Annotated in this window: 55 protein-coding genes and 1 tRNA gene (2 of these 56 cut by a window edge); 55 read left to right on the top strand and 1 reads right to left on the bottom strand. The window is 33.4% G+C overall.

All coding sequences use genetic code 11. The features are described from left to right. The 47 genes from PHE88_08195 to PHE88_07965 form a co-directional block, all read left to right on the top strand. On the top strand, window positions 1–717 hold the 3' portion of the coding sequence (locus tag PHE88_08195) for a TatD family hydrolase (GenBank protein MDD5687794.1). The gene continues 36 nt to the left of window position 1, outside the view; 717 of the gene's 753 nt are visible here — the last part of the coding sequence; its start codon lies off the left edge, out of view; its stop codon occupies window positions 715–717. Between the two features lie 377 nt (window positions 718–1094). Continuing rightward, complete coding sequence (locus PHE88_08190; protein ID MDD5687793.1) at window positions 1095–1559, top strand: glycogen-binding domain-containing protein; 465 nt, start codon at window positions 1095–1097, stop codon at window positions 1557–1559. Between the two features lies 1 nt (window position 1560). After that, complete coding sequence (locus tag PHE88_08185; protein ID MDD5687792.1) at window positions 1561–2877, top strand: hypothetical protein; 1317 nt, start codon at window positions 1561–1563, stop codon at window positions 2875–2877. 25 nt (window positions 2878–2902) lie between these two features. Beyond that, a complete protein-coding gene (locus PHE88_08180; protein MDD5687791.1) occupies window positions 2903–4411 on the top strand; it encodes a Do family serine endopeptidase in 1509 nt (502 codons plus the stop codon). A 131-nt stretch (window positions 4412–4542) separates the two neighbouring features. Beyond that, window positions 4543–6639, top strand: coding sequence for an ATP-binding protein (locus PHE88_08175; GenBank protein MDD5687790.1), 2097 nt, complete (start codon window positions 4543–4545; stop codon window positions 6637–6639). Then, window positions 6614–8188, top strand: a complete 1575-nt coding sequence (locus tag PHE88_08170; GenBank protein ID MDD5687789.1) for a LysM peptidoglycan-binding domain-containing protein — start codon at window positions 6614–6616, stop codon at window positions 8186–8188. The genes PHE88_08175 and PHE88_08170 overlap by 26 nt, the downstream gene beginning before the upstream one ends. 98 nt (window positions 8189–8286) lie before the next feature. Beyond that, complete coding sequence (locus tag PHE88_08165) at window positions 8287–9201, top strand: response regulator (GenBank protein MDD5687788.1); 915 nt, start codon at window positions 8287–8289, stop codon at window positions 9199–9201. A gap of 22 nt (window positions 9202–9223) precedes the next feature. Then, on the top strand, window positions 9224–11002 hold the full coding sequence (locus PHE88_08160) for an O-antigen ligase family protein (protein ID MDD5687787.1): 1779 nt from the start codon (window positions 9224–9226) through the stop codon (window positions 11000–11002). A gap of 93 nt (window positions 11003–11095) precedes the next feature. Then, on the top strand, window positions 11096–12001 hold the full coding sequence (locus PHE88_08155) for a lysophospholipid acyltransferase family protein (GenBank protein MDD5687786.1): 906 nt from the start codon (window positions 11096–11098) through the stop codon (window positions 11999–12001). Between the two features lie 114 nt (window positions 12002–12115). Next, window positions 12116–12205: transfer RNA gene (locus tag PHE88_08150), tRNA-Ser, on the top strand. A gap of 57 nt (window positions 12206–12262) precedes the next feature. Then, window positions 12263–13390: an OmpA family protein gene (locus tag PHE88_08145; protein ID MDD5687785.1), complete on the top strand. Its 1128-nt coding sequence runs from the start codon at window positions 12263–12265 to the stop codon at window positions 13388–13390. 2 nt (window positions 13391–13392) lie between these two features. Continuing rightward, window positions 13393–14205 carry a hypothetical protein gene (locus tag PHE88_08140; GenBank protein ID MDD5687784.1) on the top strand — a complete coding sequence of 271 codons (813 nt, stop codon included), beginning with the start codon at window positions 13393–13395 and terminating at the stop codon, window positions 14203–14205. Window positions 14206–14334: 129 nt separating this feature from the next. Next, the gene (locus PHE88_08135; protein MDD5687783.1) at window positions 14335–14553 is read left to right on the top strand and encodes a hypothetical protein; all 219 of its coding nucleotides are present in this window, start codon (window positions 14335–14337) and stop codon (window positions 14551–14553) included. Continuing rightward, window positions 14554–15531: a thiamine-phosphate kinase gene (gene thiL, locus PHE88_08130; protein ID MDD5687782.1), complete on the top strand. Its 978-nt coding sequence runs from the start codon at window positions 14554–14556 to the stop codon at window positions 15529–15531. Next, on the top strand, window positions 15512–17089 hold the full coding sequence (locus PHE88_08125) for a glycosyltransferase family 39 protein (GenBank protein ID MDD5687781.1): 1578 nt from the start codon (window positions 15512–15514) through the stop codon (window positions 17087–17089). The genes thiL and PHE88_08125 overlap by 20 nt, the downstream gene beginning before the upstream one ends. Then, window positions 17086–19068 (top strand): methyltransferase domain-containing protein, encoded by a 1983-nt coding sequence (locus PHE88_08120; GenBank protein MDD5687780.1) that lies wholly within the window; start codon window positions 17086–17088, stop codon window positions 19066–19068. The genes PHE88_08125 and PHE88_08120 overlap by 4 nt, the downstream gene beginning before the upstream one ends. After that, window positions 19031–20608: a glycosyltransferase family 39 protein gene (locus tag PHE88_08115; protein ID MDD5687779.1), complete on the top strand. Its 1578-nt coding sequence runs from the start codon at window positions 19031–19033 to the stop codon at window positions 20606–20608. Before PHE88_08120 ends, PHE88_08115 begins: the two co-directional genes overlap by 38 nt. Then, the gene (gene tsaE, locus PHE88_08110; protein ID MDD5687778.1) at window positions 20609–21049 is read left to right on the top strand and encodes a tRNA (adenosine(37)-N6)-threonylcarbamoyltransferase complex ATPase subunit type 1 TsaE; all 441 of its coding nucleotides are present in this window, start codon (window positions 20609–20611) and stop codon (window positions 21047–21049) included. Continuing rightward, entirely contained in the window at window positions 21031–22932 is a 1902-nt protein-coding gene (locus tag PHE88_08105) for a YfhO family protein (protein MDD5687777.1), read from the top strand. Before tsaE ends, PHE88_08105 begins: the two co-directional genes overlap by 19 nt. Window positions 22933–23000: 68 nt before the next feature. After that, the gene (gene tsaB / locus PHE88_08100) at window positions 23001–23645 is read left to right on the top strand and encodes a tRNA (adenosine(37)-N6)-threonylcarbamoyltransferase complex dimerization subunit type 1 TsaB (protein MDD5687776.1); all 645 of its coding nucleotides are present in this window, start codon (window positions 23001–23003) and stop codon (window positions 23643–23645) included. Then, window positions 23614–24078, top strand: a complete 465-nt coding sequence (rimI, locus tag PHE88_08095; GenBank protein MDD5687775.1) for a ribosomal protein S18-alanine N-acetyltransferase — start codon at window positions 23614–23616, stop codon at window positions 24076–24078. The genes tsaB and rimI overlap by 32 nt, the downstream gene beginning before the upstream one ends. Next, complete coding sequence (locus PHE88_08090; protein ID MDD5687774.1) at window positions 24075–26255, top strand: tetratricopeptide repeat protein; 2181 nt, start codon at window positions 24075–24077, stop codon at window positions 26253–26255. Before rimI ends, PHE88_08090 begins: the two co-directional genes overlap by 4 nt. Continuing rightward, window positions 26255–27460, top strand: coding sequence for a PHP domain-containing protein (locus tag PHE88_08085; protein ID MDD5687773.1), 1206 nt, complete (start codon window positions 26255–26257; stop codon window positions 27458–27460). The genes PHE88_08090 and PHE88_08085 overlap by 1 nt, the downstream gene beginning before the upstream one ends. Window positions 27461–27503: 43 nt before the next feature. Beyond that, complete coding sequence (locus PHE88_08080) at window positions 27504–28496, top strand: 4Fe-4S dicluster domain-containing protein (protein ID MDD5687772.1); 993 nt, start codon at window positions 27504–27506, stop codon at window positions 28494–28496. 81 nt (window positions 28497–28577) lie between these two features. Further along, window positions 28578–29396 (top strand): FAD/NAD(P)-binding protein, encoded by an 819-nt coding sequence (locus tag PHE88_08075; protein MDD5687771.1) that lies wholly within the window; start codon window positions 28578–28580, stop codon window positions 29394–29396. Between the two features lie 160 nt (window positions 29397–29556). Next, window positions 29557–30051: a 4Fe-4S binding protein gene (locus PHE88_08070; protein ID MDD5687770.1), complete on the top strand. Its 495-nt coding sequence runs from the start codon at window positions 29557–29559 to the stop codon at window positions 30049–30051. Window positions 30052–30154: 103 nt separating this feature from the next. Next, entirely contained in the window at window positions 30155–31078 is a 924-nt protein-coding gene (locus PHE88_08065; GenBank protein MDD5687769.1) for an NADH-quinone oxidoreductase subunit H, read from the top strand. Between the two features lie 39 nt (window positions 31079–31117). Then, entirely contained in the window at window positions 31118–31486 is a 369-nt protein-coding gene (locus PHE88_08060) for a four helix bundle protein (GenBank protein MDD5687768.1), read from the top strand. 4 nt (window positions 31487–31490) lie between these two features. Beyond that, a complete protein-coding gene (gene nuoB / locus PHE88_08055) occupies window positions 31491–31925 on the top strand; it encodes an NADH-quinone oxidoreductase subunit NuoB (GenBank protein ID MDD5687767.1) in 435 nt (144 codons plus the stop codon). Next, complete coding sequence (locus PHE88_08050; protein ID MDD5687766.1) at window positions 31922–32365, top strand: NADH-quinone oxidoreductase subunit C; 444 nt, start codon at window positions 31922–31924, stop codon at window positions 32363–32365. Before nuoB ends, PHE88_08050 begins: the two co-directional genes overlap by 4 nt. An 89-nt stretch (window positions 32366–32454) precedes the next feature. After that, entirely contained in the window at window positions 32455–33648 is a 1194-nt protein-coding gene (locus PHE88_08045; GenBank protein ID MDD5687765.1) for a nickel-dependent hydrogenase large subunit, read from the top strand. Between the two features lie 94 nt (window positions 33649–33742). Beyond that, window positions 33743–35653 (top strand): proton-conducting transporter membrane subunit, encoded by a 1911-nt coding sequence (locus tag PHE88_08040; GenBank protein MDD5687764.1) that lies wholly within the window; start codon window positions 33743–33745, stop codon window positions 35651–35653. 201 nt (window positions 35654–35854) lie between these two features. Then, window positions 35855–36370, top strand: coding sequence for a DUF4040 domain-containing protein (locus tag PHE88_08035; GenBank protein MDD5687763.1), 516 nt, complete (start codon window positions 35855–35857; stop codon window positions 36368–36370). Next, window positions 36367–36816, top strand: a complete 450-nt coding sequence (locus PHE88_08030) for an MnhB domain-containing protein (GenBank protein ID MDD5687762.1) — start codon at window positions 36367–36369, stop codon at window positions 36814–36816. Before PHE88_08035 ends, PHE88_08030 begins: the two co-directional genes overlap by 4 nt. Further along, window positions 36809–37159: a sodium:proton antiporter gene (locus PHE88_08025; GenBank protein ID MDD5687761.1), complete on the top strand. Its 351-nt coding sequence runs from the start codon at window positions 36809–36811 to the stop codon at window positions 37157–37159. Before PHE88_08030 ends, PHE88_08025 begins: the two co-directional genes overlap by 8 nt. A gap of 78 nt (window positions 37160–37237) precedes the next feature. After that, entirely contained in the window at window positions 37238–38728 is a 1491-nt protein-coding gene (locus PHE88_08020; GenBank protein ID MDD5687760.1) for a proton-conducting transporter membrane subunit, read from the top strand. Then, window positions 38725–39219 carry a Na+/H+ antiporter subunit E gene (locus PHE88_08015; GenBank protein MDD5687759.1) on the top strand — a complete coding sequence of 165 codons (495 nt, stop codon included), beginning with the start codon at window positions 38725–38727 and terminating at the stop codon, window positions 39217–39219. Before PHE88_08020 ends, PHE88_08015 begins: the two co-directional genes overlap by 4 nt. Before the next feature lie 143 nt (window positions 39220–39362). Further along, complete coding sequence (locus PHE88_08010; protein ID MDD5687758.1) at window positions 39363–39698, top strand: cation:proton antiporter; 336 nt, start codon at window positions 39363–39365, stop codon at window positions 39696–39698. Next, the gene (gene mnhG / locus PHE88_08005) at window positions 39691–40035 is read left to right on the top strand and encodes a monovalent cation/H(+) antiporter subunit G (protein MDD5687757.1); all 345 of its coding nucleotides are present in this window, start codon (window positions 39691–39693) and stop codon (window positions 40033–40035) included. Before PHE88_08010 ends, mnhG begins: the two co-directional genes overlap by 8 nt. A gap of 113 nt (window positions 40036–40148) precedes the next feature. After that, entirely contained in the window at window positions 40149–40808 is a 660-nt protein-coding gene (locus tag PHE88_08000) for a 4Fe-4S dicluster domain-containing protein (protein ID MDD5687756.1), read from the top strand. A gap of 271 nt (window positions 40809–41079) precedes the next feature. After that, window positions 41080–41535: a hydrogenase maturation peptidase HycI gene (gene hycI, locus PHE88_07995; GenBank protein ID MDD5687755.1), complete on the top strand. Its 456-nt coding sequence runs from the start codon at window positions 41080–41082 to the stop codon at window positions 41533–41535. 14 nt (window positions 41536–41549) lie between these two features. After that, on the top strand, window positions 41550–43724 hold the full coding sequence (locus PHE88_07990) for a tetratricopeptide repeat protein (GenBank protein ID MDD5687754.1): 2175 nt from the start codon (window positions 41550–41552) through the stop codon (window positions 43722–43724). Window positions 43725–43744: 20 nt separating this feature from the next. Beyond that, window positions 43745–46570, top strand: a complete 2826-nt coding sequence (uvrA, locus tag PHE88_07985; protein ID MDD5687753.1) for an excinuclease ABC subunit UvrA — start codon at window positions 43745–43747, stop codon at window positions 46568–46570. Window positions 46571–46865: 295 nt separating this feature from the next. Continuing rightward, on the top strand, window positions 46866–47468 hold the full coding sequence (locus tag PHE88_07980) for a transcriptional regulator (GenBank protein MDD5687752.1): 603 nt from the start codon (window positions 46866–46868) through the stop codon (window positions 47466–47468). Next, entirely contained in the window at window positions 47465–48379 is a 915-nt protein-coding gene (locus tag PHE88_07975; protein ID MDD5687751.1) for a nucleotidyl transferase AbiEii/AbiGii toxin family protein, read from the top strand. Before PHE88_07980 ends, PHE88_07975 begins: the two co-directional genes overlap by 4 nt. A 36-nt stretch (window positions 48380–48415) precedes the next feature. After that, on the top strand, window positions 48416–50281 hold the full coding sequence (locus tag PHE88_07970; protein ID MDD5687750.1) for a SpoIID/LytB domain-containing protein: 1866 nt from the start codon (window positions 48416–48418) through the stop codon (window positions 50279–50281). 120 nt (window positions 50282–50401) lie between these two features. Next, window positions 50402–50608, top strand: coding sequence for a winged helix-turn-helix domain-containing protein (locus PHE88_07965; GenBank protein ID MDD5687749.1), 207 nt, complete (start codon window positions 50402–50404; stop codon window positions 50606–50608). Window positions 50609–50681: 73 nt separating this feature from the next. Here PHE88_07965 and PHE88_07960 read toward each other — a convergent pair whose 3' ends face one another. Further along, the gene (locus PHE88_07960) at window positions 50682–51446 is read right to left on the bottom strand and encodes an FKBP-type peptidyl-prolyl cis-trans isomerase (protein MDD5687748.1); all 765 of its coding nucleotides are present in this window, start codon (window positions 51444–51446) and stop codon (window positions 50682–50684) included. Between the two features lie 229 nt (window positions 51447–51675). Here PHE88_07960 and PHE88_07955 point away from each other — a divergent pair, with 229 nt between their 5' ends. The 8 genes from PHE88_07955 to PHE88_07920 form a co-directional block, all read left to right on the top strand. Further along, window positions 51676–51849 (top strand): hypothetical protein, encoded by a 174-nt coding sequence (locus tag PHE88_07955; GenBank protein ID MDD5687747.1) that lies wholly within the window; start codon window positions 51676–51678, stop codon window positions 51847–51849. A gap of 174 nt (window positions 51850–52023) precedes the next feature. Further along, window positions 52024–52764 (top strand): uracil-DNA glycosylase family protein, encoded by a 741-nt coding sequence (locus PHE88_07950; GenBank protein ID MDD5687746.1) that lies wholly within the window; start codon window positions 52024–52026, stop codon window positions 52762–52764. 17 nt (window positions 52765–52781) lie between these two features. Next, window positions 52782–54074, top strand: a complete 1293-nt coding sequence (locus PHE88_07945; GenBank protein MDD5687745.1) for a hypothetical protein — start codon at window positions 52782–52784, stop codon at window positions 54072–54074. A gap of 257 nt (window positions 54075–54331) precedes the next feature. Continuing rightward, window positions 54332–54712, top strand: a complete 381-nt coding sequence (locus PHE88_07940) for a response regulator (GenBank protein MDD5687744.1) — start codon at window positions 54332–54334, stop codon at window positions 54710–54712. A gap of 39 nt (window positions 54713–54751) precedes the next feature. Then, window positions 54752–55234, top strand: coding sequence for a hypothetical protein (locus PHE88_07935; GenBank protein ID MDD5687743.1), 483 nt, complete (start codon window positions 54752–54754; stop codon window positions 55232–55234). Window positions 55235–55404: 170 nt separating this feature from the next. Then, entirely contained in the window at window positions 55405–55959 is a 555-nt protein-coding gene (gene rsmD / locus PHE88_07930) for a 16S rRNA (guanine(966)-N(2))-methyltransferase RsmD (GenBank protein MDD5687742.1), read from the top strand. Window positions 55960–56072: 113 nt separating this feature from the next. Next, window positions 56073–56777 (top strand): acetylglutamate kinase, encoded by a 705-nt coding sequence (gene argB / locus PHE88_07925; protein ID MDD5687741.1) that lies wholly within the window; start codon window positions 56073–56075, stop codon window positions 56775–56777. Between the two features lie 15 nt (window positions 56778–56792). Next, window positions 56793–57671 carry the 5' portion of an aspartate aminotransferase family protein gene (locus tag PHE88_07920; GenBank protein ID MDD5687740.1) on the top strand. The gene runs 327 nt beyond the window's last position, so the window shows 879 of its 1206 coding nt (coding positions 1–879); its start codon is at window positions 56793–56795; the stop codon falls past the right edge of the window.

Genomic DNA, 57671 nt, shown 5'->3' with positions numbered 1-57671 from the left:
TTTGACAAAGATAGAGATAGTGTTATTGAACAAGCTTTTTCAAATGGTGTTTCAAAGTTAATAGAGGTGGGCGTAGAACCTCAAGAATGGGAAGATTCTTTAGATTTAAGTCAAAAGTATAAAAATATTTTTTGTGCGATTGGTGTTCATCCCAATAATTCTGATAAATATATTGATTTTTCAGATTTGCTGGTTAATAAGAAGGTTGTTGCGGTTGGTGAATGCGGGTTAGATTATTATAGAAATTATGTTGATAAAAAAATTCAGGTTGACGTTTTTGAAAAGCAGCTGGAAATTGTTCAGAAATTAAAAAAACCTGTAATAATTCACTCCCGGCAGGCAGAAGAAGATGTTTATAAAATAATAAGTCAGCATAAAGACATCTGCGGGGTAATTCACTGTTTTTCATCATCAATTGAATATGCTGAAAAATTTTTACAACTTGGATTTTATCTTGGTATTGATGGACCTGTAACATATCCCAATGCAAATGTTTTAAGAGAAGTTGTTAATAAAACGCCAATAGAGAGAATATTGCTGGAAACAGATTCGCCATATTTACCGCCACAGCAGTTCAGGGGAAAGAGGAACGAATCAGGATACTTAAAATATATTGCAGAAAAAATAGCGCAAATTAAAGGATTAACAGTTGAAACTGTTTCAAAAATTACGGATGAGAACGCGGAGAGGCTTTTTAAAATAAGCACACACGAATAATCACGAATTTTCTAACACCTCACTAATTTGTCTCGAATATTCGTATTTGATTCGTGTATATTATTGAATGCCCCCTGGATTATCTATAACGAAATTGGAAGGGGGGTTATGTATTTTCGCATATGAATGCGAAAATACATAAAAAAAGAGCGATCCAGATGGGTTTAAGGCACTAAACAGTTCCGAAATATATATATTAGGAATGTTTAGTATTAACCCGCCATGGTTGTCGCTCTGGTAAAAGTATAACGTAGAAAGTGAGTTTTGTCAAGCACTTTTTAAGAAGATTAAATATTTTTTTTTGAGCGTATTTTGATGATTTTTTCAACAGGCAATATATTTACAAAAATGTATCAATATGTGTGTTGGAGGAAGGAATGCTGAAAAAAATACTTTTATGGGTTGGGTTCATTATAGGTATTGTAATTGTTGCTTTCCCGTCTTTAATGTTAGTTGAACGCATCAGGGGATTTATAAATAGTAAAACAGAAGAAACACCCAAACAAGAAATAGCTCAAAATGTTGTTCCGGTTAAAGAAGAAAATGTCAAAATCTCGGAAGAGTTAACTTATCCAAAAATAACCGGCGACAGTGTTATATTTCAATATAAATCAGATAACGCGCAAAAAGTTTTTGTAGCCGGAACTTTTAATAATTGGGACGGTAAAAAAGGTACTATGATAAAAAATGCCGGTATTTGGAGTACAACTGTGCAAATTAAACCCGGAAAATATTTTTATAAATTCAAAGTAGACGGTATCTGGTATTTGGACCCGAAAAATCCCGTTTCTGCAGATGACGGTAAAGGCGGCCGGGTTTCCGTGCTAATAGTGGAGAAATAAATTGAAAAAGATACTCCTATTTATACTTTTATTACTACCTACGCTATCTTTTAGCAGGTCAATCTATATTAGTAGTGAAGAAGAAGTAAAAAATATTTTTACAATTACGACATCTACAGTGTCTAAAGATGTTTTTATTATTCCTTCAGATTTGTTAAGGAATCTTTCCGATGAAAATATAGGTATAATAAAAAAGTTACATAGTAGTAATAATTCTGAGTTTGCCGCGACCACTTACACGGAAGTTATTCTGCCTCTGCTTTTCAGAGCGCAACTTGTAGATGATGTTAAAGAACAGATAGAGAAAGGCAAAAAAGTTTATTCAGACATTTTTGGTGAAAAACCGCGAATATTTTATCCAGATTTAGGAATTATATCAAAAGAAGTTTTGGGAGTTGTAAAAAAATCGGATTTTAAGATTATTATTACTTCTTCAGGCGAACAAATGGATTTGGATAAGATAACAGTAGTACCGGAACCGGATTTGTCCGGTTGGATAGGTACTCCAATCCAAAATCTTGCCTGGGATTATCTGAAGCATGCCAGAATAAAAATAAATGAGTATACATCTTCAGAAGCGTATAATAGTGAAAAATTTAACGCGGCGTTAGAAGAATTGTATTTTTTAGAGAAACCGGTATGGTTTAAAAATTATGTTTCGGATGATGCTAATAAAAACGAAAATGATTTATGGTTTCGGGCAGGGCTTTCGAATATGTACCGTGTTATGGGATATGAACCGCCGGACGATATCTCAACGTCGCTTTTTACCTCAGTAGCGGCGTCACCACTGATTAATTTAACAACAAGTGAGTATCTTGTCTGTTTTAATGATGAAACAGACAATGTGATTTTAAGTTCCTGTAATATTATGTCGTTTGGTGTAAAGGAATCGTCTGGTAATATTATCTTTGATGTTTTTATATCTTCACAAGAATCTGAAATAGTGGATATTTACATTGATATGAATAAAAGAAATAATGCAGGCAGCACGGCGTTTATTCCGGGGCATAACGGTTTCACTGATTCTCTGTCTGCATGGGAATATGCAATTTCTTTTTCCAGCATTTCAGCTTACCTTTATAGATATAATATAACCGGTCCACCTTTAATAGTTAAAGAATTTCATGTTGAAAATATCCGTGATAGAAATTTGGTTGAGATAAAAATACCGGAAAAATATATAAGGGGTAATCCGGAAAACTGGGGATATATAATTGTCGGTTTTTTACCGTCAGGTGATATTTTTGATATTATCGGAAGTGATGTTCCGACATCAGATACGGTTATTCAAATCCCTGCATTAAGAATGAAATAAAGAAAAATAAAAAAAGGAGAATTTTATGTCTGGTTCGGGTTCTGCAATAAAAAATGTATTTCGGATTATGATTTTTTTTGGCGTAATTACATTAGCGTTTGTTATCGGCAAGTCACAAAGAAAATCAGAAGTCCCTTTAGGAATTAAAACATCAGTTTCACCGGAAGTTTTAAATTTACAAGATGCATTTGTAGGTGTTGCAGAAGAAACGAAACCTGCGGTTGTTTCAATTTATACCGAACAAATAGTCGGAGAAGTTGCCCCGTTTAGTTTTTTCTTTTCGGACCCGTTTAATGATTTTTTTGATGATTTTTTCGGTCAGCCCGCTCCTGATAAAAAAACTCCTCAAAGAAAATATGAAAATCAAAGAAGGGTTGAAGGTGCCGGCAGCGGTGTTATTATTGACAAAGACGGTTATATCCTTACAAATTACCATGTTGTAAAAGATGCAGAGAAAATTACCGTAAAACTTGCTGATGACAAAGAATATTCCGGAAAGGTTATCGGTAAAGATGCAAAGACAGATTTAGCAGTCGTAAAAATAAAACCGCATGGAACTCTTCCGGTTGCAAGATTAGGTGATTCTGATAAAATACGTGTCGGTGACTGGGCGATTGCCATAGGTTCTCCTTTCGGATTAGAGCAAACGGTTACTGTTGGAATAATATCTGCAAAAAGACAAAATATAGAAGCTCAAAATAATGTTTACAGGGATGCTATTCAAACAGATGCATCAATCAATAGAGGCAATTCTGGCGGACCACTTGTGAATATTCATGGTGAAGTTATAGGAATTAATACATTAATTTATAGTCAATCCGGCGGTTCAGTGGGAGTTGGATTTGCGATTCCGATAAATCGTGCAAAAGAAATACTTAATCCGCTTATAACAAATGGTAAGGTTGAGAGAGGTTTTTTAGGGATTGGTATAAAAAAAGTTGACGAAGTTATTGCTAAACAATCAGGACTCAAAGAGCAAACAGGTGTTTTAGTGGAAAGTGTTATGAGCGGTTCTGCTGCTTTTAAGGCCGGGATTAAAAGAGGCGATATTATTCTTGAATTTAACGGCCAGGAAGTTGGTACTGTAGAAAAACTTCAGGATATGGTTGCTGCCACTTCACCCAATAAAAAAGTAAATGCTGTTATTTGGCGGGATAACAATAGAAAAGCGGTTTCTATTGTGCTTGATGAGTGGACAGAAGAAATAACTACTGCACAATCAAAGTCGGGTGATAATGAGAAAACCGCAAAATGGCTGGGTATAGAAGTTAAACAATTTACAAAAGATATGGCAGAAGAATTAAACGTTTCCTCTGATGAACAGGGAGTAGTAATTGTAAAGATTGAAAGCGGTTCTAAAGCAGAAGAAATGGAGCTTTATCCGGGAGATATTATAAGGGCAATCAATAGAAAGAAAACATCAACTGTTGCAGAATTTGAATCAGTAACTAAAAAACTATCGCTTTCCGACGGTATTTTATTTGATATAAACAGGGGTGGAAATTTAATTTACAGGACGTTCGTAGAAAAATAACACGGAACAGTCACGGAACTAAACACAGAACTGACACGGAATAAAAGTTCTGTGCCAATTCCGCGGTCTTTTAGAGTTTCGTTCCAGTTTTGTGGTCTTTTAGAGTTCTGTGCAGGTTCCGTGATTTTTATATGAAGATAAAACTTTTTCCAAAATTTCTGATTTTTATTATTTTAATTTCAGTATTGCCTCTTATTGTTATAGGTTTTTTAACCATTGATATAAACAAAAAGATGTTGCAGACATTGATGCTCGAATATCATATAAAAATTACAACTGCACTTTCTGAAAAAATTGATGATAAAATTACTGACATTGACAGCAAAATGAGTTTTATCATTGCCACTCAAAGACAGGAGTATTCATCTGTTTTTGAACAGATAGGGATTTTAAGGAATATATTAATAGCATCCGATAACTTTGTAAGAGCGTCTATAATTGATAAAACAGGCGATGAAATCGTTGCATCAAATCCTAAATTTGAAAAATCCCCGCCTCAACCTAAGAATTATTCAAATAATATTTATTATATACAAGTAAGAAAAAGTGAAAAATATCAAATTGCGCCGCTTTATTACGAAAACGAAAGACCTCTGATGGATTTTTATTTTCCGCTTGCTAACAAGTATGTTTTGAAAATATGTGTTTCATTTGACAGCATTTCTGATGTCATTGAAGAAAGCCGGATAGGTGCCACGGGTTATATTCTTATTATCGACGAAACCGGTAGGATTTTGTTTCACAGTGATAAAAAATACGCTATTGATTCTGAAAATATTTATAATGAACCTATTGCAAAAGAGGCGATTAAAAGGCAGGGAGTTGGAAGTCAGGAATTCATTTCAAAAGACGGTCTGGAAATGATTGGAACGTTTGCACCTGTTAAGAAACTTAGATGGAATGTAATATTCCAGCAGACGAAAGCAGAAGCATATTCGCCGATGATAAAAATGAGAAGGAATGCAATAATATCTATAATGGTTGTTTTTTTACTCGCTATTTTTATTGCTTATGTTTTAGCAAATTCACTCTCTAAACCAATACTTAAAGTTATTGATGTTTCAAAAAATGTTGCCCGCCGTGATTTTACACAAAAAGTTAATATTAAAACACGGGATGAAATGTATGAATTGGCTAATAATTTCAACAATATGATTGAGGAACTCTCTCATTACACGAAAATGCAGGCAGATAAACTTTCTGCTATTGTATATTCAATTAATGACGGGCTTATATTAACGGATGAAAATAATAATATTGTTATTATGAACAATATGGCGGCAAAAATACTCGGAGTTTCTAAAGATTTGACGAATTCACTTTTTGAAACTGTTAAAAACGATAAATTGCTTACAGCACTTAAAGAGGTCTATGAAAGACCTGAAATTTCAAGAGAAGTCGATTTATCAACCGATAAACCGTTTATAATAAGTGTTTCAACCCAGCTGATTACCGATTCTGAAAGGAAAAAGATTGAAGGTATAATCTTTATTTTACGGGATATAACAGGTAAAAAAGAAGTTGATAAAATGAAAGATGACTTTTTCCATGGTGTTACTCATGATTTGAGGAATCCGCTTACATCAGTACTCGGATTTTTAAGATTTCTGCTAAACGAAAGTGTAGGACCTATTAATGAAAAGCAGAAATATTTTCTTGAAATTATCAGCACGTCCTCAAACAGGTTGCTGGCTATGATAAATAATATACTCGATATAGCAAAATTAGAAGTTGGAAAAATGGAGTTAAGTCTTACACAGTTTGATTTAAAGAATACGGCAGAACGGGTTTGTAGCAGCATGATATCTAAAGCAGTTGAAGGCAATATTGAGCTTGTAAACAGTGTTACATCGATGACTATTTCGGCAGATGAGGGGCTGATAGAACGGGCTTTAATAAATCTTGTCGGTAATGCTTTGAAATATACTCCTTCTTCCGGTAAAGTTACCATAACTGCGGTGGAAAAAAATGAAAACGTAGAGATTTCTGTTAATGATACCGGTGAAGGAATTCCGGCAGAATATTTGAATAAAATATTTGATAAATTTCAACAGGTGAAGGGTCGTAGTCATGGAGGAACAGGAATAGGACTTACCATTACGAAATATATTGTAGAATCACATCTGGGTAAAATATGGGTTGAATCCGAATTGAATAAAGGCTCAAAATTTATGATTGCAATACCCAAAAATCTGAAAAAAAATGAAAAAGACGAAATATATGTTTAGAAGATGTCCGAGGTCCGGGGTCCGAGGTCCGAGGTCAAGAGTCAAAGGTCAAAAGTCAAAAGTCAAAAATATAAAATTATTAATATTTATTTTATTGACATTGAACATTGGACATTGGACAGTGGGCAGTCTTTCCTGCCAGCAATTTCAGGAAATAGAAGTGAAAGCAGGAGATACGCTTTGGGGTGTAGCAAATTACTATTTAAAAGAGCCGTCAAAATGGCCTGAGATTTTGAAATTTAACAATATATCTACTGACCCGAATAATGTTCTTCCCGGAATAAAACTGAAAATTCCGGTTATGCTTATAAAAGAACAACTACGCTCTTCGTCAATAGTGTCAGTTGTCCGTGAGGTAAAAATAAGACGACAAATAGAGGTCGATTGGCTGGATGCAAAAGCCAATATGAAACTTTATAATAAAGACGGAATACGAACTTTTGAAAATTCCTCTGCAGATGTACGGTCGCCGTTAGGTAACCTTATGACAATAGGGCCATCCTCGCTTGTTATAGTTCAGCCGGAAGATAAATCCGACGAAACACGTCTTTTATCCGGCGAAATTCGTACAACAAATATTCCTATTAGAACCCCAACGGCTTTTGTTATGCCAAAAATTACTGCTAAAACACCGGTTGCGGATTATAAAACAAAAGTTAAAGAAGACCAGTCAACTGTTGTTGCGGTGTATAAAGGAGCTGTTGATGTCAGCGCAAAGAATAAAACTGTAACAGTCATGGAAGGTTTTTCAACAGAAGTAAAAATAAATTTGCCTCCTATGGAACCCAAGCGGCTTCCGCCAACACTTGACTTGTCAGGTATGCCTGCCAGTAAGGAGAATAACCAGCAAATCAAAAGCAATGATATAAATCCAATAGATATTAAGGATAAACCGGCAGACATTAAAAAAGATAAAATAGTAAATGAAATTAACGTTGGTGGCGAACTTTCAAAAGCTGCTGCATATTCAAGTTTATTAGACATAGCTCAATATCATATCCAGATTGCAAAAGATAAAGAGTTCAATAGTGTAATTTATGACAGTGTTCGACCTATATATGATAAATTTGATATAAAAAAAACCGATGTACCTGATGGTAAATATTTTTGGCGTGTTGCTTACCTGGATTCGTCGGGCGCAGAAGGTATTTTATCATTTGCCAAGGAAATATATGTAGATAAAACACCGCCTGTTTTAACTGTTGATGAGCCAAAAGATAATATAAAATTTAGTGATGATTCTATAACAGTAAAGGGTTCTACGGAACTTGGTGCTTTGGTTGATATTAATGGTTTTTATGTTTCTATTACAAAGGATGGAAAATTTTCAGGAGATGTATCTCTTTTAAACGGTGAAAATACAATAAAAATTAATTCAAAAGATGATTATGGAAACATTTCTACTGTTTCACTAAAGGTTTATAGGACAGAAGAAGGAACCAAACAGAGAAGAAGAAAATTTTTCTCTACTCCTGTAGGAGTTATTCTATCTATTATTACTATTACTGCTCTTATGGCGATTTCTATAGTTACAATAGGAGGAGGATAATAAAGCCGGTTAAAAAGATTACAAAAATATAGAAAATTCAAAGATTAAAATCTTTCCAGTCTTTTTAATATTTCTAATCTTTTAATTGTTGCTATAATATGGCGAAAATTATTGTTGCTGATGATGATTCTGCGATTTCTGAACTAATAGAAATTACTTTAAAAAATGAAGGTCATAATGTTATTGTGTGTAACAATGGGCTTGATGCTTATGAGACAGCATTGAAAGAAATACCGGATTTGGTGATACTTGATGTTATGATGCCGAAATTGAATGGATATGAGGTCTGTGAAAAACTAAAAGATATACCAGCAACACGGATGATACCGGTTATAATGTTAACATCCATGTCACAGACAAAAGATAAGCTTACCGGTTTGAAGTTAGGTGCCGATGAATATCTTGTTAAACCATTTGATCCTTATGAACTTGCTACCCGTGTAGAGGGGATTATTAAAAAATACCATGAAACCAGGGACATTAACATTTTGTCCAATCTTCCGGGCAATGTTTCAATTGAAAAAGAGATTACAAATAGAATTTCTGCAAAAGAGAAATTTGCCATACTTTGGATTGATTTAAATAATTTTAAGGCATATAATGAAAGCTATGGTTTTGAAAAAGGCGATATTGTTATAAAACAGGTGGCAAATTTTATCGTTGAAGCAGTACACAATAAAGGAACTTTAAAAGATATGATAGGACATTTTGGCGGAGATAATTTTATTGTTGTAACGATACCCGAAAACGCTGAAGATATCTGTAGGGAGATAATAAGGCGATTTGATGGGAATATTCCTATGTATTATTCTGATGAAGATAAGAACCGGGGATATATTATTTCTAAAGACCGGCAGGAAAAGGTTCAGGCATTTTCCTTGATGTCTATTTCCATAGGTATAGTATCAAGTGCAGTCCACAGTTTTAATCGTTATGCTCAACTTATCGAATTTGCTACAGAAGTAAGAGCGGTTGCTAAAAAGATTGCCAGGTCATCATATTTTAAGAATTAATGAAAAAGTTGAAAATTAATAAATGAGTGAGACATTTAAACCAACTAAATTTTCTCAAATTAATATTATTTTAGCAGGGATTTTACTTTTTCTAATTCCTGTTATACCGGATGAAAAAATTACCAGATGGAAACTTTGGGTTTTAGAAAGCGGAGTTTTATCAGTTATCTTAATATGGTTAATTTCAGAGGTGCATTCGGGCAACATTCATCTTAAAATCTCACCTTTAAATAAATCAGTTTTTTCCTGGTTGTTTTTCATATCTATTTTATATTTTACTTCTAAAAATTCACATGTTGCAGAACTTGAACTATTCAGAATCATTGTCTGTTTTTTAAGTTTTTTCCTTTTTTCTAATATTATATCAAACTCAACTTATCGTGAACGACTAATTAATTTCTGGCTATACGGCGGTATTTTATCGGTAATTTATGGAATAATGACACATTATGGCGGGTTCTGGATAATTAGAACGCCCCAGGCAGATAGAATCTTTTCAACTTTTGGTAATCCGATATTTTTTGCTGCATTTTTAGTTGCGACAATGCCGTTTTTAATTTACAAAATGGTTTTAGCGAATCATTGGAAAAATAAAATCATTTGGTTAAGTTGTTTGATTGCTTTTTCGATTGCCTTGTATTTTACAAAAAGCCGTGCTGCGTGGATTGCCTTTGGGATTACTATTTTAGCTTTAATATTTTTTATCCTTAAGTCAAAAAGACAAAAGATATTTTTAATTTTATTTTTTATTATTGTAGGTAATGCTTTTGTATATAAAACAAAAAATATTTGGATGCGCCAACAGGCCCATCTTTTAATATGGCGTGATTCATTAAAAATGTTGTCGGCAAATCCGGTTTTTGGCGTGGGTATAGGTTCTTTTCATATAAATTTTCCGAGTTACGCTTCTGATGAATTAAAAGCTATATGGCCGCAAAACCAGAATATTATTAATGATGCACATTCAGAGTTTGTCCAAATATTGGCTGAGACAGGGCTCGTTGGATTTGGGATTTTCTTGTGGGTTATTTTTACATTTTTCAGCCAGACACAAAAATTCATTAAGCAAAGTAAGAATAGAAATGATTTTATGCTGCAGGCGGCAGGATTGGCTGCTGTCTGCGGGATTTTAATTCAGAATATGTTTTCTGTAGATATGCGGTTTACAATAACATCGTTTTATCTTTTCTCCATTTTTGGGATATTATCATCATTTTCGGCTTATAAAGATGTTAATGTAGGAAAAAATCAAAGATATTTTTTAATTATTTTAGCGGCCATAGTAGTATTTTTTTTAGAATATCAGATGGTTATAAAGCAGTATCGCAGCTGGAAAATAGTTTTTAAAAGCGAAGATTTTTTGGATAAAAGGATTGTTAATTCAGAAACACAGAAAGGGGAAATTTTAAAGTTGATTGCTTCAAATCCAGCTGATGCTCGTCTTTATTTTAAGTTGGGTTATATTTGGGCAAATGAAATCAAGGTAAATAAGAGCGCTATTCCAAAAGCAATAGAAAGTTTTTTAAGAGCAACCCAGATTGATCCTTATGTTGAAAATGGCGGTGCATTTAATAATTTAGGAAATATTTATTTTACATTAGGTGATAGAAGTAAGGCGAAAGAAAATTATATTAAAGCGATAAATGTCAATCCTAAATTGATTGATGCTCATATTAATCTTGGTATAGTCTATTATTATGAAGGCAGATTAAAAGAGAGTACGATAGAATTTGAAAATGTGTTGGCAATCGACTCTAAAAATTCATCAGCAATTTTCATGTTGAAGAAGATGAGGGAGTAGTAAGTAAGAGTTTTAGAGTTCGTAGGATTTAAACCCTAAAACCCTATAACTCTATAACTCAATAACCCAATTGTTTTCTGTTCTGGTAAGACAATGAAAAAAATCAGTCATGTTATAGAAATTACAGTTTTAATTATTTTTAATTTTTTTGTTTTGCTTTTGCCGTTAAAATTAGCTTTGAGAATTGGAAGATGGCTTGGCGATATTGCATTTTATGTATTAAAAATCAGGAGAGATGTAGTTATAAAAAATCTGTCTTTTGCTTTTCCTAACAAGACATACGATGAAATTTATGGAATTGCCCATAGGACATATAGAAATTTCGGAATGTCAATGATTGAGTTGTTGTTTTTTCCAAAATTAGTTATAACGGATTTAAATAAAAATATAGAATTTGAAGGACTGGAGTGTCTTGATAATTTTTTAATGAAAAAGCAGGGGATGGTGCTTATTGCCGGTCATTTTGGTTCTTGGGAACTTATGGGTGCTGCGACTTGTAATAAGGGGTATCCTCTTGATTTCCTTGTTGGTAAGCAACATAATATTTATGTAGATAATCTTCTAAATTTTTATAGAAGACTAAAAAACATTGGGATTATACCGCTTAAAATGGCATTAAAAAATGTTGTAAAAGCGTTAAATAATGGTAGATTTGTTGCAATGATTGCTGACCAGGATGCCGGAAAAAGAGACGGGGTTTTTGTTAATTTTTTTGGCAAGCCTGCTTCTACTCCAAAAGGTCCTGCTGTTTTCGCATTACACTCCGACATCCCCGTAGCTATGGGTTTTTGTATCAGGCAGGAGTCTTGTATAAAACATAAAATAAAATTTGTTCCTGTTGATTTTAAAAAAACAGGGGATAATGAAAAAGATATTGAGTTATTAACATTAAAATATACTCAGATTTTAGAAGGTTTTATAAAGAAGTATCCGGACCATTGGTTTTGGTTTCACAAGAGGTGGAAAACCGTTATTGACAATACAGAAAATATGTATTAGAATAAACTATTCTGTTTAAGTTGTTATAGACTTAAACTAATTACTAATTCTCTAATTAACTAATGAGGCTGGTGCCCGCCCTTAAGGGCGAGGCCTCGCTCATGAAATGAGCGGGGAGAGGTGGCCGAGTGGTTGAAGGCGCGGGTCTCGAAAACCCGTTACCGATTTATCGGTACGAGAGTTCGAATCTCTCCCTCTCCTCCATAAGTTTTTAGTATCATAAAAATTTGAGTAATTAATATTTTGTGTTTAGGGGGTTTTATGAAAAAATGTTTAATATTTTTAGTATTTTTCTTGCAGGTTTTTAGTTTTTGTTATGCTAAAAAGGAAGGTACGGTTAAATTGGATTCGCTACCGAAAGCATTTTCACCTAATCGCGATGGTCTTTATGAAAAAGTAAGGTTTATTATTTCGTATGATGTTGGTAAAGTAAGAAAATGGACGCTTGAAGTAAAAAATGATATAGGAGTTCCTGTAAAGACATTGTCCGGGACTGAAACGATTCCCGCTGTTCTTGAATGGGATGGTACTGATGAAAAAAATACTGTTGTACCGGACGGTAAATATGTTTGTGTTATGAATATTGACGGTAAATATCCTGCCAGGTCAAATGAGTTATGGATAGATGTTGACACGCTGCCGCCGTTTGTAGGGATTTCTGTATCGACATATGGTATTTCTCCGGATGGTGACGGAATTGACGATTATTGTGATATTTCTTTTGTTGTAGAAGATCCGATAGGTTTTTCTGTTTGGCAGATGTCTATTGAGAATTCAAAAGGAATAGATGTTATTTCAATGAAAGGTACCTCATCAAAACCAAGCAATTTTAGATGGGATGGTAAAGATGATTATTATAAAAATGTTGTTCCTAACGGTAAATATAAGATTAAATTAACAGTATTTGATGCAGTCGGTAATAAAACTGAAGCAGAACCTGTTGAAATTAATGTTAATGTACCTGAAAAAGTAGTTGAAAAAGTAGTTGAAAAAGTTGTTTTGGAACAAAAGAATATTACTGTCAAAGAGGAAAAAAGGGGATTGGTGGTAAATCTTGCATCATCGGTACTTTTTGACTCCGGGAAATCAGAACTAAAACCCGGCGCATATAATATGATGAATGAAGTCGTAAAACTTATGCAAGATTATGCGGATAACAATATTTTAATAGAAGGACATACTGACAGCTTCGGGAGTAACGCCTATAACCAAAGACTTTCTGAAAAAAGGGCACAAGCAGTTTTTGATGTTTTGGTTTCTAAATATGGAGTTGACGCCAAACGGTTAAAAGCAGTTGGTTATGGTGAAGATAAACCTATTGGAGATAACAAAACACCGGTAGGTCGCGAGCAAAACAGGCGGGTTGAAGTTATAATATTGAAAAAATAATAATGGGTATTAAAAAGATTATTTTAGCATTTATTGTCGTAGTATTCTTTTTATTTGCCACAACTGTAATCTTATTGAAGACTATTATTCCGTCAAACAGGCTAAAAAATTATATTCAATGGCAGATTTGTTCATTTACAGGCGGTCAAGCGGAAATAAAGAACGTTTCAGTAGGTTTTAGCGGGGTAGTTCTATCCGGTATAAAAGTAATTTTTATAGATAATTCTGAAATAATTATTGAGAAACTGATAGTCGCACCAAACCTGTTCCCGTTTCCAAGAAAGCAAATAGCATTAAATGAAGTAAGAATAATAAATCCTGAGATAAAGCTCAGAAATAATTTTGAAAATAATATAAAGTTAAAAAGAACTTTTCATGCTCATCATGTGCTGGTAATGAGCAGTTTAATCATTAAAAACGGCGCAGTTTATCTTCCCGGGGTTAAGATTAATAAACTGGATCTAAATGTCAGGAATGTTTCTTTAAAAGCTTCTTTCCCGGTAGAAGCGTATTTTAGTGTTAATGATGCAGACGTTAATATAAAATCGGAATGCAATATTGATAAAGCACAGATAACAATTGAAGAAGCTGTAATAAAAAATAACGGGAAGTCAGTTTTATTAAGCGGTGAAATTAAAGATTTTATGAATTTCAAGAGTATTAATTTTACCGGAAACGTAAATGGGAATGGAGTTTTATTTAATAAAATATTTTTGTCAAATTTGTATAAAAAGAAGATTACCATTTTTGAAAAAGAAAATATAAATCTGACCATTAAAGGTAATTTGGAAAATTTCCAGGTAAGTAAAAATTAGTCGTAACTAAATTTATGTATAGGAATTTCAATGTTTGTAGTTGTCGTAGATCCTTGGCGTGTCTAACTTGTGATTTATTTTTCATAACACATAGCACATTACACGATTTTTAAAAGGGAGGTGAATAATATGTTAGCAGTGATAGGTGGTATTATTGCGTTTGCAATAGGAGTTATTTTACTGTTTGGCGGGAAAATTATTCCGGGGCTTCCGGTTTATATGTGGGACGATTTTCTTATTTGTCTGAAAGGGATAGTTTCATCGGGCTTTGTTCTCGGCGGGCTTCTTGCTATTATAGCAGGTATTTCAGCAATTAAAGATAAAGTGAAAACAGAGGAAAAGAAATAATTGAATTTATCTCATCTTGGTGAATTTGGATTAATTGAGAGAATAAGAGAAAAGAATAAAAAATTAAGCAGTTACGCTGATGTAATAGTTGGAATAGGCGATGATTGTGCTGTTGTAAAAGCTACAAGTAAAGAAAATTTTCTTTTTTCAACCGATACCCTTGTAGAAAATATCCATTTTTCAAAAAAATATTTTGGTTTTTTTGATATTGGTTATAAATCGCTTGCCGTTAATCTTTCCGATATTGCTGCGATGGGCGGAGTGCCGCTTTATTGCCTTGTTACGGTCGGATTTCCTGTCACAACAAGTATAAAAGATATTGACAATCTTTATCGGGGTATTAGTTCTATTGCCTCAAAGTTTAATGTCCGTATTATTGGCGGTGATACGGTCAAATCACCTTCTTGTGTAATAATCTCAATTACTGTTATAGGTAAGACTGTTAATAAAAAAAGTATTTTGCGCAGCGGTGCTAATGTCGACGATATGATTTTCACAACCGGTACTTTTGGGGATTCATCTGCAGGTCTTTTTCTGCTCCAAAAGGGTATTCCCGGGTGGAAAGAACTTAAACAAAAACATTTACAGCCTTATCCCAAAATTAAAGAAGGATTATTAATTGCAGGGTCTAAATTAGCCACCTCAATGATTGATTCTTCTGATGGTTTTAATAAGTCTGTACAGTTAATTTGCAAGGAATCAGATGTCGGTTGTGAAATCTATCTTGATAAAATCCCGGTTTCATCTGCTCTTAGAAAATTTGTTGACCATTATCATTTACCGCTTACCGATTATACACTTTTTGGTGGTGAAGAGTATGAATTAATCTTTACTGTTTCATCTGATAAAAGAAAGTTTTTTAATAAATATTTTTCTTATGTCGGCAAAATAACAAAAAACAAAAATATTAGATATGTTACCTCAAATAATCAGGACATAAATTTTAGTAAGGCAGGATATGACCATTTTAAAAAGTGATTTTTCGAAAATAATATTATTGTTTGTTTTGTCGTTACTTCTTTTCATACCATTTTCCAATAAAGCTATATCTTCCGATTCAATATTTTATATTTATACAGCAAGACAGATCCTGAAAGAGCCATTGAAACCGTTTAGTTTTCAGATAAATTGTGCTGATAAAAATTATACGGGTTGGGATGTCGCAAATAACCCTCCTTTAATATCCTATTTTTTAGCAGGTGTAATAAAAATATTCGGTGAGGGAGAAAAAGTACTTCATCTTATATTTCTCAGTTTCACCTTACTTGCTGTTATCGGCATATATTTATTAGCAAATGAATTAAAAATAGATCCGTTTTATTCAGCGCTTCTTTTAATAGCCAGCCCGGCATTTTTTGTCAATGCCACCGATATAATGTTTGATGTTCCGCTTTTAGCATTTTCATTATGGGGTATTTATTTTGTTATTCGCAACCCCGCATCGCAGTGCGGGGTAAATTCCATTGGCTGGATTTTGCTTGGTTTAGCAGTATTGATTAAGTTTGTTGCAGTCCTTAATCTTCCAATAGTTTTTGTGTGGTTGTTATTGAATAAAAAACTTAAAAATAATATTTTTTATTTTCTGATTCCAATACTTTTCTTAGTTCTGTGGTCATTGCATAATAAGATTATTTATAATGAAGTTCAAATTTTCAGAAAATCGCTTGATGTTGGTTTGTTTTTTAACCTAAATAAAGAAATACCGGTTCTAACATACATCGGCGGTTCCTTTATTTTTCCGTTAAGCATTTTATGGTTAGTGTTTCAGGTAAAAAAAAGTGCCATGTGGATATTCGTGGTAATATCCACTTTAATAAATTTATTTTTTAATCTTCTTGGATATAAAATATTACAAAATGTTCTTTTTAGCATTTTTATTTCATCAACCATTCTCTTAATATTCGCGTTTATGTATTTCTTAAAAAAAACATATTATCAGACAGAGATAATTTTTCTTACATTTTGGTTTTTATTGTACTTGGTTTTTTTTACTTCTGTCTCTGCAATAATTGCTGTTAGATATCTCATACCGATTTTACCTCCGGCGATAATATTGTTTGTAAAAATATCAGAGGGTCTTCCGGTTAAAAAAATATTTTTAAGTTTAACAGCTTTTGCGGGGATTGTTTTGTCAGTTTTACTGGCGCATTCAGATTACATGCTGGCAAATTCATACAGGGACATTTCGGAATATGTGAAAACTAATTACACCGGTAAAAATGTTTATTTTACCGGACATCTTGGGTTTCAATACTACATGGAGAAAAATGGTTTTATTGCAGTTGATTCAAATAATAGGAATTACCGCGATAACTCAATTTTGGTAAGTCCGGTTTTGCCTGTTCCACAAAATATTAATCAGGATGTTATTGAAAAACTGAAGTTTATAGAAGACAAATATGTGTTTACTAAAAATCCATCCAGGACAATAAGCCCGCAAGCACAAGCAGGTTTTCACCTTAATATGTATGGACTTTTACCTTATTCATTTTCAAAAATGCCACTGGAAAAATATGCAATTTACAAAATAAAATGATAAAAAAATATTTTAAACTGTTTTTTATAAGTTTTGCCGCGCTTTTTCTGGAAATAGCATGCATCAGGTGGTTCAACTCCAATGTTGTTATGCTTTCTTATTTTTCCAACTTTGTCCTGCTTGCTTGTTTTTTAGGATTAGGTATCGGAATGCTTCTTGTTTCCAAAAAAATGGATTTCATAATATTATTTCCTTCAATTTTTTTAATTTTATGTGTTATATTCTGGAAAGTTATAATTAGATTGACAGTTAATTCTGATATAAGTGTATATTTTACTGCTTTCGGTTTTGCCAAGGGTGTGCCATTGTATAATGCAAGTGCATGGTGGTTTTTACCTATAATATTTATACTTGCAACGGTAATGTTTATTTCTATCGGGCAGGAAGTCGGTAGGGCATTTTTAGGTATCAAGCCGCTTGTTGCTTACATAATAAATATCTGCGGTTCAATTCTTGGTGTTGGATTATTTACAGTAATTTCATTTTTTAACAGTTCGCCGCTAATATGGTTTTTGATTGCCTTTTTATGTCTTTTGCCTTATTTATATGGGAAACGGCTTTTTTATATTAATGTTCTCGCGTTTATATTATCATTTTTTTTCATTTGGATGATAAGTTATGGCGCGATTTTTTCTCCATATTATAGGATTGATGTAATTGACAAAGCTAACTGTGTAATAGTCAACGGGGTTCCCCATCAGACAATGCTTAATATAAACAAAGACTTTATAAATGGCTATGAGTTCCCGTATAAACTTATAAAGAAACCTAAAAAAGTTTTGATACTTGGTGCAGGGACCGGTAATGATGCGGCGGTTGCATTAAAAAACGGTGCTGAAAAAATAGATGCTGTTGAAATAGACCCTGTGATTATTGAAATAGGAAAGAGGCACCCCAACAAACCTTATCAGGATAATAAAGTAAAAGTTTTTAATGATGATGCCCGGGCTTTCCTTAAGAAATCGGATGAAAAATACGATTTGATAGTTTTTGCCCTGATTGATTCGCTGACTGCTTTTTCACAATTTTCGTCAGTACGTCTTGAAAATTTCATTTTTACAAAGGATGCTTTTAAAGATGTAAAAAAGCACTTAACCGATGACGGTGTTGTTGTTATATATAATCAATTCAGAAAAATATGGATAGTTGAACGCCTGTCAAAAATGCTCGAAGAAACTTTCGGCAAAAAAACAATTACATACAACGAACAGGAAAAAGAACATTTCGCAGTGTTGTTTAATGGTCCGGGAATTGAGAAAATAAATTTTCCTCAAAAAGCAGAATTATTTCCAAAGCAAAAAGCCCCGCTGTTTTTAAATTCAAATTATCAGATTAAATCTACCACTGATAATTGGCCATTTTTATATCTTAAAGAGCCGGCTATTCCTATACATTATGTTTTAGCTATTATTATGATATTGTTTTTTGCAGGATTGCTTGTTTTTATATCGTCAGTTATTTCTAACGGTAACATAAGTAACCGCTTCTTTTTCTTAGGAGCGGGATTTATGATTTTGGAAACATCGGCGATTATAAGAATGGCAATGCTTTTTGGTTCAACATGGATTGTTAATTCAATTGTTATTATTGCAATACTTGTTATGTCATTTTTTGCTGCAAGTTTTACTAATATTTTTACGCCGGATAACAATAAAAAATATTATATTTATCTTTTTCTGATTATTATAATAAATATTCTGGTACCTTTGAAAACGTTTTTAATTTTTCCTTATTACTTGAAAATTATTTTATCTTCGCTTCTTTTGTTTTTACCGGTATATTTTTCAGGAGTAATATTTTCTACATCATTTTCTAAATCAGAAAACATGCCATCAGCTTTGGGTTCAAATCTAATTGGTTCTATGTTCGGCGGCTGTATTGAATACATTTCCCTGAAATACGGTTACGGTTCTTTAATGTTTCTCTTGCTGGGGGTATATCTTGTCTCAATCAAAGATTTTAAGTGGAAATATAAATAAAAATAATATAAAACTTTTATTTACTATACTGATATTATCATTCGCAGGGTTATTGAGGTTTAGTTTGCTTTTTACTGCTCACCAATATCCATCGGGGGATGAGTCCCTCGCCGGTGTAGCGGCGCAGTTATCAGGAGAAGATAAAGTATCTATTAAAACTCATAATTTTTATTATGCGGCCGCACCTCATATTGAAGAATATCTTATAGCAGTAGTGTTTAAATATTTTGGCGTATCTGATATATCATTAAAATCACCCGTTATTTTTTTATCGCTCATTTCACTCTTTTTAGTTGTATTACTTGGATTTGAAGTGTTAGGAAATGTCGGGGGAATTATATGGGGAATTATTTATGGTTTTTGCTCGATTTTTGCAGAATGGAATTTAGTTGTAAGAGCAGGATATATTGAAACACTTATTTTTATTCCTTTTCTTACATTATTTCTAGTTAAAATCTATGAAAAGAAGAAATTTAAGAATATTGTTATTTTGGGAATCATATCAGCGATTGCTTTTTGGAACCAACCTATAATTTTACCGCTTTTGATTGCTTTTGGTTTATTGTTATTTTTAGATAATAATAAAGGATTCCTTAAAATGATGATTTATATTTCAATTCCGATCTTGCTAAGGGCAATTGTTGAGTTTTACAGAAGTTCTTCTGGTTTTATGCAACAATATATAACTTCTATAGATTTCAGGCATTTTATTCTAAATATTATTAGAGTTTTCCATTTTGACTTGCCTGCATTTTTCAGTTCAGAGAATGTTGATAATTTCGTAGAGTCTATTCCGGTAACCTCTTACTTATGGTATGTAATTATAGTAATAACGGTTATTTCCATGATTATCAGGTATTCTAAAATTTACAAAAGTAAATCTTATTTAAAAGAAGGTTTTTTAACATCTAAAGATGTTGTAATTTTTTTATTTTTTACTGCTTTCTTAATTCATATAATTCTATATTCTTTAACTACTATTGGAGGTACAAGCCCGCGTTATTTGCTGCCTGTCGGATTTTATTTGATAGCACTTGTATCTTTCGAAATAACAAGATTAATTAATTTAAAAAAAGTTAAGAGTTACATAGTGGTTGTATCATTCTTTTTTTTATTTGTTTGTTTATCCTTTGCAGAATATACGGTATTATTTCAGGAGGAGCGCACTGTTCATGATTTGAGAATAATAAGTAACGGCAAAGATTTAATAAAAGCCATAGATTTTCTCAAAGCAAATGATTATAAATATGTTTATGCAAATTATTTCCTCCAATGGCGTATAATATTTGAATCTAAGAGTGACATTATCGCCTCTTCCGATAATCTTCTGCCGATGGTTTATCCATTTCCAAAATATGAAAACGCTGTAGATAAAGCCAAAAAATATGCATATGTTGTAAATACACAAGACCCGTTCAAAGATTTATTGCTAAGTCGTTTTAGCAAAGTGAATGTGAAGTATAAAATATTCGATTCAGGGGATATCACTGTAATACATGCTTTATCGAAAAATAAAAGACCGAAAGATATTTTTAAATAAATGATTAAAAAATATTATATTTCAAAAAAACCAAGTCAAACATCTAAAGTGGGCTCAACCATAGCAGCATTATTAAAAAAAAAAGATGTTGTTTGTCTCTATGGTCCGCTTGGTGCAGGTAAAACAGTTCTTGTTAAGGGAATATGTAAAGGACTTCAGGTTAAAGATTTTGTTAATAGCCCGTCTTTTAAAATTGTAAATGAATATAAAGGCAAATTTCCGGTTTATCATGTTGATTTATACAGGTTAAACGATATTTTAGAAATAGAGGATTTAGGGCTTGATGAATATATTTATGGAGACGGTGTTGCGATCATCGAGTGGTCTGAAAAGTTGGGGAAAAAGAATCTTCCAAAAAAAAGAATTGAAATTTATATAAAAATACCCGCTAATAGCAAGAACGAAAATAACCGGACAATAAAATGGCAGCAATATCTATAATCTTATTAATAGTTACAATTATTGTTTATTATAAAACACTTTTTCTTTTTGGTTTGTTCGCAGCGAATTTTGCAGGTGCGAGCGATATTATAAAAATGTATTTTCCTTTCCGTAATTTTTTTGCAATATCGTTGAGAAATGGACAGTTCCCGTTATGGACAACGGATATGTTTTTGGGTTTTCCGCTGCATGCTGAAGGGCAAGGAGGTTTTTTATATCCATTAAATATTCCTTTTGCAATATTTCCTTCCTGGGTTGCCTATAATTACGTATTTATTCTGCATATTTTTCTTTCCGGATTTTTCGCATATATTTTCATAAGAACAATTGGTCTTAAAAAAACATCTTCATTATTATTTTCAGTAGTTTTTTCATTTTCCGGATTTTTTGCTGTGCATAATGAGCATATGAACCTTTTTAATTCGGCAGTTTGGATACCATTGGTTTTTTTGTTTATTTATAAAATTAAAAATAAAGGAGTATGGATAATTTTAGGAGGGGTTTTTGCAATACAATTCCTGTCGGGTTTTCCGCAAATCCCTTATTATTCAGTAATTATCGGATTTATATGGTTGATTTTTAACACAAGAAGAATTCGGGTAATTATAAATTATTTTCTTGCATTAGTTTTGGGTTTATTTTTGGCTGCATGCCAAATAATACCAACTATTGAGTTAATTCCCTTTTCTGCCCGTTCAGGCGGTATTGCTAAATCTCAGGTTGTTAGTTGGGGATATTTTTTTAAGGACCTTTTACTTTTTATTTATCCTTATATATTCGGTAATCCGGCAGAAGGAAGTTACATCAGGAAAGACAGTATTTTTGGTGAAAATTGCGCTTTTGTGGGAGTAATGGTTCTTTTATTGTGCATATTTGGTTTAATTAAATGTTTCAAAAATAAAAATATGAAATTTTTTATTACTATGTCAGTTTCAATTATTTCAATTATTTTATTATTCCCGTATTTATATAAATATTTATTGCAATTACCGGGTATGCAATATTTTCGGTTACCGCAAAGAGCTCTTGTTTTTGTAGTTATGTCGTTAGCTTTTATGGCTGCTTGGGGTTTTCAAGAACTTAAAAGATTCAGGTTTTTAGTTTTTATTGTTGTTTTATTAGAACTTGTGAATTTTTCTTATGGTTATAATAATATTATTAAAAAAGATTATTTGATTGAAAAGCCAGAAGTCGTAAAGTATTTAAAAAAAGATTCCGATTTATTCAGAATATCCGTTAATGACCAAAATCTAAAAGCATGGATTTACGCCTATTGTTATTCCAGTATTCCGGGCTTAAGAGAGAGAGTCCAATTTATGTACCGTAATTATTTGCCTGAGAATTTTAATATGATTTACAATGTCCCTTCACTAAATGCATATTCACCGCTTGTTCCAGAAATTAAAACAAAGTTTACTAATGTCAAATATATAATTTCATCTTCAGATTTGGGAAATGGAAATAATTTATCACTTGAGAGAAAATTAGACTTTAATAATTTATTACCGGCTTTAATGTTATATAGAGATAATAATTTTTACCCGAGAGCGTTTATAAAAAAGCAAGAAAATTATGATAAAGTTACCCCTGTAAGAATTACAAGATACGAAGCAAAAAAAGTAGTAATCGAAAAAGATAAAAATATCGATGGTTATTTATACTTATGTGATTTTTATTATCCCGGCTGGGAAGTATTTATTGATGGTGTAAAAAAAGAAATTATTTCTTTTGAATCAATAAGAAAAATTAAAGTCTTTCAAGATGACCGGAAAATAGTTTTTGTTTATAGTCCGGTGAGTTTTCTTCTGGGTCTTTTAGTGTCATTATTTGCAGTTTGTTTTGCCGTAGTTTCATTACGACACACGCGAATCAATGCGAATTAGAAAGGCAACGCGAATATACGCGAATAATTCGCGATAATTCGCGTTTCTGAACGAAGTGAAGGTTACTTATGAAAATACTTGCTATTGAAACGACAGGAGAAATTTGCGGGGCAGCATTGATTGATAATAATAAAATAATATCTGAACGGAATCTTTTGGTGGCTAAAAATTCCTCTTCTAAAATATTTGAAGTAGTAAAAGAAATTTCGAAAAAGCTGGATTTTGATTGTTTAGCAGTTGATATAGGTCCAGGTTCGTTTACCGGCATTAGAATAGGTGTTTCTTTAGCCAGGGCATATGGGCAGTTCTTAAAGGTTCCTGTTATCGGGATTTCAAGTTTAGATTGCCTTGTGTACAGTGCTTTAATTAAAGAAAAAGTGATAGGGCATATTTTTCCAATAATAGATGCGCTTCGTGATGAAGTATTTACGGCAGAATATCAAGGATTAAAAAGAAAAACCGGATATCAGATAATAAAAATTGATAAATTTAGAAATATGTTAAGTAAAGGTTCTGTTGCTGCCGGTAGTGACGAAATATGTGGAAAAATAGGATTGAACGGGAAATGTATTTGTACTCGTATGACTGCTTCGGCAGTCGGATTTTTAGCGATAAAAAAGTTCAAAAATAATTTTAAGGGAGATTACAGGAAGATTTTACCTTTATATGTAAGGAGAAGTTTTGCAGAAGAACACATCGGGACAAAAAGATAATATCATAATACACAATTTGTGTTTTGAGGACATTAACGGGATATTAAAAATTGAACAGGAGTCATATCCGGACCCGTGGTCAAGAAAAATGTTTGAACGTGAGTTAAATCTGGATTTTTCACACTTCTTCGTTGCTACAATTTTGTCAGAGATTGTCGCATATGTGTGTTTTTGGCATGTTGCAGATGAAGCTCATGTTACAAATATTGCTGTTTCAGAAAAATATAGAAAAAAAGGCGTTGGTAGCAAAATGCTGAAATACATTATTGATTTGGCAAAATCCTTACAGATAAAAAAAATGTTTTTGGAAGTCCGTGCCAATAATATCGGCGCAAAAGTTCTTTATGAAAATTACGGATTTAAAAATATTGGTATAAGAAAAAAATACTATTCAAATAAAGATGATGCAGTAATTATGGAGAAAATATTATGAAGAGGTTTTATGTTTTATTTCTAATTTCCAATTTCCTATTTCTTATTTCTATTTCTTCTTTCGCTTCCCAACCCGACCCGCTTCGTCAGCCTAATATTGAGGCAGGCAACGAGGCAAGTGCATATTACTACTATCTATTGGGAAATATTGCTGAAATAAAGGGAGATTTGAAAAATGCGATAAAAGAATACAAATATTCCACTTCATATGATGCAGATTCGCTGTATGTAAAAAAACAACTGGCAAACCTTTATATTCTAACCGGCGATATAAAATCTGCTTATGATATAGTTTCAAAAATATTAAAAACACAGCCTGACGATAAATCAATTATAGAACTTATGGCTGAAATATCAGTTTATCAGAAGAAACCTGAGGAAGCAGTTTCTTTTTACGAAAGAATATTATCCACAGAACCGGCTAATAAAAATGCGTTATATAATTTAGGAGTTTTATATTCTGATTTAAAGAAATACGAAAAAGCAATTTTATATTTTGAAAAATATCTTCAAATTGTACCTGAATCGCCTGAAATTTATGTAAATATCGGAATTCTATACCAAAAACTCAATAGTCCTGTTGAATCAGAATTATATCTTAAAAAAGCACAGGAAATGGATGCTAATTCCATTGTTCCTTTAGTCGCTCTTGCAAATATGTATGAAGAAAAAAAAGATTATAAGAAAGCGCTTGAATTATATGACAAATTGCTGAAGGTTTTTCCTGATGATTTGGAGCTTATGCTTAAAACAGTCGTTATATATATTTTGGAAGGTGATTTAATATCGGCAAAAAAATACTTAGAAGAGGCAAAAAAAGTTTTTCCGAAAAACTATTTAATAGATTACTATTATGGTCTTATTGCTATTGATGAAAAAGATTATCAGGGAGCTATGGATTATTTTAATGAATCTATTAAGCTTAATAAAAAGTTTCCAGAACCTCATATACAGAAAGGTTATCTTTTTGCTTTACAGGAAAATGAAAAGCAATCAATTAAATCTTATGAAAAAGCAATTGAACTGGGGAGTGATGTGGCGGGAGTATATTTTTTGCTGGCTTTGAATTACGAAACATTAAATAATTTTAAGAAAGCGGAGACATATCTTAAAAAAGCAATAAATCTTGAGCCGGACAATTTAAAGTTCCATTTTGAACTTGTTATTGTTTTAGACAAATTAAAAAAATCGGCACAAGTAGAACAGGAGCTTTTTAAACTTATAGAAATTGACTCAACTTCTGCGCTTGCCTATAATTATCTGGGTTATACGTGGGCTGATAGAAATATAAGGCTGGAAGAAGCAGAAAAATATATAAAAATTGCATTAGCAACGGAAAGTGAAAACCCTGCATATTTAGATTCGCTTGGATGGGTTTATTATCGCCAGAAAAAATATGATGAATCACAATTGTTGTTGGAAAAAGCATCTAAAATAATTGACGATCCTCTGATTTATGAACACCTCGGAGATTGTTATCTTGCGCTGGATAATGTTCAAATGGCGGTTGATAGCTGGGAGACTTCGCTTTTACTTGAGAAGAATAAAAGCGTAAAAGATAAAATAAAAAAGTATGGAAAGAATATAAAGTGGTCTAACGATATGATAAAAATGCGTGCTATAAAATGTTTCAAAGACATGCATGATATTTTAGGTTTTATGAGTATTAATACAGTTCATAAAAATGAAGTTTTTGGATTAAATGGTCCATTTTTTTTCAAAAAACCAAAACAATTCAGGTTGGAAATATTAGGGTTCTTTTCAGTGCCTCAAGGGATTATTCTTATGAGGCAAGGAACAATTGTTTATATAACACCTGAAAAGAAGGTTTATAATCTTACAGATGAATATTTCTGGGTTAAAGATATCTTCAATATTTTTGAATCAGAATATTTTGACGGATTAAATTTTGTTAGTGAAGAAAAAGATACCTGTATTTTTAAAAACAATTTTGTTGAATTAAAAATAAATAAAAAATTACAAACAATTTCTGAAATAATATTTTTAAACGGTTCAATAGTAAAGTTTTCGGATTTCAAGCTGGCAGGAAAAGTAATTTTTCCGCACAAGTTGGATTTTATAAACACTTCTTTTGATATGAAGGCTACTGTAATACTTAAAAAACTGAATTTAAATAAAAATATTAAGATTGATTTGTTTAATGTTCCGGAGGAATAATGTTTACAAACCTTCACAACCATTTTACCGGGTCATTTTCCGATAGTACACTGCGCATAGAAGAAGCAGTAAAAAAATTAAAATCACTTGGTCAAAATGCTGTTGCAATAACAGAACATGGTGAAATGCCGTTTGTATATGAATTTTCAGATGTCTGTAAAAAATATGATATAAAACCGATATTTGGTGTTGAAATATATTTTGTTGATAATGCCCAGCAATCTATTGAAAAAAAAGATAAAAACAGATTTCATCTTCTGCTTTTCGCAAAAAATGAAACCGGTTATAGAAATCTTGTTTCGCTTGTATCAGATAGCTGGATTAAAAATAATTATTATGAAAGAAGGGGATTGGTTGATTGGGAACTTTTAGAAAAATATCACGAAGGTGTTATCGCTTCATCTGCTTGTTTTTTTAATCAAGTGTCACAGGCATATATAAAAGAGGATTTGGCAGGAGCGGAAAAAATATTTTTAAGATATAAAAGTATTTTTGGCGGTGATTTTTACGCTGAACTTGGCAGGCATGAAATTAGTGATGAGGAAATCTCCAATAAAGGGCTTATAGAACTTGCCAAAAAGAATAATGTAAAATTAATTGCAACAAATGATGTTCACTATCTGGAAATCGATGATTGGTTAGCACACGATTTAGTTATAAGAACGCGCTTTGATAAAATATCATCTTTTAAAATGGAATCGCATCATTATTGGCTAAAATCCGAAGAAGAAATGTTAGCAACAGGAATACAACAGGAATATTTGGACAACACTCAGGAAATTGTAGATAAATGTGAGTTCCGGTTAAAAAATATAGTTCCGGTACATTACAAGGATATTGACTCAATTGACACTGAAATAAAATCCGGCAATGCTGCATATCTGTCTGAAATTGAATACATTGAAAACGATAAGGCGAACTATTATGTTGAAAATATTTTGGGTAAAAATCACCCGGATAATGCTCATTATGTTGAAAGAATTTCGGGTCTCCCAAGGAAACTACAACCCAATACGGATAAAATCGCGTATTTACCTGATATAAAAGAAAAAATTCCGCTTAAAATAGTTCTTGGCAAAATTATAACTCAATTTACTCAGGAATCTTGTAAAAGAGCAGGTGCATCCATACAATCAGTTGTGCGTTCATCTCTTGCAGACGCACTATTTGATGCTAAAAAAATAGTTAAAAATGTTTTTGAATAGAGCTTGACTAAAAAGATAATATATATATAATTGAGTGCAATATATGGAAAATAGGTATATCAACAATCAAAATTGGCAGAACTTTTTACTTAGTCAAATTGGTAAATATGACGTTTTTTCGCTTTTTAGCCAGGATGATGCTGACTATAATTATTCTAGATTGACTACGCAAAATTTAAATACTTCACTTATAGGTAAATACCGTTCAACAATACCGTTAAAATCATTTTTCTTTTCATCAATTGAAAAAATCGTTCCGCTAAGCTCAAAAAAGCAAAGAATAATTATAGGTGTAAAAGCCTGCGAATTGGCGCATCTTCAGTTACTGGACAATATGTTTTTGGGTGGCGAGTATAGAGATCCTGTTTATGAAGAGGCAAGAAAAAACACATTGATAATATCTGCTGACTGTACATCCTGCAAGAACAGCTGTTTTTGTTCTATTATTGAAGGACTGCCATACCCGACCTCCGGGTTTGATATAAATCTTAGACCTATTCAAAACGGTTTTGTAGTTGAAATTTTAAGTGAGAAAGGTAGAAAATTAATTGATAACAATAAGTGGCTTTTTCAGGACACTATTCAAAATCATTTAGATGAATCTGAGAGAAATAGAACGGAAGTTAATGAACTTGTCTTAAAGGTAAATAAGGATTTTAAGTTTGCAAAATTACTTAATGAAGTTGTCAAGCCGCCAAAAGCAGATTTGTGGAAAGAAGTTGCTAAAGAATGTGTTGAGTGCGGCGGGTGCAGGTTTGCTTGTTCAACTTGCTATTGTTTTTTAATCGGAGAAACAAAAAATTTTGAAAAATACCGTTTCTGGGATGCTTGCCAGTTCAAAGGATATGCAAGAGTAGCAGGCGGTTCTAATCCCAGGTCGACAAAAGAAAAACGTTATAGAAATTTCTATTCCTGTAAAATGAATTACAGGAAGGAGAATTTCGGCTCCTATGCCTGTACCGGTTGTGGTAGATGCATAGAAGTTTGTCCTGCAGAAATTGATATAAGAAAAGTACTGACGAGATTAAGCGAGTAGGAATAAAAAACTGTTATAGCGTTTTAGGGTTATTGGGTTTTAGGGTTTAAACTCTATGAACTCTATAACTCTCCAAACTTTATGAAGAACATTTATCAACCAATTAAGGCGGAAGTTGTAAATATAACAGACGAGAGCTCCAACATAAAAACATTTACTCTAAAACCGTCTGAAAAATTTTCATTTGTAACCGGGCAATTTATTGAATTTTCACTTAACGGGATTGGAGAATCGCCTTTTACTCCTTCTTCTTCACCATATAAAACTGAGACAATAGATGTTACCATAATGAGAGCCGGATATGTTACTGAAAAAATACATCAATTGAAAAAAGGCGATATTGTCGGTATCCGCGGTCCGTATGGCAAAGGGTATCCTATAGAAGAAATGGTAGATAAAGAGGTTTTGATATTGGGTGGCGGTGTTGGGATGGCGCCGTTACGGTCATTTCTTTTAACATTAGTTAAACAAATTGATAAATTTAAAAAGGTTACTTTATGTTACGGTTCAAAGAGTCCCGAAGATATAATTTATAAATCAGAATTTGAAGATTGGAAGAAAATAAAAAAGTTGGATATTTTAAGAAGTGTAGATAAATGTCCGGAAGGCGTATGGAAAGAAAGTGTCGGGGTCGTGACATGTCTTTTGGATAAAGTAAAAGTTGATTTAAAAAATTCGGTTGCTATTGTCTGCGGGCCTCCGATAATGATGAAATTCGGTACGAAAAAACTATTGGAAGTAGGGTTTTCACCTAAAAATATTTATCTTTCAATGGAAAAAAACATGTCTTGCGGTCTTGGTAAATGCGGACATTGTCAGTTAGGTCCCTATTTTGTATGTAAAGACGGTCCGGTTTTTTTATACGATAAAATAAAGGATTTAGAGGAACTTTGGGACTAGCCGTTCGGGAGTAAATTTCTTCGAGACGCTCGTTAGAACTCGCTCTATCATTTGCTCCTGGAAATAATAAGTCGCAAATTTAGGCTCTTCAGAAATTTCTCCCTCGCTCGCGATTAATGTAGGATAAATTTCTTGCTCGCTTTGTGATTAGGTAAGGTTTATGAATAAAAAAATTCTTATTGATTTGGAAAAGTATTATAAAATGGAAGATTTTTCTTCCGAATGCAGCTATTTTTATCATCAAGGGACTGCTTATGATGCACCTAAAAATGATGGTGTTGAAAAACTTCTTGCAAAAGCGGCACAGTATGTTATATGCCGGCAATGTAAACGTGCCGATTGCATTATTTCATGTCCTAACGAAGCACTTGAAAAAAACAATGAAGGAATTTTACAAAGATATTCTATGAGGTGTACTTCCTGTAAGACTTGTTCGGTTGCCTGTCCTTTTGGTACTATATATTTAGATATATTACCTTACAAGACATCACAATGTGACTATTGTATTGATAGAAGTAACGGTAAGCCGCCGATGTGTGTCAGTACATGCAAAGATAATATTTTACAGTGGGTAGATATAGAAGAAGATGAGTCGAAGAATATTTATAAAATATCCGATAAACTTTTGGTGTATAGTTTAAAATGGAAGAAGTAAAAAGTTATAGAGTTATAGAGTTCGTAGCGTTTGTAGAGTTAAAAACCCTAAAACCCTAAAACCCTAAAACCCTATAACCCTATAACTCTATAACGTAACTATTATGAAATTATTATTTGAATTTGTTGTTTTTCCGGGGTTTGTGTTTACTGCTATTATCGGGATGGTTGTTTCCTGGATTGACAGAAAGGTTACTGCCCGTGTTCAATGGCGGCAAGGTCCTCCTTTTTTTCAGCCGTTTTATGATTTTGTGAAACTTTTAAATAGAGAGACCATTATACCAAATAATGCGAATAGCCCTATTTTTATTCTTGCACCTTTTTTTGCGGTAGCTTCCACTACACTTGTATCTTTGATTCTGTGGAAATCTGTGTTAAATCCACAGATGCTCTTTGTCGGTGATTTAATTGTAGTAATTTATCTTTTAGCAATTACTCCAATTTCTGTTATTTTGGGTGCGAGCGCATCAGGTAATCCGATTGCCTCACTTGCTGCTTCACGTGAAATGAAGCTATATGTTTCTTACGAGCTTCCGTTTATTTTATCGATAATAGTATTAATTATAAAATTACAGACTATAAAGTTAGGTGAAATTGTTTCATATCAGCAGACACAAGGAATTGTTTTAAATTCATTTTCCGGTATAATTGCTTTTATTGTTTTTCTTCTATCAATCCAGGCAAAGTTAGGGCTTGTTCCATTTGATATGGCTGAAGCAGAAACAGAAATAGCAGGCGGTGTTTTTATAGAATATTCCGGTATCTTGCTTGCAATTCATAAATTAAATCGTATGATGCTTTTGTTTGTGATTCCCTTTTTTGCAGTGATTTTATTTTTTGGCGGTATAAAATTTGAAGGCATGTCAATTATTTGGGGAATTTTAAAATATGTTTTGGTTCTGGTTTTAATTGTTTTAATAAGAAATACTAATCCACGAGTAAGGATTGACCAGGCAATGCGATTTTTCTGGCGAAGTTGTCTAATTTTTTCAATTTTTGCAATAGTTTTAGCATCGATAGGATATTAGGGTTATAGGGTTATAGAGTTATAGAGTTATAGAGTTATAATGAAAATAGAAAGGTTTGAAGATTTGGAAGTTTGGCAAGAGGCAAGAAAATTGGTAAAAATGGTTTATGAAACAATTAATTGCTGTGATAAATTTAAAAAAGATTATAGATTAGTAAACCAGTTAACGAGTGCTTCTGTATCAATAATGAGTAATATTGCCGAAGGATTTTCACGGCATTCAAATAAAGAATTTATACAATTTTTATATATCTCAAAAGCATCTGTTTCTGAAACTCAAAGTATTCTTTATGTTATGAAAGATTTGGAATATATAAACGATAATACTTTTTATTCCATATACAATCAAGCAGATAAAGTGGCAAAAATGGATTCAAATTTGATAAAATATTTATCAAAAACCCTATAACTCTATGAACTCTAAAACTCTAAAACTTAAAGTACTTACCAAGTCAATCTGGGTGTTTCACACGGCTTGCAGTCCTTGTAATAACTGCGATATTGAAATACTGGACGCTTTAACACCACGGCATGATTTGGAAAGGTTTGGTATTCAGCTTGTGGGTTCAATCCGGCATGCCGATGCGCTTTTGGTTACAGGTGCTGTAAATAAAAAAATTGTAGACCGCTTAAAACGGATTTATGAGCAGGCACCGAAACCTATTTTGGTTATTGCAATAGGAAATTGTGCCTGTTCAGAGATAATGTTCAGAGATTCTTATAATACCTGCGGTCCTTTAGATAAAATTATTCCGGTAAATGCATATGTTCCGGGTTGCCCGCCAAAACCGGAAGCTATGATAATGGGTGTTGTTAAACTGATAAAAGCATTAAGAGGCGAAAAATGAATGTTATTGAACAAATAAAAGAAAAACTTGGAAATAAAATTAAAAAATACGAAGAAAAAAATAAAAAAAGGTTCTATTTCGATATTTCACCGTCAGATATTGTCAGCATATCAAAATATTTGTTTGATGATATAAAGTTAAGATTCATTATTGCTACAGGTACTGATAGAAGAGACGGAATTGAAATTCTTTATCATTTTAGTGATGATAAAGACGGTAGTGTTATTTCGTTTCGTGTTTTAATTACTAATAAAGAGAAACCGGAAATTGAAACCATTTCACATATTATAAAAGGTGCCGAGTGGATTGAAAGAGAAATGTGGGAGTTGTTAGGAATAAATTTCAAAGGTCACCCGAATTTGAAACATCTTTTGTTAAGAGACGACTGGCCCGAAGGCGATTATCCATTAAGGCAGGGACAAGGAGAAGGAAGAAAGTAAAAGGGTTATAGCGTTATAGAGTTTGTAGAGTTTTAGGGTTGAAACCCTATAACCCAATAACCCTATAACTCTAAAACACAAAGACGACTATGAACGATAAAAGAACAATCATTCCTATCGGTCCGTATCATCCTTTACAGGAAGAAGGAGAATTTTTTAAACTCTATGTTGAAGGTGAAAGAGTGGTTGATATGGATATTGAAATAGGATATAACCACAGGGGGATAGAAAAACTTTCAGAATCACTGCACTGGGACCAGTCGGCGTTTCTAGTTGAAAGGATATGCGGAATTTGTTCTTCGAGCCATCCTTTTGCATATGTAAATGCCGTTGAGGATTTGGCAGGTTTTGAAATTTCTGTTCGTGCAAAATATATTCGTTCGGTTGTAGGTGAATTAGAACGATTACACTCGCATCTTCTGTGGCTTGGTTTAGCAGGGCATTTTATAGGTTACAATACTGTATGGATGTGGAGTTGGAAATATAGGGAATTAGTTTGTGACATATTAGAGTTTATATCAGGCAATCGCCAGCACTATGCAATGATGAAAATTGGCGGTACGCGACGGGACATAGAAAAAAAAGACATTCCTCAGATTGAAAAAATGTGTAATGAATTGGTTCCTGTTTTGGATATGTTCAAAGGTGCTGTAATGGATGACCCTGTTATTCATGCAAGAACAAAAGGTGTAGGAATATTACCAAAGGATGTTGCGATAAAATATTGTGTAGTGGGTCCTACTGCAAGAGCATCAGGTTTAGATATGGATATTCGCAGGGATGATCCATACGCGGCATATGGTATGGTTGACTGGAAAGTTATTTTGGCGCAGAATGGTGATGTTTTTGATAAAGCGGCAGTCCGTATCCTTGAAATGTACGAATCGGTAAAAATTATTCGTGGTTGTCTTGAGGGACTTAAAAAAGAACCGGAAGGCAACTTTGATTTAAATGTAAAAGAAATCCCTGTTGGAGAAGGTATAGGCAGGCACGAAGCACCGAGAGGTGAAGTATTTCATTATGTCCGTTCAGATAAAAGCAGCAGGCCTGTCCGTCACAAAATACGTGCACCTTCTTACGTTAATGTCCCTTCAGACCAATATGCGGTAAAAGGTCAGACAATTTCAGATGCTGCCTTAATTTTAGCAGCAGTTGACCCTTGTTATTGTTGTACGGAAAGAGTTGCTGTCATTGATAAAGAAAAAAACAAAAAACTAATGAACGGTTTTGATTTAATAAAATTGTCGCAAGAAAAAACAGAGCAAATAAGAAAAGCGTTATAGAATATAGAGAGTTTTAGAGTTTGTAGAGTTATAGAGTTCATAGAGTTTAAACCCTATAACCCTATAACTCTAAAACCCAATAACCAAAACATTTATGAATCTAATTTATTATTTAATCGGATTACCTATATTAGGTGGAATTATTTGTTTATTAATACCTAAGGCGACTGAAGTTGTCGCTGTGTCGGTATCTATTGTAACATTTATTGTAAGTATTTTAGCATTTATTATACCACCACCTTCATCTGAATATTTTGTTTTTAATGTTCTCGGAGGATTTGTCGTTTTATTTGTGACACTTTTCGGGTTTCTAATTGTTTTATATTCACTGAAATTTATGCAGGACTTGAGTAGTGAACAAAAAATTTCCTTGTCACAATATTACTGCTATATTTTATTGACGTTAGGAGCAGCTATCGGTGCAGTTTTGTCAAATAATTTAATATTGTTACTGGTTTTCTGGGGCTTCCTGGGGTTAACGTTATATTTATTAATACAAATTAACCCTGAACCAGTAAACAATTCTTCAGAACATAAGAACACAAGAACAATAGAACATTCTTCTTCAGCTTCTGCAGCTAAAAAAACTTTCATAATAATAGGTGGTTCCGATTGTTTTATGATTCTTGGTATAGCGATAATCTTGTTGTTAACAGGAACACTGCAGATGGATAAGATACATATTATTTTATCATCCCGACTGGCAATAGTTACTTTTTTATGTTTAATAATAGCTGCTTTTGCAAAAGCAGGTGTGATGCCATTGCATACATGGGTACCGGATATGGCAGTATCGGCACCCATTCCTGTAACGGCATATTTACCGGCTTCTTTGGATAAGTTGCTCGGTATTTATTTATTAATCCGAATATGTACCGGCTTTTTTTCTTTCAACTCTCAATTTTCAACTCTAAATTTTGTGCTGATGTTAATTGGTGCAATAACTATAATAATGGCAGTATTTATGGCAATGATACAGCATGATATAAAGAAATTACTTTCGTACCATGCTGTTTCACAGGTAGGGTATATGGTATTAGGAATAGGTACAGGTAACCCTATAGGTATTGCGGGCGGACTTTTTCATATGCTAAATCATGCAATTTATAAATCATGTTTGTTTTTATGTGGTGGTTCTATTGAGTACAAAACAAAAACAAGTGATTTAGCTAATCTTGGCGGATTGGCAAAATATATGCCGATAACATTCATAACTTGCTTAATAGCAGCATTATCAATATCAGGGATACCGCTTACTAACGGGTTTGTATCAAAATGGATGATATATCAAGGAATAATTCAGGTTGGTACTACCGGTTCTACTTTATTGACGAAGTTATGGTGGATATTTATAGTGGCAGCAATGTTCGGTTCTGCACTTACATTAGCATCATTTATTAAACTTCTACATGGAGTATTTCTTGGCCAACCATCAGAACATGAGAACATTATAACACAAGAACACAAGAACACAAGAACATCAGAACGCCTTTCAGAAGTCCCATTGTCCATGTGGTTACCTCAGGTTGTACTTGCCGGATTATGTATAATTTTTGGTGTATTTGCATTCCAGCTTCCATTAAAATATTTTATTTTTCCTTCTCTCTCAACTACGAACTATGAACTATTAACTGGTTTCCCTGGTTTCTGGCAGCCAAGATTGGCAACATTACTTATTTTTGTCGGACTTTTAATAGGTCTTGTTGTTTATTTGATATCTAAAGTTAAGTATCGTAAGTCAGACATATATATAGGTGGCGAGATATTATCTGATGATGCCCGTGTTAAGGGAGTAGATTTTTATCAGACAATAAAAGATATAGGATTTTTTAAAACTATGTATGACCTTGCTGAAGAAAAAATATTTGACATATACGATTGGTTCAGGAAAATATTTATATCAATCGGAGCTATTTTATCATACATGCATACAGGTAATTTACATACATATTTGAGCTGGAGTTTGATAGGCGTAATAATTTTGCTTTTAGTTTTGATCCGTTGATTTATATTTGTTATTCTGTATAAAATACTGTAGCGGCTTGCCCTTGGCAAGCCTTAGCGTGATTGGAAAATATATTTTCGTTATACACACCAAGGGTGTGCAACTACAATAAACAAGGGGTGCAACGATTAGGCAGAGCAAGCTTTGCCACTACAATATAGTTGTAGTTGCCGACCTTGGTCGGCATAATTTGGGGATTAAATGTTGATATTAAAAATACTGATTATTTTCATGATAATAAGTTCAATCGCTGCTATAGAAATGAAAGATTTACTTTCTGCTGTTATTTCTATAGGTGCTACCGGGTTAGGTTTATCTGTATGTTTCCTTTTGCTTAAAGCGCCGGATTTAGCGATTGTACAGCTTGTTGTTGAAATTTTAGTTTTAATCATACTGATTCGCGGTACAGTTGACCGGGATGGAGTTCATTATGAACGGCGGGAAGTTTTACCATATATAGTAGTCAGCATATTCATTATAGTTTTTCTTATTTGTGCATATTATTTAGTTAATGAGCTCCCAAGGATTGGATATCCGATAATGAAGATATCCAAATTATATCTCAGCGAAAGTTTCCAGAAAATCGGAGCGCCAAATGTGGTTGTTTCTATCTTATTGAATTACCGCGTATATGATACCCTTGCAGCTGCAACTATTTTCTTTACTTCAGTTATAGGCGTTTTGACCATAATGCGAAAAGTGGGTAAGAAAAAATGATAAAAAAATCACAAACCGGAATGACATTAATTGTAAAAACAGTTACCAGGTTGACTACCGGATTGATATTGCTTTTTGGTATTTATATAGTTTTTAACGGGCATATTGAATCAGAAGGCGGTTTTGCGGGCGGGGTAATAATTGCGTTATCGTTTATCCATTTAATGCTTGCGTATGGTAAAGAAGTCACGCTTAAAAAAATGAATGAAAAATTAAGCGAAATATTAGAAAATCTTGGTGCCATAATATTTATAATATGTACCGTGTTGGCTATGTTCAGCGGAGGGTATTTTCTTTCAAATGTTTTGGGAAAAGGCAAACCATTCGAATTATTCAGCGTGGGAACAATGTTAATATATAATATAGCAATTAGTTTAATTGTCAGTGCCGGGCTTTTTAGTATATTTATTACACTAGTATTTTTCAGGAGTGAAAAAAATGATTGATTATTTTCTTTGCATAGTACTTTTTTGTGTTGGATTATATGCAATATTAATAAAGAGAAATTTAATAAAAATTATTATAGGATTGACTATAATGGAATATGCTGTTAACCTGTTTTTAGTACTTATAGGATATAAATATAATGCCACATTCCCGATATTTTCCAGGCAGAATGTAGCGACTCAACAACCGTTAAATATGGTTGACCCGTTACCACAGGCGATGGTTTTAACGGCGATAATAATAGGTTTAGCTGTTACAGTAATACTTGTAGGTATTGCAATAAGATTATACGAAAAATATAAAACCTTTGACATAGCAGAAATCCGAAAACTTAAAGGATAGAAGATAGAGATTAGAGGATGGGGATTAGAGATTAGAAATTAAAACTATGAACTACGAACTATTAACTATTAACTAATTATGATTCCATTATTTATAATAATTCCGATAGCATCAGCGTTTCTTATTTCGGTTTTAAGGAAACTTCACAAAAATCTTCCTGATATTCTTGCTACTTTGGCGTGCTTGTTACTATTGGTTTTATCGTTTGTTGCATTATACATGCTGCACATCACAAACTACAAGCCATTTGTTTATAAGCTTGGCGGCTGGGAATTCCCGTTAGGCATAACTATGGTTCTTGACGGTCTTAGTGTGCTTATGCTTATAGTTGTAAATTTTGTCGCCCTGATTGCTATTATATTTTCTATTTCATACATGGAAAAATATACAGATAAAAATAAGTATTTCATACTTTTCATGATTATGCTTGCGAGTATGAACGGACTAATTACTACGGGTGATATTTTCAACATGTATGTTTTCCTGGAAGTAGGGACTATTTCATCCTGTGTTCTTATTGCGTTCGGAACAGAAAAGGAAGAACTCGAAGCATCATTCAAATATCTGGTACTTAGCACAGTAGCATCTACATTTATTCTACTGTCAGTAGCCATAATATATTCCTATACTTCAAGTTTAAATATGGCTGATATTTCTCTTACACTCAGTAAAGGTTCACCTAGTTCCATAGTAATTGGTTTTTTGACGGTACTTTTTATTACAGGGTTTGGAATAAAATCGGCAATTGTACCTTTTCATGCGTGGTTACCTGATGCTCATCCGGCAGCACCGGCGCCTATTTCTGCGATGCTGTCCAGTGTTCTGATAAAATCACTGGGTATATATTCACTTTTACGTTTATTGTTTAATGTTCTTGGTGTTACAAGCAGTAATATTTTAGTTGTTCTCGGCTTGTTATCTATGGTTGCAGGCGGTTTCCTTGCTATTTATCAGAAAGATTTGAAACGGCTTCTTGCATATTCCACAATTAGCCAGATTGGTTATATTATTTTTGCATTTGGGTTAGGAACACCGTTAGGAATTCTTGCAGGCTTGTTCCATTTAGTTAACCATGCCTTTGCAAAATTGTTATTATTCCTGAATTCCGGCGCAGTCGTTTATGCTACTGAAGAACGAAACATGGATAACCTTGGAGGGTTAAGGCAAAAGATGCCTGTAACAGCTGCGACATCTCTTATAGGTTCAATGTCAATATCCGGCGTGCCGCCCTTTGGCGGTTTTTGGAGCAAATTATTAATTATATTTGCTGCTATTCAGGCAGGCAAATTTTCTGCCGCGGGTATAGCCATTATAATAAGCATAGTAACATTGTCTTATTATCTTAAATTACAGAAAAAGGTATTTTTTGGTAAATTACCTGAACGCTGGCAGAATATAAAAGAAGTACCGTTAGCTATGGTTTTTTCTATGATAATTCCTGCGGTACTTTGTGTTTTTCTCGGTTTATTGTTATTACCTGAGGTTAAAGCAATATTTCTTGACCCGGCAGTTGAAGTTATAAAAAACGGAGTTGGATACGGCAGTATAATATTACAAAACATAAAATGAAAAGTAGAATAGTATTATTTATTATCGCATTTTTAGTATGGCTAACATTAAGTTGGAGCGTGGACTGGCAGCATTTATTAATAGGTTTTATGGTAAGTTTACTGGTATCTTACCTTACCGGCGATTTATTTACCAAAAATCCGCACAAGTTCAGACAGCCCGGAAGATACCTGTGGTTTTTAAAATATATACCCGTGTTTTTGTGGGAGATGATAAAGGCGAATCTCGATTTAGCTTACAGAGTAATACACCCGAACATGCCTATAAAACCGGGGATAGTAAAAGTTAAGACAAAACTAAAAAGTGAAGCGGGGTTAACATTTTTAGCTAATTCAATTACACTTAAACCCGGCACAACAAGCGTTGATATAGACCAGGAGAACGGGTATATTTATATCCACTGGATAAATGTAAAAAGCGAAGATATGGGAAAAGCGACAGAAATAATAGTAAAAAAATTGGAAGATATTTTAGAAAAAATATTTGAGTGATTTATAGTATAAAAATTTAAATGATTTTCGCAAAGAACGCAAAATATTCGCAGATTACGCAAAAAGAAGAGACTTTCTCTGCGGCTTTTGCGAAGTTTCTGCGGTCTCTGCGAAGTTCCGAACGTTAGTGAGGACTAACTTATATGAAAAAATTACGTTGGATTATCGGATTAGTTTTAATTATAATTTTTGTTTGGCTGAATTTTACACTTAAAATAAACACGCTGCAAAGACTGATTAACCCGCTAATTTTAAGTTGTTTCCTGTGCCTGTACCGTATTGTTCGCGGTCCCAGTCCTGCCGACCGTGCAGTGGCAATAGATACGCTGGGTGTACTTATAATTGCCTTTTGCGGTTTATTGGCAGTTTTTACCAAATATAGTTTTTTTATTGATATTGCAATAGCATGGGCGTTACAGGCGTTTATTGGTACCCTGGCATTGGCGAAATTTTTAGAAGGAAGGTCATTCGATGAGTGAAACAATAGGCATAATTTTGATAATAATCGGTATTGTCTTTGACTTCTTAGGATGCATCGGTCTTGTACGTCTGCCTGACCTGTATTTAAGATTGATGGCAACCGCAAAATGCGTTACATTAGGGACCTGCTCTATAATGTTAGGTATATTTGTTATGAACGGTTTTACTGCCGTTGGTGTTAAAGCATTATTATGTGCAATCTTCCTGTTCTTAACATCACCTGTTTCAGCACATGCACTTTCCCGTGCAGCGCACATAGCAGGAGTAAAACTCTGGAACAAAAGTGTCTGTGACCATTACGAGGAAGATAAAAACACGGAACAGGTACGGAACTAAAACACGGAACGAGCACAGAATAAAAATTTAGTGTCAGTTCCGTGGTATTTTTAAAAGTTCAGTGTCAGTTCTGTGGGTTTTTAAAAGTTCAGTGTAGTTCCGTGGTTTTTTATATGAGATATCCAAAATTAAGAGAACTCAAAGAAGCAATTAAAGCATTAATCAAGGGACCTTATACATCAAAATTCCCAAAGGAACCGCATGTGCCATTCCCAAGGTTTAGAGGTAAACCGGTACCTGACGAAAAAGGTTGTATCGGTTGTGGCGCCTGTGCCGAAGTCTGTCCCCCAAAATCAATTGAAATAAAGGATGTCATATCCGATCGCACAATCCCACTATCGCACAATCCCACAATCCCGCAATCTTCTTTTCGCATTTTACGTTGGCGGCACGATTTTTGTATTTTCTGCGGTCAATGTGAACGAATTTGTACAACAAAAGAAGGGGTAAAATTATCTAACGAATTTGACCTTGCTGATGTTACAAGGGAAAAAATGTTTTCTGAAATTAAAAAAGAATTAGTCCTTTGTTCGTCTTGCGGTGAGATTATAGCGCCGAAAGACCAGATACTTTATGTTGCCAAAAAACTTGGAACAATGGCTTACAGTAATATAAATATTATAGAATATGTAAATATGCAGCAGGAAATTTTAGATAACTCCGATATTGAATCCGCCACCGCATCTCAACCAATCAGAAGACAATCTTCATTTAAAGTTTTATGTCCAAAATGTCGGCATCAAGTATGGGTATTTGATGACTATAGTAAATAGACGCTCGGAAATAAATTTCTTTGAAACGCTCGTTAGAACTCGCTCTATCATTTGCTCCTGGAACAAATAAGTCGCAAATTTAGGTTCTTCAGAAATTTTTTCCTCGCTTTAGATAAAAGTGGAAATATCATTCTAATGTTCTAATGTTTGTGTAGTTGCCGACCTTGGTCGGCATTTACTTAAAATATTCATTTAACCTAAGAACTATAGAACATTAGAACACGAGAACGCTTTAATGCATTGTTTACTTACTTTGCTTCGATAAAAGAATATGAAATTTGATATAAAAGATGTTGGTAGAGGAAATGTTTTAATCGTTGGTATTGGTAATTCATTAAAAGGTGATGATGGTGCCGGCTGTGAAGTGATTAAACAGCTTGAAGGGAAAACTAACTACAAGTTACTTGATGTGGGCAGTGCTCCTGAAAATTACACTAAGAAAATAAAAGAATTTTGTCCTGATACGATTATTTTTATAGATGCGGTAGAAATGAAGGAAAAACCGGGGACTATAAAGATTATTGATGAAAAAGAAATCAGTTCAGGTTTTTTTACAACACATAATATGCCGCTGAATTTATTTCTTGATTATATAAAAGAACAGACCAAAGCAAAAATAATATTTATAGGTATCCAGCCAAAATCAATGAAATTCGGAGATAAAATATCGCCTCCGGTAAAGAAAGCAATTGAGAAACTGACAAATATTTTACAGGAAAGAGATTGAACATAAACTAATATATGGAAAAACAAATTGAAAGACTTGTCCCGAATAATGTTTTGAGGGATACTCCTCAGAATAGTATTTGGAAACAATGGTTTGCGATTGGGTTGATAGTAATCGTTACTGCAACTATATATATACCATCTCTTAATGCACCATTTATTTTTGATGATATGTTTAAAATTGTAAAAAATCCCGATATAAAAATATTAAATAATATCACAACTAAACTTATTTATCCTTATTCTGATAGTAAAATATTTGAAAGAAATGATCCGTCAAGACCGTTGGTGTATTTAACATTTACGTTGAATTATTATTTTGGAAAATTAGACACTTTCGGATACCATCTTGTTAATCTTATTTTACACATATTTAACGCAATTCTACTATTTTTTTTAACAAAAATAATACTTTCGTTAGTTTTCCCTTCACATTTACGCATTTATCCATTTACTCACTTCCCGATCTTTCCTTTTTTTGTAGCCCTATTTTTTGCAGTTCATCCTATCAGTACATCTGCAGTAACATATATTTTTAGTCGTTCAGATGTTTTAGCCACGTTTTTTTATATTTCATCTTTAGTGTTATTTATAGATGCGACTAAAAGAAATCTTCCATTCTCTTCTCGAAGGTCAGAATGCGGATTCCAATCCCTACCTGATTCTCGACAGTCGAGGTTTAATTTTTCATATATTCTTTCATTAATATGTTTTGTATTTGCGCTTTCCTCAAAACCAATAGCAGTAACTTTGCCAGCGATAGTACTGATTTCCGATTATATTTTATTGAACGATTTCAGCATAAAAAAAACTGTCGAAAAAAAGTATTATCACATATCATTTTGGGTTATCTTGATTGTTTATCTATTATTCCGGTATTTTTATTTTGGTGCTATGGGAGATGTAGAGGCAATAGTTACATGGAATATATACGACTATTTAATTATTCAACCATATATAATTTTCAGGTATTTAAAACTGTTAATTATACCTGTTGGACTCTGCATAGACCATAAAATTAACCCTCTGGGGATCTTAGAACTAAAGACAATAATATCTTTTTTGTTTCTTACCATGATATTTTGGCTAACTTACAGGATTTATAGAAAGAAAACAGATAGTTCAAAGATAATATTATTTTGCATATTATGGTTTTTTATAATATTATTGCCAACATCCAGTTTTTTTCCTACTACTCTTCCTTTAGAAGAAAATCGGATGTATCTTTCCGGTATTGGTTTTTATTTCGTTCTTATATTTCTTTATTTTTCAGTTTTTAAATCTTTTAATCTTCCTAATTTTTCAATTTTTTTAATATGTAGTTATATTTTCATTCTTGGTATAATCACATATAAAAGAAATCAACTTTATCAACAGCCAATTTTAATGTGGCAAGATGTTATTTCAAAATATCCTGATAATTCAAACGCGCACTACAATCTCGGGAATTTATTTTGTGATTCAAAAAAATATGAAGAAGCAGAGAAAGAATTCCGAGAAGCAATAAGAATAAATCCTTATTATTATGGCGCGTATAATAATCTCGGGAGTGTGTTGTTTGTTTTGAAAAGATTTGAAGAAGCTGAGAGAGAATATAGGGAGGCAACAAAGTTAGGTTTTAGTTATGCTGAATCACACTACAATCTTGGAAATTTATTGTATAATTCTAAAAGATATTTAGAAGCGGAGAAAGAATACAAGGAAGCAATAAGGATAGACCCGAATCGTTCAGAGGCACACAATAGCCTCGGAGTTTTATTGGATGATTCAAAAAGATTTAAAGAAGCGGAGAAAGAATTCAGGGATGCGATAAGGATAAATCCGAATTGTGTAGATGCCCGTACCAATCTCGGTATTTTATTATATAATTCAAATAAATTAGAAGAAGCGGAGAAGGAACTCAGAGAAGCTATAATTATAAATCCGGATAGTGAGAAAGCATACTTTAATCTCGGTCTTTTATTATATTATTCAAAAAGATATGAGGAAGCAGAAAAAGAGTACAAAAAAGTACTAGGAATAAATCCAAATTATATAGATGCCTACAACAATCTTGGTAGTTTGTATTGTAACTTGAAAAAATATAGCAGTGCACTTCAAGAATATGAAATTGCACAAAGGTTATCACCGAATGATATGAATATTCAAAATAACATAAAATTGTTAAAACAGATGATAAAAAAAGAGTAAAAATTAACCACGTAAAATATATGAACCATGAAAAAATTATTATAAAGGGTGCGAAAGAGCATAATCTCAAGAATATAGATTTAGAGATACCGCGGAATAAACTGGTTGTAATAACCGGGCTTTCAGGCAGCGGGAAATCGTCGCTTGCTTTTGATACTATTTATGCGGAAGGGCAGAGACGGTATGTTGAGTCGCTTTCTGCGTATGCCCGCCAGTTCCTGGAACAGATGGAAAAACCTGATGTTGAATTTATTTCCGGACTGTCACCTGCAATCGCTATCCAGCAGAAAGCAATTTCAAGGAATCCCCGTTCAACAGTCGGGACTGTTACGGAAATTTATGATTATTTACGGTTACTTTTTGCCCGTGTGGGTATTCCTCACTGCCCGAAATGCGGCCGCGAAATCAGTCCGCAGACAGCACAGCAGATTATTTCAAAATTATTAGAACTGCCTGCCGGAGCAAAAATTGTTATTTTATCACCGGTTATTCAGGGCAGGAAAGGCGAGTATAAGGAACTTTTTAAGAATATTTTGCAGAAAGGTTTTGTACGGGTAAAAGTTGACGGTAAGATTTATGAACTGGACGGGGTCGGGCAGAAGAATTCGCCTTCACTTGAAAAGAATAAAAAACATGATATTTTGGTTGTTATTGACCGTCTTGCAATTTCACCTGATATAAGGTCACGGCTTTTTGAGTCAGTTGAATCTGCACTGAAACTATCAAGCGGCACCGTTGTAATAGAAGTGGCAAGCGGCAGGAATACCCAGTCGCTTGTTTTTTCCGAGCACCACGCTTGTACAAACTGCGGAATAAGTATACCTGAAATTTCACCAAGGTTTTTTTCGTTCAATTCACCCTATGGCGCTTGTCCGGAATGCGGCGGGCTTGGTACAAAACTTGAAGTAGATGTAGAACTGATAATACCTGATAAAAATATTTCAGTCTATGACGGCGCAATTTTGCCGTGGGCTAAACCGATAACGACAAAAAGACACAGGTGGTCCGGTGCATGGTCTGGATATTATCTTGAACTTCTCCAAGCTGTGGCAAAAAGACACGGTTTTTCTCTGGATACACCTTATAAAAAACTATCGCAGGAAAACCAGGATTTTTTGTTATATGGCGATGAAGATTTCGAAGGCGTTATAGGAAATCTTGAAAGAAGGTACAAAGAAACAGAATCAGAATTTGTCCGCGAGGAGATTTTTACAAAGTATATGCGTTCAAATGTCTGTGAAAAATGTAAGGGCAAGCGACTAAACGCAAATGCGCTCGCTGTAACTTTTGGCAGTAAAAATATTTCCGAAATTACAAAGATGTCAATTAAAAATGCCCAGGAATTTTTCGGTAATCTGAATATGACAGAATCAGAAAAAATTATTTCAAAAGAAATTATAAAAGAAATTAAGTCACGATTAGCATTTTTGGAAAATGTCGGTTTGGAGTATGTAACGCTTAACAGGGAGTCATCTACACTCGCCGGGGGCGAGTCTCAGAGAATTCATCTTGCTACACAAATTGGCTCGGGGCTTGTCGGTGTTTTATATGTTTTAGATGAACCTACCATCGGGCTTCACCAGCGGGACAACCAGCGGCTACTTAATACGCTTTTTAATTTGCGGGACCTGGGTAACACTCTTATCGTAGTTGAACATGACGAAGAAACAATCAGGTTAGCCGATTATATTATTGATTTAGGTCCCGGTGCAGGTGAAAATGGCGGGAATATTGTTGTTATGGGTACTCTTTCGGATATTTTGAAAGAAAAGAAGTCACTTACCGGAAGATATCTTAAAGGCGAATTAAAAATACCCGTTCCTGAAAAATCAAAAAGAACAATAGAGCGTTTTTTGGAAATTAAAGGCGCTTCACAATTTAATCTTAAAAATATAAATGTTAAAATTCCCATCGGGCTTTTTACCATTATAACAGGTGTTTCCGGCAGCGGGAAATCAACGCTCATATATGAAATTCTTTATAAATCACTATGCCGGACGATTTATAAATCAAAAGATATGCCCGGAAAACACAAAACAATTTTAGACGCTGATTTTATTGACAAAGTAATTCTTGTGGACCAGTCACCTATAGGCAAAACTCCGCGAAGCAATCCTGCTACCTACACAGGACTATTCACACCGATTAGAGAAATATTCAGCCAACTGCCGCATTCAAAAATGAGGGGCTACGATCCCGGCAGGTTTTCGTTTAACGTAAAAGGCGGAAGATGCGAAGCATGTGAAGGTGACGGCACAAAAAGAATAGAAATGCAGTTCCTGTCCGATGTTTATGTTAAATGCGAGGTCTGTAAAGGCGCAAGATTTAACGAAGAAACACTCTTGGTAAAGTATAAAGGTAAAAATATTTCTGAAGTTTTACTTATGTCGGTTGATGAAGCGTTAAAGTTTTTTGAAAATATTCCGCAAATTAAAAAAGTCCTGCAAACACTATCCGATGTCGGTTTAGGCTACATAAAATTAGGGCAATCAGCGACAACCCTATCCGGCGGCGAAGCGCAAAGAGTGAAACTTGCAACTGAACTGACCAAAAGAGCGACCGGCAAAACGATTTATATTTTGGACGAGCCGACAACAGGGCTCCATTTTGCAGACATCCATAAACTCCTGGAAGTCCTGCACCGTCTTGTAGATGCAGGCAACACCGTTGTCGTTATCGAGCACAACCTTGATGTAATCAAGACAGCCGATTGGATAGTAGATTTGGGTCCTGAAGGCGGTGACCGTGGCGGCGAAGTTGTCTATCAGGGACATCTGGAAGGAATACTGAAAGTTGAAAATTCCCATACAGCCAAATATTTAAAAAGCAAAATTAATAACATTTAAAAAATCATATGCCTGTCCGCGTAGGGGTGGGCTTGCCCACCCATGTCTTTAATGTAGCGGTGAGATTCTAGTCCGCCAAAGCATTAGTGGAGGAGCTATCTCACATAATTTGTAGTGGCTCGTAGAAAAATACAAATCAGAAAATCTGCCGAAAAAATATCCCAGTACACAGAAGCCGATACAAAAACCGATTTTATAGAACAAGTAAACATCCAGATTAAAAAAACCATTGACATTGGCGTATAAAATATATATACTTGTCAATAAGTATATATAATATCTACTGGTATTTAATATGAAAACAAGAACAAATGAACTTATAAGTTTTTTTAAGAACCATGGTGGAATCGTAAGATTTTCTACTATTCTAAAGAATGGATTTCATTCCGATTCTATTATTGCACTTGAAAAAGAAAAAAAGATTGAAAAAATTGCACGGGGTCTTTATCAACTGACTGACTATACAATTAGTTCTTATCCTGATATTGTTTCTGTAGCACTTCAATCGCCGAAAGGAGTTATTTGTCTTATTTCAGCACTTGCTTTTCATGAAGCAACAAGCGAGATACCTAATCGTGTTGATATTGCCATTCCGGAATATGCGCATGCTAATATAATTAAATATCCTCCTGTAAGATTTTATCGTTTTAAACAGAAAGCATGGGAATCAGGCATTGAAGAACATGAAATAGAAGGACATAAGATTAAATTTTATAATCTCGCAAAGACAGTCGCCGATTGTTTTAAATTCCGTAACAAAATAGGTATGGACGTTGCCCGAGATGCAATGAGAATTGCTGTTAAAGAAAAAGGGGTAGAACCGAAAGAGATTATGCAGTTTGCAAAGATCTGCCGGGTTGATAGTATAATAAAGCCGATATTGGAAGCCATGCTATGAAAGAAAATGTTAAAAATATAGAAGCATCTATACGAGCCCGTCTCCAGAGTAAAGCAAAAGAGACTAATCGTCCATTTTCAGAAATTCTGCAATATTATGGTATGGAAAGATTCCTTTATAGATTTAGTTGCTCTAAATATACCAATAAGTTTATTTTAAAAGGTGCTTTGATGTTTACGGTTTGGCAGATACCAGAGAGACGGACTACACTTGATATAGATTTCTTAGCACGTTTTGATAATCAGGTATCTCATATAGAAAAAGTTGTAAAAGATGTATGTAATATTTCAGTGGTTCCGGATGGGCTTGTGTTTGATTCGGGAACGGTTAGTGGACAAAAGATAAAAGAAAATGCTGATTATGAGGGCGTACGAGTAAAATTTCTTGGATTTTTAGAACGTTCACGTATTTCTATGCAGATAGATGTAGGGTTTGGGGATATTATATATCCTAATCCTAAGAATATTGAGTATCCCTCTATTTTGGATCTTCCGAAACCTCATATTAAAGGTTACACAATTGAAAGTGTAGTTAGTGAAAAGTTTGAAGCTATGGTTAAACTTGGGCTTCTTAACAGTCGTATGAAAGATTTTTATGATATTTGGGTTATGATTCATCAGTTTGATTTTAATGGATCGGAGATTATTGAAGCATTAAAAAAAACATTTAAGCATCGTAAAACTATTTTACCAGAATGTAAACCTTTATTTGCCGAAGAAATATATAATGAAAAATCCGATCGCCAAACATTATGGCAGGCTTTTTTGAAAAAAGGAGATATTGAACATGCTCCGGATAAGTTGCATACTATAGCCATAGAGATAGAGAAATTTCTCGTCGAGCCGATTAATGCAAGTATAAGTAACAAAGAATTTAAGAAAACGTGGAGTGTTTCGGGGCAATGGAAATAATGTAAATGGGAACGCTTCAGATAAATTCAAAAAAATATGAAATATGTTAAACTCAGTTTTTTAATTATATTTTTAAGTTCCTGCCTATATAGCCAGAATAATTTAACATTAAACGATGCTATTTCTGAAAGTCAGAAATTTAATTATGAAGAATCCCTGAAAATTATAAAAAAACTGCCGCAAACCCCCGATGTTCTTAAACACCTTGCATGGGCACACCTTAAAGCTGGTAATTACCGCAGAGCGTTAAAGAAATTTCTTTTATGTGACCAGAACGATTATGAAGTTTTGTTTGGTCTTGGATTTACATATTTTTTGAAAGGAGATTATGAGGAAGCATTTATTTATTTTACAATATGCCTGGAAATTAATAAAGATTGTGCTGCGGCTGAATATTTTTGCGGAGAAATAAAAAATTTGCAGGGTTTTTATGACGAAGCGATAAAAAGTTATAAAAACACCGTTAAACTGGACTATAATTTCATCGAAGCACGGCTAAAATTGGCACAGGTATATTATAGTACAAAACAATACGATAATTCGTTCAGGGAATGGTCGTCAATCATAAATGTAGACCCGCAGCTTAAAGAGGCACAGCAGCAAAAAGAAAACTTGCTTGCATTAATTACAAAAAAACCGGAAGAAATTATTCCGCCGAAAAGGATTTCAAAAAGTTCAGTAATTACATCCGTACCGAAAGCGGAAAAGGTCCCGCTTTTACGGATAGGAATTTCAGGTAATATTAAAGAGATAAATTTATGGTCAGATGGCGGAATCGGGGTTTATAAGGAAGGCAAAATGCTGTTTCAAACCGGACCAAAGGAAATATATTCAATGAATAACAGTTCTGATATTTTTAAATACGGGAAGGTTATTATCAAACCGAAATTAAAAAATTCAACAATTATCGTTAAGGATGTGAAATATGCGGGTGGTTTCGCCTGGGCTGATGTTTCTGACAGGGAGTATCGCGGTTTTTTTGAAGTTAATTTTACTACAACTACAATGGATTTCTCGATAATAAATATAGTCAACGTAGAAGAATACCTCTATTCGGTCTTACCTTCAGAGATGATATCTTCCTGGCCGGAGGAAGCGCTTAAATCACAAGCGGTAATTGCAAGAGGAGAGGCGTTTTATAAAAAGGAAATCTCAAAACCGCACATAAAAAGCGGGTTCGATTTATGTGATGACCAGCACTGCCAGGTATATAAAGGAGTAAAGCAGGAGACCGCTTCAGCACGTAAAGCAGTTGATTCAACACGAGGTGAGATTTTAGAGTATAACGGAAAAATGGCACATACGCTTTATTCATCTAATTGTTCCGGGCACACACAATCTTCCAAGGATTTAAAAGGTTGGGGTGATGAACCGTATCTTTATGGAGTGGTAGACGGCAATTTAGATTTTCCCGATGACCTTGTAAAATTAGATAACTGGATTAAACATCCGCCGGATATTTTCTGTGCGCCTTCAAAATATACATATTATGCCGAAAGCAGGTGGATTAGAGTTATAACTCAGGATGAAATCAGTGAGCAGCTCAACAGGACTTATAAAATCGGTAAAATAAAAAAAATAATCACGGTAAAAAGAGCACCATCAGGACATATAAGTAATCTGCGTTTTGAAGGCACGGAAGGAGATGTGGAAGTAGAAAAAGAGAATCTTATTCGTGCGGTAGCATTAGGTCGTCTTCGCTCAACTAATTTTATTGTTGAGGGGTATGGTAAAAGTTCAGATTTGCCTAAATATTTTGTTTTTTGGGGTGCGGGCTGGGGACATGCTGTCGGATTGTGCCAGTCAGGTGCAGCAGGTATGGCTGAAAAAGTATATAAATACGATGAAATATTGAAAAAATATTACAGGAATACATATTTAAGGAAATTACCATATAATTAAGATTAGAAGAAATCATATTTAAGTGTTATTATTGACATAGTTTGAAAAGTTTGTTAAAATATAGACAGCAAACAAATGTCTTATGAAGTTTGAAGTTTTGTATAAAGGGGGTGAAAAAATATGTGGACACCAATAATTGGTGAAAGTGCCGGTAAAGTCTGGCAAGTTTTGAATAAAAAAGGTCAGGTAGAGATAAATGCTATTAAAAAAGCTACTAATTTAAATGATGGCAGTTTATATATGGCATTAGGGTGGTTAGCCAGAGAAGGTAAAGTAAAATTTGAACAGAAACAGCAAAAAGTATATATAAGTTTAATCGGTAAATAAAATATAACCCTGTTTAAAAATTTAACAGCGGTTAAAAATTATATTGTTGAGAGCTTAAGGTTTTTAGCAAGTATTACTTAATACTTGGCTTAATACTTGGTTTTATACTTGGTTTTATGCTTGGCTTTCCTTCATTGCTTTCCTTTTCTATTGAAAGAAGTTCAACTGTAAATATTAACGTAGAATAAGGACCTATGTTTTGTCCTGCTCCGCGTTCTCCATATGCGAGTTGATAAGGGATATATAATTCCCATTTTGAACCAACGTTCATCAGTTGTAACGCTTCTGTCCAGCCTTTAATTACACCGTTAATAGGAAAAGTTGCCGGTTGTCCCCGTTTATAAGAACTGTCAAATTCTGTTCCATCAATAAGTGTTCCTTTGTAATTAACAGATACGGTATCTGTTGCTTTCGGTTTCGCTCCGGTACCATTAGCAATTACCTTATATTGTAATCCGCTCGGTAGTGTTTTAACGTCTTTGTTGGTTTTATTTTTTGCAAAAAATTCTTCTCCTTCTTTTTTATTTTTGTCACCTATTTTTTTGCTTGATTCAGCTTGTTTTGCCGCCATTTCCTGCTGAAAAGTTTTCATTACTTCCTGCATTTCATCGGCGGTTAGCAATCCTTTATTTCCGGATACGGCATCTTTAATTCCTTTAAACAACATATCAGTATCAACATCGATAGATTGGGTTTTTAAACTGCTTCCTATATTCTGCCCGATGCTATAACTCACTTTATCTTTTTGAGTTGTTAATGTATCTTTAGAAGCAGTACATCCATTTGACACCAAACAACAAATAAAAAACATTACGATTTGCCAACTACGTCTTTTCATAATTGTTTCCTCCTTATTGGGACTTATTTTTCTACGGCTATTTTATCCACATTAGCCATTAGACAGTTGCTAAAGCAGAATTATAGAAAAATATAGTCAAGTTGTCAAGAAGTTTATTTTTTTTGTTTATTTTTTTTACAATATAAAATAAAAATAAAATATACACCTGTAAATTGGTCTTGACAAACCCGACTAGTTTAGTACACTGTTAGATTCCAAGGAGAAGCAAATGGCGAAGGAACCAATGTATGAATGTAAGAAACATGGGAAGAAAATTGGGAATCCCGAATATCCTGGTCAATCTAAAGGAGCAATGATAAGGCATCTGATGGGAAATAAACCTAAGGGACATGAAATGGATAAAGACACTGCTAGTCGAGCAATAAACAGGTTTCTAAAATAAAGAAGTAAGAAAACAGAGATGGCAAGTGTGTGATGAAAAGAGCCGCTAAAACGGATAAAATAATCTGAAATAATCCGGAAGGAAGTATGGAAAGCAAGGCAGCAGAATTAAATGAAATGTTTGCAAACCAGTAGTTTATTATATTTATATATACTTTTTATTGGGGGCTTGTGTATGGTTGAAGGAAATGAAAAACTTGAAGATTACAAAAAAGAAGTTATTAATAAATACTGTAAGAATATTGGGCTTCCTATGGAATATCGTTTTTATAATGGTATTCAGGTAAAACCTCTTTGTCCTGTTGAAACAAGAGAAAACGGAGTGTTTGTTATCGGAGCATATCCATCCGCAGCTTTTGAAAGAAAAAATGGCAGGATATTGCCGAAAGATAATCTTAGTAAACCTTTTGATGATAATAAAGAAGTAGACAATAAAAGTGCTAAAGAGCTGGATGAAAATATTTTAAAACCATTAGGAATAAAACGTAGTCAATGTTGGATTACGAATTTAGTCAAAACGTTTTTGTTTAAAAAAGAACATGTACTACAATTTGAGATGTTTAAATCAAAAATACATGTGATTGTAACAAGAGATAATTATGAACAATATGCAATAAAAAGTATATCATGGTTATATAGAGAAATTGAAATGGCGAATCCTAAAATTATAATAACATTAGGTAATGAGGTAGCAGGCATTTTAGAAGGTGTTAGCGGAAATACGAAAAGGAATGGATTGCTGGATTATAAAATTAGGACAATAAATGTAAATGGGAAAACATATAAAATTATACATATGGCGCATCCTGGTATATTGATGAAAAAAAATATTAGTACTAACTCTTGGCCAGAAAGACATAAAAAAGGAATTGAGACTTTGAAAACAGAAGTACAGAAGATATTAACAGGGAAATAAGAGATGGGAGGTTTATAATGAAAAATAATATTTTAATACTTTGCATAGTTATACCTACAATAATCTTGTCCTGTTCACTCTTAAAGACACCAAAGAATGACTGGAAAAAACTTAATCTTAAAGGGAAAGTTAAATCCATACGAGAAATTTCCTATGAAGCAGTTAGTAAATTTGGCGAAATTCAAAAGGGACAAAGGTCTTATGATAAGGATAAATACATAGTTTTTAATGATAAGGGTAATATGATTGAAAACAACGCTATTTATGGAAGGCTTAATTTGAAATTGACTTACAAGTATGATAAAAAGGGCAATATAATTGGAAATAACGGTTATGAATCAGATGGAAATATTATATTGAAATATATATATAAGTATGACGAAAAAGGTAATATGATTGAAAAAAACACTTGTAATATAGACGGAGGTATTGAATTTAAAACTATCTTCAAGTATGACAAAAAGGGCAATAATATTGAAGAGAACACACAGAAACCAGACGGAAGTCTTATGACGAAAATCACATACAAGTATGATGAAAAGGATAGGAACATTGAAACATACATCTACGGTTCGGATAGAATCCTTACATATAAATTGACATACAAGTATGACGAAAAGGGTAATATAATTGAAAAGGAAAGTTATCTCATCAGCACATGGACTTTCAAGATTAAATATGATAAAAATGATAATTGGATAGAACAAATTGCATTTAAAGATGGTAAGCCTGATTATATTTTGGAAAGAGAAATTGAATATTATTTAAGTGGTCATGAAAAGATAACTCCCCTACCTTCTAATGCAAGCAGTTCTATAAATTCCGTCGTTCAACCAGAAGAGAAAGCAAAGAGAAAAAAACTGTCCCCACCATTGCTTTTGAGTGAGGAAGAAATACTGTCCAGAGGTGTACCTAGTAATGTCGTAGATGGATATCGTAGTCCCATAGATGGACAAAAATACGATAAATTGTATATATATAATTTATCCGGTGAAATGTTTGCTTTTAAAAAAGGGTTTTGCTATACATATATACGGGCATTTGGTAATGATCCTTCCGTTTATCCAACCGTTGTAGATTTGATATCGCGGGAAGAATTGCCTACTGAAATCCTGAAAAATGGCAGAGAAACAGGGAGCGGATATCAAAGATTTATTACGTATTCAAGTGATTTGGGGGAAAAATGGTTATTATATATATACTTACTTCCTGTTCGTAAATATGATCCAAAAAAAGGGTATTATTCGGAAACACCAACTGACGTTAAGGATTATAGTGTTGGGAGTATTAATTTATTATATACAAATTAGTGTTGTTTTGAGTTGTTATGGGATTCTTCTTGTTACAGTGGCAAAAGTTTGATAATTCCATGTTTGAACGAATTTGACAGTTATCTTTTTGGGGCAAAAATACCAGTTTATCTTCTCTTAACTGGCATTGCACTTTTTTCTAATATATGTAATTTTAGTTATTTTGATTAAAATATATTTTTCTTGATTTTGTTTGAAAATATTATTATAATGTGTATTGTTCAAGTAATTATTTTTGAAAAAGGACATATAAAAATATGAGAAAGATACTTATTATTGAAGACAATAGCCGTTTAACTGAAATGTTGAAAGAATCTTTTGAAGAGGTTGGGTATAGTGTTACAGTAGCTTTAGAAGGGACAGAAGGACTTAATTTGGTGGAAACTGTCAAACCAAATGTGGTTATATTGGACATGAGATTGCAAAATAATTTAGACGGGTTAGAAATATACAAAATTATAATTGAGAAATGTCCTAATATGCCGGTGATAATTTACACTGCATTTGAAGAGTATAGAGAGACGCGTTTCCAGATATCCGCCGGAAAGTACTGCACATTTATCTTAAAGCCGGTTCCTATAGAAAAACTGATTATGGAAGTTGAAAGAGTAATTGGTGACTGTGGAAAAGAAAATTAGATAAAAATCATCTCAAAAACACTCCAAAAATTATTTAAAATGAAAACCTCACATTTTATCAAAGTTATCCACCGGTTAATACTGATTTCAGCAGTAATGATTGTTACATCTCCAAATTGTACATCTATACAAATAACTGATAAAGAAATTGGAGATAAAAACTCTTTAAATAAAGTACTTATTGTTTCGGAAAAAGACGGATTTAAAGACCCGGTAATCTCTAAAATTATAGATATGCTTAAAAAAGACGGCGATTATCTTTTAATTAGCAAGCTAAAAAATATTAATGATAATATCACGAAAAAATATGGAGCTGTAGTTATAGTTAATAGTGTTAAACAGGGGCAGAAAGGCCGTTCTGTAAAAGTGTTTCTAAGTGAACAGGAACAAAAGAAAATAATTCTTTTTAATGCTGTCGGTCCTGAATATTGGAAGTCCAACGTTAATAAAACAGAAGTTGATAATTCCGGTAAAATAGCAAATACTATAGTAGCAAAGGTTCGCTTGCTTTTGTCCCGATAATTTTAATTGAAATACTGCATTATTATACCTTCCAATTTCCAGAAAATATTATGGTAATGTCGTCTTGACATAACAATAAAATTTGATATAATTAATCTGCTTTAGAATACCCTGATTATGGGTTTATTTTTCTATTAGAAAAACTTTTCATTTTAAGTTGGGAATATTTAATGTCGCTTAAAGTAATTGCCGGCATATTAAAGGGAAGAAATATTAAAACCTTACCGGGTTTGCAAACAAGACCTCTTTTAGCAAGAGTTAAAAAATCGCTTTTTGATATTTTAACGCCTAAAATTGTTGATTCATGTTTCTTGGATTTGTTTGCCGGCTTTGGTTCTGTCGGGATAGAAGCATTATCCCGTGGCGCAAGAGAAGTTGTATTTGTTGAAAATGATGCAAAATGCATCAGGATAATTGAAAATAATCTGGAAACATTTGCCATATCCGAAAAAGCAAAGGCAATACAAGCAGATGCTGCTCATCCGGAGTTATTAAATGGTAAATTTGACATAATTTTTGTGGGACCGCCATATGGAACAGCAAATCTTCCCGATATTATAGGAAAAACAGCTAGTATTTTAGCAGATAAAAATGGATTAATAATAGCCCAACATCATATCAGGCAAGTGTTACCTGAAAAAAATGAGGGATTGTCGCTTTATCGTAAAGAAAAATATGGCGATATGCAGTTGTCGTTCTTTACTTTTTCGCAGAATTCCATTTGAGTTATAAAATACATGAATGCGAAAAAGTAACCCCCCTGTCAGTTTTGTCATAGACAAAACTAGGGGGGTAACATCTTGTGTGGTGTTTAACTCAAATAATTTTGTAATAATCTATGAAAAATATTGTAGTTATAAAATACGGTGGTAGTTTGCTGGATGATAAAAATGCAGAAAAGATTATTCTGAAGAATATCATAAATTATGCGAAAAACAATTCTGTCATTGTTGTTCACGGCGGCGGTAAAGAAATATCAAATGCATTGGGTAAAGCGAATATAGAAGTAAAGTTTATAAATGGATTGCGGTATACCGGTAAAAAAGCGATTAATATTGTTGAGAATGTTCTTGAAAATATTCAGTACAGGATTGCTAAAAAATTGAATAATGCGGTTGCCATAAAAAAAGTGGTTATAGGAAAAAGAATAAAAGAATTGGGTCATGTCGGCAGGTTTGTGTCTGCAAAAATCCCTGAAATACAGAAAGTTTTGTCTGATAAGAAAATTGCAGTAATTTCACCGGTGGGCAAAACTATAACCGGACAGATACTTAATTTAAACGCTGATGAAGTTGCCGGTGGTGTCGCTTCAAATATCAAAGCACAGAAATTGTTGTTTTTTACCGATGTAAAAGGTGTTCTTGATAATAATAAAAAGACGATTCCTGTAATAAAAGTCTTGGAAATAAAAAAGTTAATTGCTAAAAAAATAATTACCGGCGGTATGATACCAAAAATTCAGGGTTGTGCCAAAGCGGTAAAAAATGGTGTAAGGGAAGTTGATATTTATAATATAAATCTTAAAGGAACAAAAATATTATAAAATTTGGGAGGAGAAGTGAATTATTCTGATTTAGAGAAAAAATATATTTTTCAAACATATAAAAGAAATCCGGTTTTGTTTGTTAAGGGTAAAGGTAAGTATCTCTGGGACGACAAGGGTAAAAAATACTTGGACTTTTTTTCCGGACTTTCAGTATGTTCTGTGGGGCATTGTCATCCGAAAGTAGTAGAAGCAATTAAAAAGCAGAGTGAAAAACTAATTCATACCTCAAATTTATATTATTTAAAACCGCAGATTGAACTTGCAAAAATGTTATCAGGGATGTTTTTTGGCGGCAAAGTATTCTTTTCTAATTCCGGCGCGGAAGCAAACGAGTGTGCAATAAAACTGGCAAGAAAATGGGGAAGTATAAATAAAAATGTTAAGAATAAAGCTGGAAGATATGAAATAATTGCATTCAATGATTCTTTTCATGGAAGAACAATTGCAACTCTTTCAGCGACAGGACAGAAAAAATTTCACAAGGATTTTAACCCGTTTTTAAGCGGGTTTAAGTTTGCCGAGTTTAATAATATAGCTTCTGTGAAAAAACAAATTACCGGGAAAACCTGTGCTATATTAATTGAACCGGTTCAAGGCGAAGGCGGTATTAACATTGCTGAAAAAGGATTTTTGAAAGAACTTAGAAAAATATGCGATAAAAATAAATTGCTTCTTATTTTTGACGAGATTCAATGCGGACTTGGAAGAACAGGTAAAATGTTTGCATATGAAAATTATGGTGTTGAGCCGGATATTTTAACAATTGCCAAGTCGTTAGGCGGAGGATTGCCTATTGGTGCAACGGTTGCAAAACCGAATATTGCAGATACATTGAAATATGGTGACCATGGTTCTACTTTTGGCGGTAACCCTGTATGTTGTTCCGCAGCT

It is taken from the genome of Elusimicrobiota bacterium, from assembly GCA_028718185.1.
Classification (GTDB): Bacteria; Elusimicrobiota; UBA8919; order UBA8919; family UBA8919; genus JAQUMH01.
The sequence above is the reverse complement of the archived record's forward strand: the minus strand, read 5'-3'. Positions and strand labels throughout refer to the sequence as shown.

What these genes read in the sequence shown, in the direction of transcription:
- PHE88_08190 (MDD5687793.1), top strand. Translation starts at nt 1,095, where the DNA reads ATGCTGAAAAAAATACTTTTATGGGTTGGGTTCATTATAGGTATTGTA.
- PHE88_08180 (MDD5687791.1), top strand. Translation starts at nt 2,903, where the DNA reads ATGTCTGGTTCGGGTTCTGCAATAAAAAATGTATTTCGGATTATGATT.
- PHE88_08175 (MDD5687790.1), top strand. Translation starts at nt 4,543, where the DNA reads ATGAAGATAAAACTTTTTCCAAAATTTCTGATTTTTATTATTTTAATT.
- PHE88_08170 (MDD5687789.1), top strand. Translation starts at nt 6,614, where the DNA reads ATGAAAAAGACGAAATATATGTTTAGAAGATGTCCGAGGTCCGGGGTC.
- PHE88_08165 (MDD5687788.1), top strand. Translation starts at nt 8,287, where the DNA reads ATGGCGAAAATTATTGTTGCTGATGATGATTCTGCGATTTCTGAACTA.
- PHE88_08160 (MDD5687787.1), top strand. Translation starts at nt 9,224, where the DNA reads ATGAGTGAGACATTTAAACCAACTAAATTTTCTCAAATTAATATTATT.
- PHE88_08155 (MDD5687786.1), top strand. Translation starts at nt 11,096, where the DNA reads ATGAAAAAAATCAGTCATGTTATAGAAATTACAGTTTTAATTATTTTT.
- PHE88_08145 (MDD5687785.1), top strand. Translation starts at nt 12,263, where the DNA reads ATGAAAAAATGTTTAATATTTTTAGTATTTTTCTTGCAGGTTTTTAGT.
- PHE88_08140 (MDD5687784.1), top strand. Translation starts at nt 13,393, where the DNA reads ATGGGTATTAAAAAGATTATTTTAGCATTTATTGTCGTAGTATTCTTT.
- PHE88_08135 (MDD5687783.1), top strand. Translation starts at nt 14,335, where the DNA reads ATGTTAGCAGTGATAGGTGGTATTATTGCGTTTGCAATAGGAGTTATT.
- PHE88_08125 (MDD5687781.1), top strand. Translation starts at nt 15,512, where the DNA reads ATGACCATTTTAAAAAGTGATTTTTCGAAAATAATATTATTGTTTGTT.
- PHE88_08120 (MDD5687780.1), top strand. Translation starts at nt 17,086, where the DNA reads ATGATAAAAAAATATTTTAAACTGTTTTTTATAAGTTTTGCCGCGCTT.
- tsaE (MDD5687778.1), top strand. Translation starts at nt 20,609, where the DNA reads ATGATTAAAAAATATTATATTTCAAAAAAACCAAGTCAAACATCTAAA.
- PHE88_08105 (MDD5687777.1), top strand. Translation starts at nt 21,031, where the DNA reads ATGGCAGCAATATCTATAATCTTATTAATAGTTACAATTATTGTTTAT.
- tsaB (MDD5687776.1), top strand. Translation starts at nt 23,001, where the DNA reads ATGAAAATACTTGCTATTGAAACGACAGGAGAAATTTGCGGGGCAGCA.
- PHE88_08090 (MDD5687774.1), top strand. Translation starts at nt 24,075, where the DNA reads ATGAAGAGGTTTTATGTTTTATTTCTAATTTCCAATTTCCTATTTCTT.
- PHE88_08085 (MDD5687773.1), top strand. Translation starts at nt 26,255, where the DNA reads ATGTTTACAAACCTTCACAACCATTTTACCGGGTCATTTTCCGATAGT.
- PHE88_08080 (MDD5687772.1), top strand. Translation starts at nt 27,504, where the DNA reads ATGGAAAATAGGTATATCAACAATCAAAATTGGCAGAACTTTTTACTT.
- PHE88_08075 (MDD5687771.1), top strand. Translation starts at nt 28,578, where the DNA reads ATGAAGAACATTTATCAACCAATTAAGGCGGAAGTTGTAAATATAACA.
- PHE88_08070 (MDD5687770.1), top strand. Translation starts at nt 29,557, where the DNA reads ATGAATAAAAAAATTCTTATTGATTTGGAAAAGTATTATAAAATGGAA.
- PHE88_08065 (MDD5687769.1), top strand. Translation starts at nt 30,155, where the DNA reads ATGAAATTATTATTTGAATTTGTTGTTTTTCCGGGGTTTGTGTTTACT.
- PHE88_08060 (MDD5687768.1), top strand. Translation starts at nt 31,118, where the DNA reads ATGAAAATAGAAAGGTTTGAAGATTTGGAAGTTTGGCAAGAGGCAAGA.
- nuoB (MDD5687767.1), top strand. Translation starts at nt 31,491, where the DNA reads ATGAACTCTAAAACTCTAAAACTTAAAGTACTTACCAAGTCAATCTGG.
- PHE88_08050 (MDD5687766.1), top strand. Translation starts at nt 31,922, where the DNA reads ATGAATGTTATTGAACAAATAAAAGAAAAACTTGGAAATAAAATTAAA.
- PHE88_08045 (MDD5687765.1), top strand. Translation starts at nt 32,455, where the DNA reads ATGAACGATAAAAGAACAATCATTCCTATCGGTCCGTATCATCCTTTA.
- PHE88_08040 (MDD5687764.1), top strand. Translation starts at nt 33,743, where the DNA reads ATGAATCTAATTTATTATTTAATCGGATTACCTATATTAGGTGGAATT.
- PHE88_08035 (MDD5687763.1), top strand. Translation starts at nt 35,855, where the DNA reads ATGTTGATATTAAAAATACTGATTATTTTCATGATAATAAGTTCAATC.
- PHE88_08030 (MDD5687762.1), top strand. Translation starts at nt 36,367, where the DNA reads ATGATAAAAAAATCACAAACCGGAATGACATTAATTGTAAAAACAGTT.
- PHE88_08025 (MDD5687761.1), top strand. Translation starts at nt 36,809, where the DNA reads ATGATTGATTATTTTCTTTGCATAGTACTTTTTTGTGTTGGATTATAT.
- PHE88_08020 (MDD5687760.1), top strand. Translation starts at nt 37,238, where the DNA reads ATGATTCCATTATTTATAATAATTCCGATAGCATCAGCGTTTCTTATT.
- PHE88_08015 (MDD5687759.1), top strand. Translation starts at nt 38,725, where the DNA reads ATGAAAAGTAGAATAGTATTATTTATTATCGCATTTTTAGTATGGCTA.
- PHE88_08010 (MDD5687758.1), top strand. Translation starts at nt 39,363, where the DNA reads ATGAAAAAATTACGTTGGATTATCGGATTAGTTTTAATTATAATTTTT.
- mnhG (MDD5687757.1), top strand. Translation starts at nt 39,691, where the DNA reads ATGAGTGAAACAATAGGCATAATTTTGATAATAATCGGTATTGTCTTT.
- PHE88_08000 (MDD5687756.1), top strand. Translation starts at nt 40,149, where the DNA reads ATGAGATATCCAAAATTAAGAGAACTCAAAGAAGCAATTAAAGCATTA.
- hycI (MDD5687755.1), top strand. Translation starts at nt 41,080, where the DNA reads ATGAAATTTGATATAAAAGATGTTGGTAGAGGAAATGTTTTAATCGTT.
- PHE88_07990 (MDD5687754.1), top strand. Translation starts at nt 41,550, where the DNA reads ATGGAAAAACAAATTGAAAGACTTGTCCCGAATAATGTTTTGAGGGAT.
- uvrA (MDD5687753.1), top strand. Translation starts at nt 43,745, where the DNA reads ATGAACCATGAAAAAATTATTATAAAGGGTGCGAAAGAGCATAATCTC.
- PHE88_07980 (MDD5687752.1), top strand. Translation starts at nt 46,866, where the DNA reads ATGAAAACAAGAACAAATGAACTTATAAGTTTTTTTAAGAACCATGGT.
- PHE88_07975 (MDD5687751.1), top strand. Translation starts at nt 47,465, where the DNA reads ATGAAAGAAAATGTTAAAAATATAGAAGCATCTATACGAGCCCGTCTC.
- PHE88_07970 (MDD5687750.1), top strand. Translation starts at nt 48,416, where the DNA reads ATGAAATATGTTAAACTCAGTTTTTTAATTATATTTTTAAGTTCCTGC.
- PHE88_07965 (MDD5687749.1), top strand. Translation starts at nt 50,402, where the DNA reads ATGTGGACACCAATAATTGGTGAAAGTGCCGGTAAAGTCTGGCAAGTT.
- PHE88_07960 (MDD5687748.1), bottom strand. Translation starts at nt 51,446, where the DNA reads ATGAAAAGACGTAGTTGGCAAATCGTAATGTTTTTTATTTGTTGTTTG.
- PHE88_07955 (MDD5687747.1), top strand. Translation starts at nt 51,676, where the DNA reads ATGGCGAAGGAACCAATGTATGAATGTAAGAAACATGGGAAGAAAATT.
- PHE88_07950 (MDD5687746.1), top strand. Translation starts at nt 52,024, where the DNA reads ATGGTTGAAGGAAATGAAAAACTTGAAGATTACAAAAAAGAAGTTATT.
- PHE88_07945 (MDD5687745.1), top strand. Translation starts at nt 52,782, where the DNA reads ATGAAAAATAATATTTTAATACTTTGCATAGTTATACCTACAATAATC.
- PHE88_07940 (MDD5687744.1), top strand. Translation starts at nt 54,332, where the DNA reads ATGAGAAAGATACTTATTATTGAAGACAATAGCCGTTTAACTGAAATG.
- PHE88_07935 (MDD5687743.1), top strand. Translation starts at nt 54,752, where the DNA reads ATGAAAACCTCACATTTTATCAAAGTTATCCACCGGTTAATACTGATT.
- rsmD (MDD5687742.1), top strand. Translation starts at nt 55,405, where the DNA reads ATGTCGCTTAAAGTAATTGCCGGCATATTAAAGGGAAGAAATATTAAA.
- argB (MDD5687741.1), top strand. Translation starts at nt 56,073, where the DNA reads ATGAAAAATATTGTAGTTATAAAATACGGTGGTAGTTTGCTGGATGAT.